Source organism: Streptomyces sp. NPDC057002, from assembly GCF_042673825.1.
Lineage (GTDB): Bacteria > Actinomycetota > Actinomycetes > Streptomycetales > Streptomycetaceae > Streptomyces.
The window spans coordinates 204,296-261,335 of sequence record NZ_JBHURZ010000005.1 but is presented as its reverse complement, the minus strand read 5'-3'; the positions used below and the strand labels follow the sequence as shown (position 1 = coordinate 261,335).

Below are 57,040 nucleotides of genomic sequence, written 5' to 3'. Positions count from 1 at the left end.
AGACCAACATCAACAGGGTTTCCCCGGATGCGAGTTATCAGGCCGTGAGCTGCCTCAGACGACCTCGCGCGGCAGCCGGAGGCTCAGCAGGCCGGTCAGCACCACCCCGGCGAGCTGCACCAGCAGCGTCGTGACCAGGGCGTCCCGCATGCCCATCCCCGGGACCAGGGACAAGAACAGCGTGCCCAGGGTGGCCACACCGAGGGCCAGTGCCGACTGCTGAGTGGTGATCATCACGCCGCTGCCGACACCGGCGCGGGCGGGCGGCACCTCGGAGAGGACGACCCGGAAGATGACGGGCAGTTGCAGTGCCTGGCCCGCGCCGGCGACCGCCGCGCCCGGGAGCAGTTCGACGAAACCCAGGTGCGGCCAGAAGCGCCAGGCGGCCAGCGCCATCAGCGCCAGGCCCACGCCCTGGAGGACGGCACCGGCCGTCACCACACGTGTCCCGTACCGGGCGACCAGCCGGGGGCCCAGCAGGGAGAACACGAAGAACACCACCGCCAGAGGCAGGAGCGCCAGGCCCGCGTCGACCGGATCGAGTCCGGCGCCCTCCTGGAGGGCCACCGCGATCACGAACATGAAGCCGCTGAAGCCTATGGAGAAGGGCAGCACCAGCAGCAGTCCGCGGCGCAGAGAGGTGAGCGCGAACAGGCTCGGCGGGACCAGCGGCGTACGGCCCTCGCGGTCGGCCCTGCGCTCCACCGCGTAGAACGCAGCCGCCACGAACGGGAACGCGGCCAGCGACAGCCACGTCCACAACGGCCAGCCCGCCGCCCGCCCTTCGGTGAGCGGGACGAGCAGGGTGAGCAGCGAGGCCGCGAGGAGGAACGTGCCGGGGACGTCGACCGGCTCCGGCCGCGGCGAGCGGGTCTCCGGCACCACCCGGACGGCCAGCGCCAGACCGGCCAGGACGACCGGCACATTGACGAGGAACACCGAGCGCCAGCCGGTGCCGGCGATATCGGCCGCGACGAGGACCCCGCCCAGGATCTGTCCGGCGACCATGGACAGCCCGGCGGTCGCGCCGTACAGGCCCATGGCCTTGGCGCGCCGGGGGCCGGTCGTGGTGGCCTGGATGGTGGCCAGTACCTGCGGCAGCATCGCGGCGGCCGACGCGCCCTGCGCGACCCGGGCCGCGACCAGCGACCAGGCGTCCGGCGCCAGTCCGCACGCCAGCGAGGTCAGCCCGAAGGCCGCCATACCGCCGAGGAACAGCCGCCGCCTGCCGAACAGGTCACCGAGGCGGCCCCCGAGGACCAGCAGGACGGCGTACGACACCCCGTACCCGGCGACGACGAGTTCGAGGACCGCCTCGCTCGCGGCGAGGTCGGTGCCGATGGTGGGCAGGGCGACGTTGACGATGAAGAAGTCGACGAGGGGCAGGGCCGCGGCCAGCAGCACCGCGAACAGTCCGAGCCCGCTGAGCACGGGGGTCGGGGAGGCGGGTGCGCGGACGGGGCGTGAGGTGAGGGATTCCGTGGTCACGGTGATGAGCCTGCTGCCTCACTCAGGCTGGTACCAGAGTGTTCTTATCCTGGTAGCCATACCACCTGGAAACAGGGTCCGGGCGGCGGCAGGCTGGAGGGTATGACGACCATGGCCGAGGAGACGGCGGTACGCGCGCCCGGGTCGCCCCGCGACGGGGATGTCCGGCGGCACGAGCTGGCGGCGTTCCTGCGCAGCCGCCGGGAGCGGATCGCGCCCGAGCAGGTCGGCCTGCCCCGGGGCCGCCGACGCCGTACGCCGGGTCTGCGCCGTGAGGAGGTCGCCCAGCTCTCGGCCGTGGGGGTCACCTGGTACACGTGGCTGGAGCAGGCCCGGGACATCCAGGTCTCCGTCCAGGTCCTCGACGCGCTCGCCCGCGCGCTGCTGCTCGACCCCGGCGAACGCGCCCACCTCTTCCGGCTGGCCGGCGCGGCCGACCCGACGCCCGCGACCACTTGCCCCTCGGTCACGCCGGCGATGCGGGCGCTGCTGGAGCAGGTCGAGCCGTTCCCGGCGTGCCTGCAGAACAGCCGGTACGACATCCTCGCCTACAACCGCACGTACGGGCTGCTGCTGTGCGACCTGGACACGGTGCCGCCCGAGAACCGCAACTGCATGGTCCTGTCCTACACGCACGCCGAGTGGCAGTCGTCGATCGTGCACCTGGAGGAGACCCAGCGCCTGATGGCGGCCCGCTTCCGCGCGGCGATGGCCGGCCATCTCACCGAGCCCGCCTGGAAGATGCTGCTCAAGCGCCTGCGCACGGAGTCCCCCGAGTTCCGCACGGCCTGGGACCGCCACGAGGTCGTGTCCCACCGCACCAAGCGCAAGGAGTTCCTCAACCGCCACGTCGGCCGCGTCACCGTCGACCACACGGACCTGTGGCTGACGCCGGGGGCGGGGCCACGGATCGTGACGTACGTACCGGCGGACGAGGAGTCCCGGGAGCGGTTGGAGAGGCTGCGGGCGATCGCCTCGGTACGGCACGGCTAGCAGCGTCTCTCCTCACCAATGCTGGCTGCCCACCAGGTAGGTGATGCCCGCGAGGACGGCCAGGATGAGTACCGGGATCGCCAGGCCCTTCGCGACTGCGGTCAGGGTGTGCGTACCGCTCGCCGCCTTGCTCGTGTAGAGCTTTCGCCGTGCTCCCAGTTCGTGCCGGGCGAACGCGCCGACGACCAGCGCCAACGCACCGGTGATCAGGCACACGGTGAGCGGTGTGAGCGCTCCGTGCGCGCGGATGTAGTCCTCGACGTTGCCGGTCACCCCTGCGTCGCCCCGCTCCGTGATGGCCGTTACCGCCGCCTGGAGGGCCAGCACGAACGTGATGACCGCCGTGACGGCGAGGGCGAGGGCGAGGGCGGCACCGGCAAGGGCGGGAGCGGGCCGGGGCGGGGCAGTCGGGGGCGGCTTCTCGGGAGGGGGCGGGATGCGCGTGGGCCCGACGACCACCGGGTCCCGCTTGTTGTCCGATTCGTGCGTCTGCTCCTTGGAGCCGTTCGGAGGCTCGCCTCCGCGCTCGCGTACCGGCTCCACCACCGCCTCGACGTGGATCACTGCCTCGTCGGCCACACCCTTCAGCACGATGTCGCCGGACAGACGCCCCTCGGCCGTCGTGTCGACGTGGACATCCAGACCCCGCTGGGTCGGATCGACCCGCAGCCACGTCTGTTTGGACTGGGCCACGCAGTGACGGGCCAGCGGTGGGCCGTGCAGGGTCACGGACTGTCTGCGAGGGGGCGAACCCCTTGGTGCCCGGCCGAAGTCCAGGTGCTTCGGGGACGGTTCCAGGCGGATCTTGCTCAAGGCCTCGGCCGCCAGTTGGGCGATCGGCTGGATGTCGTTCCGGGCGACCTCCTCCAAGTGCTGACGCGCCCCTTCCGCCATGGGCAGCTCCCTGCGCTGCAGTCGTTTGCCCAACTCCGTCACGGCGCCCTGCCGGGTGAGGAAATCGTCGCTGTTCATGGCCGCTTGCAGGGAGGGCGGCGAGGGAACGGCGACGATCTTGATGCGGCCCCGCCGACTCTGTGCCAGATGCAGCTCCCCGCGCAGCTCCGCCGCCTTCTTCGGCCTCTGATGGGGGTTCTGCTCCTGCACGTGCCTGTAGACGTACTCGTACAGGTCGTCCAGGGAGACCTTCCCGTCCGCGTCGAGGTCGGCCTCGCCGGTCTCCAGGCCCTCGACGACCGCGTGCGTGAACAGCGAGGGCCGCGGGCCGGAGTTCTCCGCGAGTTCGCTGCCCTCGAAGGCGTACTCCATGGAGTCGGACGCGGTGATCACGGCCCACCCCCGCCCAGTGGCGGGCTCGCCCTTCGCGAACGACTCGAGGACGTTGACCTCTCCGGAAGCGCGCACAGAGGTCGAGCCCCGGGAGAAGGCGCCTCCATAGCAGCAGTCGAGGAACAGGACGGTGCGGCCCGCCCGGGTGCCGTACATGCAACCGCGGACGAACTGCGAGGGGACGGCCGTTGCGGCCAGCAGCGGGGGCTCGGTGTCACTCGCGGCCAAGTACAGCTCGCCGGACTCGCTCTTGATGCCGTGGCAGGAGAAGTGCAGCAGGAGCGTGTCGGCGCGGCCGCGCTCGTTGAAGAAGTGCTGGATGCGCCTGCGCATGAGGTCGGCCGACGCGTTGTGCACGACCTCCACCTCGAAGTCGCCGATCTGCGGGTCGTGCAGCACCCTCTCCAGGGCGGCGGCGTCCTGGGCGGGGGCCTTGAGCTTCTTGAGCCCTTGGTCGGTGTACCGGTCGTTGGCGATGATCAGCGCGTGTCTGGATTCCGTCATGGCTCGGCTCCAGCCGGGGAATGGCGCTCGACGAAGATCCTGAGCGCCTCCGCGACCTGTTCGTCGGTCGCCTCGGACACCTCCAGGACGTCGTCGCCCATCTGCAGACGCATGGAGGGGTGGGTGTCATGGCGCCGGCCCAGCCACGACCGGACCACGGCCACCACCTGGCTCAGGGCGGTCGCCGAACTGCCCAGGGTCACCAGCAGGGCACCGATCTGAGTGACGTCAACGGCCCGCGCTCCGGGCGGGACCTCCCCGCCGGGGAGTGTCGTGACGTCGTCCACGTCGAGCTCGAGCAGTTCCTCGCGCAGGTATGCGGTCAGCTCCGCGACATGTTCGGCTTCCGCGTCCTCTTCGGCGAGGAGGATGTGCAGTGTGTTGTCCACCGGCTCAGCCCCTTTGTTCGTACTGGTCGGGGCGGCGCAGAGTCGGACGATCGGTGGGCTCTACGTCTTTACTTACAGTTTCTGCTGCTCAGAGCGGGGTGGCAAGTCGCGGACGGTGGAATGAGATTCACGGTTCAACCGTAAGGTTTTTCACCTAACCGCCGTGGATACGCCCCGTGTTGTCGAACAGGCAACTAACCATGGCTACGTGGGACGGTCCGCGGTCACCATCACATCCCGCACCTCAGCCGCCTCCAGCCGCTCCGCGGCCCGCTCGGCGGTCCCCCGGGCCCACCGTCCACTCGTCACCGCCCCTAGCGCCAGCACGGCGAAGCCGCACACCGCGAGGATCCACCACCCCGGCCGGGCCGCCGACACGAACGTCTCCCGGTACGACGACGAGCCCACGCCGGAGGCGAGCACCGCCCCCACCACCGCGACGCCGAGCGTCTGCCCGAGCTGTCGGCTCGTCGAGGCCACCGCCGCGGCGACACCCGCCTGGGCACGCGGCATCCCGGACACCGCGGTGTTGGTGATCGGCGCGTTGACGAAACCGAAGCCGATGCCGAAGAGGACGTATCCGGCGAAGAGTGTGACGTCGGAGGTCTCGGCCTCGAACGCGGCGAACAGCACACCGCTCGCGGTCATCGCGAAGCCGGCGATCACAAGGGGGAGGCGTGGGCCGCGGGTGCCGACCAGGCGGCCGGAGAGCGGGGCGCACAGGAACGTCGGGGCCGCCATCGGCAGCATCCACAGGCCCGCCTCCAGGGCGGTCAGACCGCGGACGTTCTGGAGGTACAGCGTGGACAGGAAGAGGAACCCGCCGAGCGCGGCGAACGCGCTGACCGCGATGACCGTGGCCCCGCTGAACGGCGCCGAGCGGAAGAACCGCAGATCGATCAAGGGTTCCGCGCGGCGCGGCTCGTACCAGAGCAGGCCGAGGAGGGCGGCCAGGGCGACCACCGCCAGCGGGGCGATCGAGGCGAACGGCGTGGTCGGCGCCTCGATGATCGCGTATGTCAGGGAGCCGAAGAGTGCGATCACCAGGAGCTGGCCGACCGGGTCGGGGCGGCGGGCCTTGCCGGCGCGGGACTCGGGGACGAAGCGCAGGGTGAGGAGGAGGGCGGCCAGGCCCACCGGCAGGTTGATCCAGAAGATGGAGCGCCAGCCGACCGACTCGACGAGGAGGCCGCCGACCAGCGGACCGGCGGCCATCGATATGCCGACGACCGCGCCCCACACGCCGATCGCACGGGCCCGCTCGCGCGGGTCGGTGAACGTGTTGGTGATGATCGACATGGCGACCGGGTTCAGCATCGAGCCGCCCACCGCCTGCACCATCCGGAAGGCGACCAGCGCCTCCAGATTCGGCGCGAGGGAGCACAGCACCGAGCCGATGGTGAAGACGATCAGGCCCGCCATGAAGACGCGTTTGCGGCCGATCCGGTCGGCCGTGGAGCCCGCGAGCATCAGCAGCGAGGCCAGGACCAGGGTGTAGGCGTCGATCGTCCACTGCAGACCTGAGGTGCTGGCGTGCAGGTCCTGCTGCATGGACGGCAGGGCCACGTTCAGGACCGTGTTGTCGAGGCTCACGATCAGCAGGCTCATACAGCAGATCGCGAGCACCAGCATGCGGCGGCGGGGGCTGAGCTCGGGCATGCGTGCCATCGTACGCCGATTTCAATAGTGTGGCTAACTAATGAATTTTACCGTCTCATTGCACGGCACAATGGATGCATGTCCACGCCCCTCCAGATCGGTCCGCACACCGTCCAGCCCCCTGTCGTCCTGGCCCCCATGGCCGGGATCACCAACGCGCCCTTCCGTACCCTGTGCAGGGAGTTCAGCGGGGGCAAGGGCCTGTTCGTCAGCGAGATGATCACCACCCGGGCGCTGGTCGAACGCAACGAGAAGACCATGCAGCTCATCCACTTCGACGAGACGGAGCGGCCCCGGTCGATCCAGCTCTACGGCGTGGACCCGGCGACCGTCGGCAAGGCCGTCCGCATGATCGCGGAAGAGGACCTCGCCGACCACATCGACCTCAACTTCGGCTGCCCGGTGCCGAAAGTCACAAGGAAGGGCGGCGGCTCCGCGCTGCCCTACAAGCGGAACCTGCTGCGGGCCATCCTGCGCGAGGCCGTCAGCGGCGCCGGCGATCTGCCCGTGACGATGAAGATGCGCAAGGGCATCGACGACGACCACATCACCTTCCTGGACGCCGGCCGGATCGCCGTCGAGGAGGGCGTCACCGCCATCGCGCTGCACGGCCGCACCGCCGCCCAGCACTACGGCGGCACCGCCGACTGGGACGCGATCGCCCGGCTGAAGGAGCACGTGCCGGAGATCCCGGTGCTCGGCAACGGCGACATCTGGTCGGCCGAGGACGCCCTGCGCATGGTGCGGGAGACCGGGTGCGACGGTGTGGTCGTGGGGCGCGGGTGCCTGGGGCGGCCGTGGCTGTTCGCCGACCTGGTCGCGGCCTTCGAGGGGCGGACAGACTTCAGGACACCCCGGCTGCGCGAGGTCGCCGACGTCATGGTCCGGCACGCGACCCTGCTCGGTGAGTGGATCGGGGACGAGGCGCGCGGGGTCATCGACTTCCGCAAGCACGTCGCCTGGTATCTGAAGGGCTTCGCGGTCGGCTCCGAGATGCGCAAGCGCCTCGCGATCACCTCCTCGCTCGAAGAGCTGCGGTCCGGTCTGGACGAGCTGGATCTCGACCAGCCCTGGCCCGCCGGCGCCGACGGACCCCGGGGCCGTACGTCCGGCAACAACCGGGTGGTGCTGCCGGACGGCTGGCTGAAGGACCCCTACGACTGTGCCGGGGTCGGCGAGGACGCCGAGCTCGACACCTCCGGCGGCTGATCAGCCTCCCGAGCGGTGCGGCGTGGAGCCGTACGCCTTGAGGAAGCGGTCGCGGAAAGCGCTCATCTTCCACACCGGGGCGTCGGGGTCGGGCTTGAGGCCCTCCGTCCAGTTCCAGTCCGCGACCTTGTCGAGGACCTTCGGGTCCTTCGCGACGATGGAGACCGGCACGTCGCGGCTGGCGCGGATGCCGCTGACTCGGGCCATGGGCTGGTGGTCGCCCAGGAAGACCAGGACGGTGTCGTCGGTGCCGTAGCGCTCCAGCCACTGGGTGAGGCTGGTGACCGAGTACTGGATGGACTTGCCGTACTCCTGCCGGGACTCGGTGGTGTCGGTGAGGACGTCCGACGCCTTCTTGCCGGCCTTCTGGACGGCGTCGAAGCGTGAGCCGTCGCCGAGTTCGTCCCAGTCGACCATCTTGGGCAGGGGCGCCCAGGGCTGGTGACTGGAGGTCAGGATGACGAACGACATCAGCGGCTTGTCGCGCTTCTTGCCGTGCACCTGGCGCTGGAACGCCTCCAGCGCGTACTGGTCGGGCATGGTCGACCAGCTGAACTTCGGGCCCTTGTATCCCAGGTCGTAGGCGTCGTAGAGCTTGTCGAGGCCGTACCACTTCTCCTCCGGCCAGCCCTTCTGCACGCCGGGCATCACGCCCACCGTGTCCCAGGCGCCGCTCTTGCGGAAGGCCTTGGTGAGGGTGAGGTGGTCGCCCGCGGTGACCGTGCGGTAGCGGCGCTGGTTGTCGATCCACAGGCCGGACATGGTCGTGGAGTGGCCGAGCCAGCTGCTGCCGCCGAAGGTCGCCGAGGTCAGCCAGCCGCTGCGGGCGGCGAAGCCGGCCTTCGTCAGCGCCTTGGTGCTGGTGTCGAGCGTCCGGTCGACACCGGGAGCCATGATCGGGTCCTCGACGGCGCTGCGGCCGTAGCTCTCGATGAACGTGAAGATGACGTCCTTGCCGCGCAGATCGGGCAGCAGCTGGTCGGGCGGGGTGTTGCCGAAGGTGTCCGCCTGGGCCTGCTTGGCGAAGGCGGCCTCGTCGCGCAGGGACTCCACCGTCCGCTGGGCGTGGACCCTGAGCGCGCCTGCACCCCGCTCGGAGGCGATCGGCCCGCCGAAGAGCGTCAGGCCCATCGCCGAGCAGGTGACCCAGACGACACCGGCGATCAGCGCGCCCCGGGCCGCCCGGGGCCGGTGGCGGACGAGCAGGTCGCTGAGCCGGACCGTCGCCGCGACCATGACGGCAGCGAGGAGCAGGACGAGCACGACCGCGCCGATGGCGGCTGCGGTCGCGACGCCCCCGCCCAGCGTGTCCCCGACGTACGCCTGGGCGTCGGGCAGCAGGTCCCAGTCCAGCGCGGCGTTGAAGCCCCGGCCCAGATACTCGTTGAACCCCATGTCGAGCAGGTTCACGGCGGTCAGCGCGGTCAGGCCCAGCCCGTACAGCGTCGCCGCGGCCAGCCGGGGCCGACGCGGCAGCCACAGCATCACGACGGCCCCGACGACCGCCTCGGCCGGTATGCGCGTGAAGCTCTTCGGCCCCACGGCGGGGAGGGTGTTGGGCAGTAGCAGGGCGCCGAGGATCAGGGCGGCGGCGAGGGCGCTGGTCGTCCAGCGGAGGGTGCGGGCGGCGCGGGGGTGACGGGTGCGCCAGGTGCGGAGGCGGGTGAGGCGGGATCTGAGAGCGGGACTCTCCGCCTCCTCGGTGACGACCCCCTCCTTCTCCGCACGCTCCGTCTCGGACTCGGCCCCCGGGGCACCCGGCGGCGATGACTGGCGGAGGCGTGTGAAGACAGGCACCCGGAGGTCCTTCCCGTACGAAACCCGGCGAGGTGGCGGACCCGCGTGGGGGTACGGGTCCGCCTCAGTTCCGTACGGGGCGTCCACCAGGTGTGTTCAGCCCGCCGGGCCAGCGCTCGGCAAACACCCGGCAAACGCCCGGCCAACCGCCCCTCAGACGCCCCCGACCGCCGTGAGCAGCGCCAACGGGGCCGAGGCCGAGCGGGATTCGCGTACGCACGCGTGCGGGTACGGCACCGGCTCCGGGTGGGTGTCGCGGCCGTAGCCCGCGAGGACCTCCGGGAGCCGGTTGCCGGTCGCGGTCGCCGCGTCGACCAGGCCGCGGGCGACCGCGCGGGCCTCGTCGTGCAGTCCGTAGCGGGCCAGGCCCAGCGCGATCAGCGCGTTGTCGTGCGGCCAGACCGAACCGCGGTGGTAGGACAGCGGATGGAAGGCCGGCTGGCCCGCGGCCAGGGTGCGCACGCCCCAGCCGGAGAAGAAGTCCGGTTCGAGGAGACGCCGGCCGACCTGTTCGCCGTACTCCTTGTCCAGCAGGCCCGACCACAGCAGATGCCCGGCGTCGGAGGCGAGGGCGTCGACCTGGTCGCCCCGGCCGTCGAGCGCGAGCGCGGGGAAGGAGTGCTCGTCCATCCAGAAGTCTCGCTGGAAGCGGTCGCGCAGGTCACCGGCCGCCTGTTCCAGCAGGTCCGCGTATGTCCCGTCCTGCCACACCGTGCGCGCGAGCCACGCCGTGCGGCGCAGCGCGTCGTAGGCGTAGCCCTGGGCGCCCGCAGCCGTCACCGGCCCGTGGGGGCGGGTCCCCTCGGCGGAGCAGATGGCGCCGGGGGAGTCCTTCCAGTTCTGGTTGGCGAGGCCGCCCTGGTCGGCGCGGTAGACGAGGTAGCCGCGTGCGGTCAGGCCGCCGTGGTCGAGCATCCAGCCGACGGCCGCGCGGGCGTGGGACTGGAGGCGGTGGGCCAGGGCGGTGTCGCCGGTCTGCTCCGTGTAGGCGCCGAGGAGGACGAGGAACAGCGGCGTGGCGTCGACCGAACCGTAGTAGCGGCCGTAGGGGACCTGGCCGAAGTGCGCCAGTTCGCCGTGCCGCACCTCGTGGACGATCTTTCCGGGCTGGGCGACCTCGCTCGTGCCGGCGTCCGTGGCCTGGGTCGCGGCGAGCGCGGGCAGGGTGGCGGCGGCCAGCCGGGGCCGGTAGGGCAGCGCGAACAGTGAGGTGAGCAGGGCGTCCCGGCCCAGCAGGGTCAGGAACCAGGGGGCGCCGGCGGCCGGGACGCGCAGTTCCTCGCCGTCCGGGCCCCTCGCCGGGACCTGGAGCGCGGCGAGGTCGGCGAGACCCCGGGAGCAGGCGGCGGCCAGCTCGGGCCAGCCGACCGGGAAGGCCAGGCCCTCCACGAACTCGCCCTCCCGGGCGAGCAGTCGCTCCCGCACGGCGGCGGGGGAGCGGGGGACGCGCAGGGCCCGCTTCTCGCCGTGCGGGCGGGCCATGACCCGCAGGATCAGCTCGGCGGTGCCGTGCGGTGCGAGCTCCAGGGTCCACACCAGGCGGCGGGCGCCGGTGCCGGTCTCCTCCACGGCGTCCGGCTGGGGCTCGGCCGTCACCGTCGTGCACGAGCGCCACTCGCCGCGCCGGTAGGTGAACTCCACACCGTGGCCGAGGACCTGGCGGGAGCGGACGGCGCCGGCCTTCGTGTAGGTGCGGTGGTCGAGGCGCAGCTCGAACTGGTCGGTGAAGTCGGCGTCGGCGGTGACCGCGAGGCGGACCGTCGTCGGCTCCGGGCGGTTGCTGGTGATGCGCAGCGACTCCACGAACGAGGCGTCGCCGACGGCCTGTTCACGGAAGAGCGTGCAGGCGGGCGGCTCGTCGCGGCCGCCGCGCGGCACGAGGACGCAGCGCGCGGTGTCCCCGTCGGCCACCGGCGTCAGCGTGTCGGGCACGGCCCCGTCCACGGTGAGCTGCCACCGGCTGAGATGCCGTGCGTCCCGTACGAACATTCCGTCCGGGGCGCTGCCGCCCCGGTAGCCGCTGATGTCGCCGCGGTCCCCCACGGCGGCGAACGTCCCGCCGTGCACGAGCAGATGATGCCGGTCCGTCATCCCTGGTCCCCTCCCTTGATCGCCGTGACGCCGTTTCTGTCCCCTGCGGGCCGGTCGTGCAGCAGGTCGAGCGTGAGCGCGGCGGTCCAGCCGAAGCCGGTGGCGCCGCAGGCCTGTGCCGTGTACGGGTCGACGTACTCCGCGAAATCGGAGGCGCCGGCGGTGTGCAGGATGCCCTTGCGCAGGGCGTCGGCCCGGCCGCGCTCACCGTGCAGCCGCAGGCCGCCCTCCAGCAGCCAGTTGGTGTTGAACCAGGCCGGGCCGCGCCAGTAGCGGTGCGGGTCGAAGGCATCGCCGAGCAGGTCGTAGCTGGGCACCAGGCGGGTGGTGCCGCCGAGGCCGAAGTGCGGGCCGCACATCGTGCGGACCAGGGTGACGGCGAGGTCGCGGGGCAGCGACGGCAGCAGCAGCGGGATCAGCCCGGAGACACCGCGCTCGGGGATCAGCTCCCCGGCGCGCAGGTCCCGGCACAGGAACATCCCCGCGGCGGGCTCCCACAGCCGCTCCACCAGGGCCGCCGTCAGCCGCTCGGCGCGGGCATGCCGGGCCGAGCCCGCCGCGCCCAGCTCGTGGGCGATCCGGGCCAGGGCGTACTCGGAGGCGATGAGCAGCGCGTTGAACGCCGGGTCCTCCACGGCGAAGTCCCCTGTCCCGTCGGCGTACCCGCGGTCCCGGTAGTCGCTCGCCAGCCGTACGTAACGCCCGTAGTCCAGGTCCGTCGGCCGGTCCTCGGGGGAGCCGTGGTCGAGGTCTGCGCGGCGGAAGGAGCGGGCCGGGGCCGGGGTGACCCGGGAGAGCGGACGGTCCCAGCAGGGGCTGTTGTCCATGCCCTGCTCCCAGGGGTGCACCACGGACACCAGTCCGCCCCCGCCCAGGTCGCGCCGGTGCAGCAGATACCGGTGCCAGGCGGCGAGGCGGGGATACACCCGGGTGAGGAAGCCGCGTGCCCGCGACAGACCAGGGTCGGCGAGGTGCACCAGCCACGCGGCCAGCGCGTGGACCGGTGGTTGCACGATTCCGGAGGTCTGTACGGTGCGCGGGGCACCCGCGGTGCGTCCCGCGGTCGAGGAGCGCCAGAAGTCGGGGCTCGGGAAGTACGCGTCGAGGGGGACGGAGGGGTTGAAGACGATGTGCGGGATCCGCCCGTCCGCCCACTGGGCCGCCAGCAGCGTGTCCAGTTCCGTCTGGGCGCGTAACGGCGAGACGTGCCGCAGGCCGATCGCGATGAACGCCGAGTCCCACGACCACTGGTGGGGATACAGGCTGCGCGAGGGCACGGTGGACGTCCCCGTCCAGCCGGCCTCCAGCACGGCGGCGGCCCTGATGTGCAGGGGTGAGGCGGTGCTGGACGGATCGTATGCAACGGTGCGTCCCGTAGGACGTAGGGCGCGTTGGGCGGTGCGGTCCACTCGGGGCTCTCCGAAAAGACGTCCGGCCGGCCGGTTCGGCTGCGGCTACCGTGGGGTTACGTCTATTTAACACGCAAAACCCACTATGTAAGGCAAGGTTGGGAAACACAAGGGGGTGTGCATGACCGGACAGCCCGGGAGGACGGGGCAGAGAACGGGACGAGGCGCGGGCCAGGCGAGCGCCGGCGAACTGCTCGAACTGGTGCGCAGTCGCCGTGCGGTGACCCGGGGCGCGCTCCAGCAGGCGACCGGACTGTCCCGGGCCACCGTCGGGCAGCGGCTCGACCGGCTGTTCCGCGCGGGATGGCTGCGCGAGGGCGCCGGGGGACCGGTGGACTCCCCGCTGGGCGGACGCCCCTCCATCACCCTGGAATTCGACGACGAGCACGCGGTGGTCCTGGCCGCCGACCTCGACACCCGGCACGCGCGGGCGGCCGTGCTGTCGCTGAACGGCGAGATCCTCGCCGAGCACTCCGGCACCCTGGTCGTCGAGGACGGGCCGGACATCGTGCTCGGCGAACTCGGCCGCTGGTTCGCCGAGCTGCTGGAGAAGGCGGGCCGCCCGGCCGAGTCGGTGTGCGGGGTCGGGCTCGCGGTGCCCGGCCCGGTCGACACCGAGACCGGCCGCGTCGTGCAGCCGCCGATCATGCCCGGCTGGGACGGCTACGGCATAAGGGGGCGGCTATCCCGGGCGCTCACCGAGCACACCGGCGCCGCCGCCGTGCCCGTGCTGGTGGACAACGACGCCAACCTCATGGCGTACGGCGAACAGCGCACCGGCTACCCCGACTGCTCGGCCTTCGTGCTGGTCAAGGTCTCCACCGGCATCGGCGCCGGGGTCGTGGTGGACGGCTCGGTGTTCCGGGGCATCGACGGGGGCGCCGGGGACATCGGGCACATCCGGGTGCCGGAGGGCGCCCAGGCGCTGTGCCGGTGCGGTTCGTACGGCTGTCTGGCCGCCGTCGCGAGCGGTGGGGCCGTGGCGCGGCGGCTGGCGGAGGCCGGGGTGTCGGCGGCCTCCGGCTCGGATGTGCGGGATCTGCTGGCGTCCGGGCACCCCGAGGCGGTCGGTCTCGCCCGGGAGGCCGGGCGCCGGGTCGGGGACGTGCTGGCGACCGTCGTGACCCTGCTGAACCCCGGCGTGCTGATGATCGCCGGGGATCTGGCCGGAACTCCCTTCCTGACAGGTGTGCGCGAACTGCTCTACCAGCGGGCGCTGCCCCGCTCCACGGCCCACCTGGATGTGGTGACCTCACGGCTGGGCGAGCGTGCGGGGCTGGTGGGAGCGGGTGCGATGGTCGTCGAGCATCTGTACGCCCCCGAGCGGGTCGAGGAGCGGCTGCGGGCGCTCGGGGTGTGACAGGGACATTTCGCCCCCGCTCCACGTCCGCATGGTGAAATCCGGCGGGCTGTGGCAGCGTGATTCTCGCCACCTCTGATAAGGGTTGCGCTCAGATGAGCGGATCATGAGCGGCTGCACTTCTCCAAGGGGTGGCACTGAGTGCCACGCTTTGATCGTTCATCGATCGAACTCAAGCGTGGCGAACGCCGCTCAGATGAGCATTCAGTGGGCTCAATGGAGGTTCGTGCGTTCAAGAAGTGAACACATGCGGCTGTGATTGCTTGCCAAGCCTTGACTTTCGATCCGCTGGCGGACGAGTGGTTACAGGCGCATGACGCGCGCATGGACGTACCCAGACGCCTTCGATCTGGGTATGTTCCTCGCCGTCAGGGCAGCCACCGCGTCCTCGAGGAGTCGAGACCCGTGTCGGAAAACAAAGATCTCCCGGTAGCCGAGCAGGCCGCGAGCGTTGAGGGCGTGAAGTTCGTTTACGACTTCACCGAGGGCAACAAGGACCTCAAGGACCTCCTCGGTGGCAAGGGCGCGAACCTCGCCGAGATGACCAACCTGGGCCTTCCGGTCCCGCCCGGCTTCACGATCACCACCGAGGCCTGCAAGGTCTACCTCGACAGCGGCGAGGAGCCGGCGGCACTGCGTGACGAGGTGAGTGCGCACCTCGACGCCCTCGAGGCCCGCATGGGCAAGAAGCTCGGCCAGGCGGACGACCCGCTGCTGGTGTCGGTGCGCTCGGGTGCCAAGTTCTCCATGCCCGGCATGATGGACACCGTCCTCAACATCGGCCTCTCCGACAAGTCGGTGCAGGGCCTCGCCAAGCAGGCCGGCGACGACCGCTTCGCCTGGGACTCCTACCGCCGCCTCATCCAGATGTTCGGCAAGACCGTCCTCGGCGTCGACGGGGAGCTCTTCGAGGACGCGCTGGAGGCGGCGAAGGCGGCCAAGAAGGTCACGGTCGACACCGAGCTGGAGGCGGCCGACCTCAAGAAGCTCGTCACCAAGTTCAAGAAGATCGTCAAGGCCGAGGCCGGCCGGGACTTCCCGCAGAGCCCGCGCGAGCAGATGGACCTCGCCATCCACGCGGTCTTCGACTCCTGGAACACCGACCGGGCCAAGCTCTACCGCCGCCAGGAGCGCATCCCGCACGACCTGGGCACGGCCGTCAACGTCTGCTCCATGGTCTTCGGCAACCTCGGCCCCGACTCCGGCACCGGCGTCGCCTTCACCCGCGACCCCGCCTCCGGCCACCAGGGCGTCTACGGCGACTACCTGCAGAACGCGCAGGGCGAGGACGTGGTCGCGGGCATCCGCAACACCGTGCCGCTCGCCGATCTGGAGCAGATCGACAAGAAGTCGTACGACCAGCTGATGCAGATCATGGAGACGCTGGAGAACCACTACAAGGATCTCTGCGACATCGAGTTCACCATCGAGCGCGGTGTGCTGTGGATGCTCCAGACCCGGGTCGGCAAGCGCACCGCGGGCGCGGCCTTCCGCATCGCGACCCAGCTGGTGGACCAGGGCCTGATCGACGAGGCCGAGGCGCTCACCCGCGTCAACGGCGCCCAGCTCGCGCAGCTGATGTTCCCGCGCTTCGACGAGAGCGCGAAGGTCGAGCAGGTCGGCCGGGGCATCGCGGCCTCGCCGGGCGCGGCGGTCGGCAAGGCGGTCTTCGACTCGTACACGGCCGTGAAGTGGTCGCGGTCGGGCGAGAAGGTCATCCTGATCCGCCGTGAGACCAACCCCGACGACCTGGACGGCATGATCGCCGCCGAGGGCATCCTGACCTCGCGCGGCGGCAAGACCTCCCACGCGGCCGTCGTCGCGCGCGGCATGGGCAAGACCTGTGTCTGCGGCGCCGAGGAGCTGGAGGTCGACACCAAGCGCCGCCGGATGACCGTCCCGGGCGGGCACGTCGTCGAGGAGGGCGACGTCGTCTCCATCGACGGCTCCTCGGGCAAGGTCTACCTCGGTGAGGTACCGGTCGTGCCCTCGCCCGTCGTGGAGTACTTCGAGGGCCGGATGCACCCGGGTGCCGACGACGCCGACGAGCTCGTCGAGGCCGTCCACCGGATGATGGCCTTCGCCGACCGCAAGCGCCGGCTGCGCGTGCGCGCCAACGCGGACAACGCCGAGGACGCGCTGCGGGCCCGCCGCTTCGGCGCCCAGGGCATCGGCCTGTGCCGCACCGAGCACATGTTCCTCGGCGACCGGCGCGAGCTGGTGGAGCGGCTGATCCTGGCCGACACCCAGAACGAGCGCGAAGAGTCCCTCAAGGAGCTGCTCCCGCTCCAGAAGCAGGACTTCGTCCAGCTCTTCGAGTCGATGGACGGCCTCCCGGTCACCGTCCGCCTCCTGGACCCGCCGCTGCACGAGTTCCTCCCGGACATCACCGAGCTGTCCGTCCGGGTGGCCCTCGCCGAGTCCCGCCAGGAGCCGCACGAGAACGAACTGCGCCTCCTCCAGGCGGTCCACCGCCTGCACGAGCAGAACCCGATGCTGGGTCTGCGCGGAGTCCGTCTCGGCCTGGTCATCCCCGGTCTGTTCACCATGCAGGTCCGGGCGATCGCCGAGGCCGCGGCCGAGCGCAAGGCGGCCAAGGGCGACCCGCGCGCCGAGATCATGATCCCGCTCGTCGGCACGGTGCAGGAGCTGGAGATCGTGCGCGAGGAGGCCGACAAGGTCATCGCCGAGGTGGAGGCGGCCTCGGGCGCGCAGCTCAAGCTGTCCATCGGCACGATGATCGAGCTGCCGCGCGCCGCCCTGACCGCCGGTCAGATCGCCGAGGCCGCCCAGTTCTTCTCCTTCGGCACGAACGACCTGACCCAGACGGTGTGGGGCTTCAGCCGGGACGACGTGGAGGCCTCGTTCTTCACGGCGTACCTGGAGAAGGGCATCTTCGGTGTCTCCCCGTTCGAGACGATCGACAGGGACGGCGTGGGCTCCCTGGTGAAGCTCGCCGCCGAGGCCGGCCGCGAGACCCGCCCCGACCTCAAGCTCGGCGTCTGCGGCGAGCACGGCGGCGACCCGGAGTCGGTCCACTTCTTCCACGAGGTCGGACTCGACTACGTCTCCTGCTCCCCGTTCCGCATCCCGGTGGCCCGTCTGGAGGCCGGCCGGGCGGCGGTCCGGTCCCAGGGCAGCGACCACCGCTAGACCCGCGGCCCGCCTCAGGGCCACCCAGAACCCGGAGCCGTCGTCGGTCCCCGACCCTCACCGATCGCGGCGGCTCCGGACCACGGAAGAGAGCGGGGGCGGCACCTTGTGCGGGGTGCCGTCCCCGCCGTTGGCGCTTCCCTCGTCCAGCCGTTGCGGGACACTCAGGCATGGACAAGAAGCCAGCCCCGGGCACTCTCAGTACGGGCCGACGTTCGCACCTGGACGAGGCACTGGAGATCTTCGAAGCCGATCTGAACCCGACTGACCCCGTGCACCGCCGGGCGGGACAGCTCGCGAATCTCGCCGTGCAGGTATTCGGTGAGTACGCGGACCTTCTTGCCGAGGCTGACAGGCATCTGCCGCCGGCCGAGCGCACGCGCGTCGTGTCCGCGCACAAGGAGCGTGCCCTTGAGGGGCTGTCCCGGCTTGCGGAGATCCTGGACATCGAGGTTCAGGCCGACGACTGACGAGACCTCCACGGCGCACGTGCCCCGACTGGCCCGTTCGGGTGAATACCCGGGCCTGCTGCGGCACGGCTGTTCTGCGCAGGGCAGGTATGCGGGTATGCCGCGCCCGCGTCCGTGGACCTTCATCGTTCTGGGGTTGGCCCTCCTCGCCCCGGCCCCTGCCGCCGCCGTTCCCGGCGTAGCGGCAGAACCGGTCGTGCCGGTTCTGGAGCGGGCCGCGAGCCCGCTGCGTACCGCCGAACCCGGCGGGGACTCCGGCGACCTCCGGCCGGTCGGCGGAGCGGTCGGGGGCGCGGTCGTGGTGGGGATGGGCGAGGCGACGCACGGCTCGCACGAGTTCCTCACGGTCAAGGACCGGGTCTTCCGGTACCTGGTGGAGAGCCGGGGCTTTCGCACCTTCGCCCTGGAGACGGCCTGGAGCACCGGAGTGCTCCTCGACGACTACGTCGTGCACGGCAGGGGCGACCCGCGGCGCATCATGCGGGAGGACTTCCAGTACACCTATGCGCTGAACAACACCGCCGAGAACCTGGCACTGGTGGAGTGGATGCGCGCGTACAACCGCGAGCACCCCGAGGACCCGGTCCGGTTCATGGGCGACGACTGGGGCTACACCGGGCCGGAGCTGTACGACCGGGTGACGGCGTATGTGGCCCGGGTCCGGCCTGAACTCGCGCCGCGCCTGGACGAGTTGTACCGAGGGCTGCGGCCGACGGTCCCCTCCGCCGAGTACCAGAAGGCGTATCTGGCCCGGCCCCTTGCCGAACGGCGGGAGATGGCCTCCCGCACCGGACGCGCCCTGAAGCTGCTGAAGTCACTGGCGCCACGCGAGGACTTCGCCGAGGTGCTGCGGCACGCCACGGTCATCGACCAGACGGCGACCGGCTACGGCTTCGACTTCGAGGACCCGGGGCAGGTCGCCGAGGCCATGCGGTGGCGGGACGGCGTCATGGCGGACAACGTCGTCTGGTGGCGCGAGCACACCGGGCACCGGATCCTGCTGGCGGGCCACAACAACCACATCGGCTACGAACCCGAGGACCCGAAGGTCCTGCCCAGGACGCAGGGCGCGTTCCTGCGCGACCGGCTCGGCAGCGGCTATGCGAGCATCGGGCTCACCTTCGGCCGTGGCGCGTTCAAAGCCACCGACCCGGAGGAGACGCGGATGCTCACCCACACGGTCGGCCCCGCCCGGCCCGGCGGCAACGAGCACACGCTGGACCGGGTGCGTCACGGCCGCTACGTCCTGGACCTGCGGACCGTACCGGCCCCGGCCCGCCACTGGCTGGGCACGGCCCGGCCCACGCGCAGTGTCGGCACCGCCTACCCGGAAGAGCGCAACGAGTTCGACATCGCGCTGGGCCGCTGCTTCGACCTCCTGATCCATCTGAAGCGGGTGCGGGCCGCCGACCTGCTGCCCACGGCTCGAGCGCCGGTCATGGCCGGCACAGCAGCCGGTCGATGATCCCCTGGAGGGCCTTCTCGGTGGTGAGGAGGTGAGTGTCGTCGGTGGTCCTGCCGTTGGCCGTGACGACCACGGCCCGGCTGCCGTCGGCGGTGACGCCCGTTCTGACGAAGGTGCCTTCGAGGTCGCCGTGGTGGCCCCAGCGGCTGCCGCCGCACGACAGCGGCTGTCGCATCAGGCCGAGGCCGTAGCGCATCCCGGGCGTGAACCGCTGGTGCTCCGCGTTGCTGGGGACGGTGCCGCGCATCGCGGCGAGCTCCCGGGGCGGCAGCAGTTCGCCGGTGAGCAGGGCCGTGAAGAACCGGTCCAGGTCGCGTGACGTGGAGACCAGCGCACCGGCGGCACCGGCCCATGCCATGTTCCGGACGGTGGTGTCGGTGTAGCCGCCGGACCCGGAGAACCGGTGGTAGGTGTGGGCGTACGGCTCCGGCAAGTACGGGTCGTCTCCCGGGACGCGGGTGCCGCGCAGCCCCAGCCGGCGGACGATCCGGGCCTGCACCTCCTCGGCCCAGGGGCGTCCCGTGGCCTTCTCGATGATGGCGCCCAGGAGGTGGTAGCCGGTGTTTGAGTAGCTCCAGCGGGGCTCGGGGTCGCCGGGGTTGGCAGGGGGGAAGTCCGGGGCGTGCCGCAGGGCGGCGGCGACGAGGTGCTCGGGGTCGATGTGGTCGAGGCGATGGCGCTCGAAGTCGGGGGCCGTCCTGCCGGTCAGCTCGGTGCTGTCGTAGTCGTGCAGGCCGCTGGTGTGCTGGAGCAGGTGTCTGACGGTGATGCGGCGGCCGTCGTTGCCGTGTCCCCTGACGAGGCCGGGCAGCCAGTGCTCCACCGTGTCGTCCAGGGACAGCCGCCGCTCGGCGGCCAGGTGCAGCACGGTCGCGGCCACGAAGGACTTCGTGACGCTGGCGGCCCGGAAGTGCGCGCCGTCCGGCACGGGGCGGCCGGTGCCGAGGGCGGATTCCCCGGCGCCTGCCTCGACGGTGTGCCGTCGGTCCCGGACGTGGATGTGGACGCTGACCGCCCGGGTGGTTTCCAGGGCCCTCGCCGCCTCCTGTTCCAGCCGGTCCGGTGTGAGGGGTGTCGTGGCTGGGGACGAGGGCGTGTTCAGGGCCAGGGACAGCGCGAGGGAGGCCAGGACGGCTGCCGCCAGGCGGAGCGGCGCGGTCACTGGGGCAGGCCTTCCCGCAGGCAGACGACGGTTCCGGTCAGCGCGGCCGTGTGCAGGGCGGTCAGGGACGGCAACAGGTCTGTCAGCGGGGTGGATTCCAGGTCGCCGAGGGCGAACAGGCCGTCGTCGTCGTGCTCGGCGCTGCGCCTGACGGACAGCCCGGCCGGGAGGCGGCCGCCGTGGAAGTAGAAGTCGATGACCGGGCCCGTGCCGTTCACGTCGGCCCGGTGGTCGTAGCCGATGAGCCGGGGATCGTGGTCGACGACGATGCCGGTCTCCTCGTACAGCTCCCGGCGCGCGGCACCGAGAGGGTCCTCTCCGTGGTCGAGCATGCCGCCCGGCAGCCCCCAGAGCCCGGCGGCGGGCTGGCCCCCGGCGTAGCGCAGCAGCAGGATCCGGTCCTCGGCGTCGAGGAGCAGAACGCACGACGCGACGATGGTCTGCGGCAGCGTCTTGACCCACTCGGCGCGCGGCAGCACGGGCTGGGCGTCGGGGGCGGGCACGGTCGTGTCCACGGTGATGTTCCTTCCGTCGGCCGGGCAGCCCGCACGAGCTGCCCAACCGGAGGAACGGCCGGACGCACCGATGGTCACCGGCCCACCGGGGTCACGTGTCGCAGGCGACCCCGTCGTCGTCCCGGTCCAGGTGGGAGGCGTACCCGGGTTCACCACGACTGATGGGGGCGGCACCGGCGGCCCGGACGGCGCCGCAGTTGGCGTAGTAGACGTCCCCGCCACCGGAACCGCCGTCGCCCGACCCACCGTCGCCGGAGCCACCACCCGCCGCCGGCCGGGCGGTGACGGTGGTGGTGGCCCTGACGGTCTTGGTGGCGGTGACCGTGGGAGCGGGTTCCGGCTTCTTCGCCACCACGGGCGCCGATGCCCACCCCTATGAACAGGGCCAGGCCCGGGGCGGGCAGCACGTAGCGCTCTTGGGGTGTGGCATCCCCTTCACAAGTGGTGTGTGAGGGGGATGCCTGCCCAGATGTACTAGGCGCGGAACGGGCCCTTCACCTCGTAGGTGATGCCTCCCGAGGAGCTGCCGGTCGTGCCTCGTTGGCTGGAGAAGTAGAGGCGGGTGCCGTCCGGGGAGAAGGCCGGGCCTGTGATCTCGGAGCCCGACTGGCCGTCTATGCGGAGGAACGAGGCGACGATGTCGTCCGGGGTGATGACGCAGATCTCCATGTTGCCGCCGTCCTCGGCGACGAACAGGTCGCCGGAGGAGGTGCCGGTGATGTTGTCGACGCCGGTGAGGGGGGCCGTGCCGTTGACGAGGGAGTCGTCGTAGGCCAGTTCGTATGTGTTGTTGAGGAGGTTGAGCTGCCAGACGCGGTTGTCGCCCTTGGTCGTGAACCAGACCGTGTCGTTCGCGTAGTGGCAGCCCTCACCGCCGTTGAAGGACTTGGAGCCGGAGACCTGGGAGCGGGTGGCCGTGGGGGAGCCGTCCGGGTCGGGGACGTCCGTCCAGGTGAAGGAGCCGCTCGTAGCGCTGCCCGCGACCATCACCTGGAGTTTGCCGGACGACAGGTTGCCCCAGGTGGTCGGCACGAAGCGGTAGAAGCGGCCGTTGGTCTCGTCCTCGGTCAGATAGATCACCCTGCGCACCGGGTCGGCCGCCGCCGCCTCGTGCTTGAAGCGGCCCATCGCAGGACGCTGCACCGCCGCGTTCGTGCCCCACGGGTCGGTCTCGTAGACATAGCCGAGGGACACCTCCTCGCAGGACAGCCAGGTGTTCCAGGGCGTCTTGCCGCCCGCGCAGTTCTGCCGCGTGTTCGAGAGGATGCGGTACGCGCCGGTGGTCGCGCCCGTCGACGAGAACTTCACCGCGCTCGCGCCGCCCGAGGGGTTGATCTCGGAGTTGGAGACATAGATCCAGCCCGTGCCGTCGGCGTAACAGGCGCCGCCGTCCGGGGCGTTGTGCCAGGTGTACGACGTGCTCCCGACCCGCTGGCCGGAGCGGGCGATCACGCGGCTGGTGAAGCCGCTCGGGAGCCTGATGCCGTTGGCGTCCGGGGAACCCAGCGCCCCGTAGGGGCCGGAGCCGGGCTGGGCCGGGGCCGCGTAGGCGGCGCCGCGCCACAGGGTTCCGCCCAACGCGGCCGAAGTGCCGCCGATGACGGCCGCACGCAGGAGGCTACGACGTTCCACTCTCACTCCAAGAGGTGCCGTACCGCCCTGCCGACGGTCGACGGCAGGGTTGTGCGTGGGGGGAGGCGGAAAGGACGCTATGGGGACAGGGTTGACGGAGCATGGACAACTCGTGGCCGAGGGACGGCATGCTGTGTGCCGCCCGCGGCCCCGCCTCGTGATGCCGTCCGTGTGTCCGGCGGTGCCGTCCGTACGTTCTCACGCGGGCAGCGCCGGCGCCTCCCGTCTCGGCCTCCTGGACCGGTCGCCGCCCGGCCCGGGCCCCTCGACCGGCGGGCGCACGGACGGCAGCCGGATCACCACGTCCAGGCCGCCCGTCGCCGCCGCGTGCAGGGTCGCCTCGCCGCCGCTGGCGTGCGCGAGCCGTTGCACCAGGGCGAGGCCCAGCCCCGTGCCGCCCTTGGGGGCGCCCGGGGCGCGCCAGAAGCGGTCGAAGGCGCGGGCGCGCTGCTCCTCCGTCATGCCCGGGCCCTCGTCGGTGACATGAAGGTCGACCCAGCGCGGGCGGCTGTCCCGCAGGGCCCGGCGGGACGGGGCCTGCAGGCGCAGCTCGATGGTGACGGTGCTGCCGGCCGGGGACGCCCGCAGCGCGTTGGAGAGCAGATTGTCCATGATCTGCTCGACGGCTCCCGGCACCGCGAGCACCGGGCCCACGCTTCCCGCGAAGAGCACGAGGGAGACGTTCTCCCGTGCGAACAGGGGCTGCCAGGTGCGGTGCCGGTCAGCGCAGACCGCGCCCAGGTCGACCGTGGCCGGGATCGCCGCGTGCTCCTCCAGCCGGGCCATCGCCAGCAGGTGCTCGACCATCCGGGCGAGCCGGTCCGTCTCCGTGATGGCGGCGGTGAGGCTGCCCCGGGCCCGGGCGGCGATGTCCGGCTCCAGATTCTCCAGGCGCAGCCGCAGCGCCGCCAGCGGCGTCTTCAGCTGGTGCGAGGCCTCGCCGGCGAACGCCCGCTGGGAGGCGAGCAGATGGGCGAACCGGGCCGCGGTGTGATTGAACGCGGCGGCCAGGCTGCGGACTTCCGGCGGGCCCTTCGTGATCGTCACCGGGGTGAACCGGCCGCCGCCCTCGGCCAACTCGCGTGCGGCGTTCTCCAGTTGGCGGATGGGGCGGCCCGCCCACCGGGCGAAGGCGAAGCCGACCACGGTGACCGCCGTCAGCACGGCGAAGCCGCCCAGGGCGAGCAACAGCCACACGTGGTGCACGCGCTCGTGCACCATGCGCGTGGGCACCGTCAGCCACACCGCGCCCACCGGCCGCGCCTCCTGGCCGACCGGCGCCGCCACCGACAGGTACTCGACACCGCCGATGGTCGAGGTGCGCACATCCACCGTCGAGGTGCCCCGCAGCGCGGCCGCGATGCCCGGCCGAGCGGCCAGATTGCCGGACATCGCGGCGTCCCTCGGGTGCGAGGTGGCGAGCGACGCGCCGGAGGCGTCGACGATCACCACCTTCCCGCCGATGCGCTTCGCGCAGTGCGTCACCCGCGTGGGCAGGTCCCGCTCTGCCCGCCCCGCCGCCAGGGACAGCGCGGCGTAGGCGGAGACCGACTCGGCCTCGTCCTTCGCCGCGTTGACCACCCGCTCCCGCTCCCCGCGCGAGTAGACGAAGCCCAGCGGGATCTCCAGGCAGAGCAGCACCAGCGCGGCGAGGCTGAGGTAGCTGAGCAGCAGCCGACGGGTCACGGAGAGGCCACCCGTGCGGCGTTCGGCCCGGTGTGCACGGACAGCCGGAAACCGACGCCCCGCAGCGTCCGGATCCACGCCGGATGACCCAGCTTGCGGCGCAGCGCGGCCACATGGACGTCCAGCGTCTTGGTCGGGCCGTCGTAGTGCGGGTCCCAGACGCGGTCCAGGATCTGCTGGCGCGAGTAGACCGCGCCCGGGTCCTCGCTGAGGAGCGCCAGCAGGTCGAACTCCTTGGGGGTGAGCAGGACGGGGACCTCGCCGACCCAGACCTGGCGGGTACGGCGGTCCACCACCAGCGGGCCCGGGTCGTGCGGGGGATCGGGGGCGGGGTCGTACGAGGCCGCGGCGGGGGCTTCGTAGGACATGGCCGGGGCCGGTTCGTACGGGGGTGGCGGTGCGGGGGCGGGGTCGTAGGACGGCTGCGGTTGTGGCTTCGGCTGCGCCTCGAGGGTGCCCGGTGTGCCCGGTGTGCCCGGCGCCTCGGGGAACGCCTGGTGGGCGCGTTGCGTGCGCCGGGTCACCGCCCGGACCCGGGCCACCAGCTCTCGTACGCTGAAAGGTTTCGCCAGGTAGTCGTCGGCGCCCAGTTCCAGGCCCAGCACGCGGTCGGCCTCCTCGCCGCGTGCGCTGAGGATGACGATGGGGACGTCCGAGACCTGCCGGATGCCCCGGCAGACGTCGATGCCGTCCATGTCGGGCAGTCCCAGGTCCAGCAGGACGACGTCGTTGTACGGGCCTCTCAGCCCGTCCGTGCCCGTGGCGACATGATCGACCGTCAGTCCGAAGTGGCCGAGCCCCTCGGTGAGCGGCTCGGCGATCGTCTCGTCGTCCTCGATGAGCAGCACTCGTATGCCCATACGTCCTGTCTCTCCGTGAGCCGGCATGAATCCGGGCAGCGCGAATTCGCATTCCCTGCCCTGGAGTTCACACGCTACAAGGTTACCGTTCGTATGTATATCCGGGACAAAGAATGTTCAATTCCTGGCCGGGCTCTGGAGTTCGCTTAACCTTCCTCTGTAGGTCGGCCGTCTACGGTGGGGTACATAGGAAGAAACCCCAGCTCAGGAGGCGGAGTTGAAGGCACTGCTCGATCGGGCCCGCACGTTCAGGACGCGCATCGATTTCGACAGCGGCGAATACCGGAAGCTGGCTGAAGGGCAATATCCGGAGGTGCTGTTCATCACCTGTTCGGATTCGCGGGTCATACCAGCACTGATCACGGGCGCGCGGCCCGGTGAGATATTCGAGCTGCGCAACGCGGGAAATATCGTGCCGCCCTACGGACGGCCCGGGGCCTCCGGCGAGGCGGCCACCATCGAGTACGCACTGGAGGTGCTCGGGGTTCAGGACATCGTGGTGTGCGGTCACTCACACTGCGGTGCGATGGGCGCGCTGAAGTCCGGCGACGACCTCTCCGCACTGCCCGGCGTCGACGCCTGGCTGCGCATCGCCCGCCCGGAGCTGACCTCCGTACTGGAGACCGCGCCGGACGACCCGTCACTGCCGGAGGTCTCCCAGGGCAACGTCGTCAACCAGCTGGCGGCGCTGCGGAGTTACCCGGTCGTGCGACAGCGTCTCGACTCGGGCCGGCTGCGGCTGCACGGCTGGTACTACGAGGTCGACACGGGGTTCGTGTACGAACGCGGCGACGACGGCACGTTCCAGGTGCATGCCGCATGAGCGGGGCACACGCGCGGGGACGGGGTGCTGCCGCACGGGGTGCTGCCGCACGGGGTGGCCCGGGGGCCGGCCCGGGGGGAGGCATGGCGGACCCGGGAGCGGCCGGTGCCGAGGGGGGCGTCTCTGACTGGGGGGCGAGTGGTCCGGCGATGGGGGGCGGCGCGGACTGGGGGGCGAGTGGTCCGGGGCAGGACACGGGGAGCTGGCGGTCGGCCGGGTCTGCGGAGAGTGTCTCGGACTGGGGATCGGGCGGTCCGGCGACGGGGGGTGCTGCGGGCTGGGGTTCGACCGGTCCCGTGGAGGACACGGGGAGTTGGGGGCCGGCCGGGTCTTCGGACGCCGTCGCGGACTGGGGGGCTGGTCGTTCGGAGGGCGGGGCTGACTGGGGGGCTGGTGGTCGCTCGGAGGGCGGGGCTGACTGGGGGGCGAGCGGTTCTGGGGGCTGGGGGCCGAGCAGTCCCGGGGAAGGCACGGGGAGTTGGGGGTCGGCCGGGTCTTCGGACGTCATGGCGGACTGGGGGCCGGGCGGTCGTTCCGAGGGTGGGGGCCGTCCGGGAGGTGGCTCTGCCCGAGGCCCGGTGGTGGGTGGGTCCCCCGGAGGCCCGGGAAGGGACGGCGGCCCCGCCGTAGGCCCGGCAAGGGGTGGCTCTGCCGGAGGTCCGGCAGGGCGTGCCGGTGACGGTGTGCTGGGCGGGCTCGTCGGCAAGGTGACAGGTGGCTCGAAGGGGACGGGGGGCAAGGGGGATCTCGTCACCGACATCACCGCCTCGCTCGTCGTCTTCCTCGTCGCGCTGCCGCTGTGCATCGGTGTCGCCGTCGCCTCGGGGGTTCCGGCCGAGCTCGGGATCATCTCCGGGGTGATCGGCGGCTTGGTCGTAGGCGCGGTCAAGGGCAGCACGCTCCAGGTCAGCGGACCGGCCGCCGGGCTCGCCGCGCTCGTGGCGGACACCGTCGCCGACGTCGGCGTGGCCATGCTCGGCGTGATCGTGCTGTTCTCCGGCATCCTGCAGATCGTCCTGGGACTGGTGAAACTGGGCCGGATGTTCCAGGCCACCTCGGTCGCCGTCGTCCAGGGCATGCTGGCCGGCATCGGTGTGCCGCTGATGTTCAGCCAGGCCTATCCGATGGCCGACGCCAAGGCCCCCGGCACCGCGCTCGAGAACATGGCCGGGATCCCCGGGCTGCTGGCCGGCATCCTGACCAACTCGCAGGCGATGATCGCCACCCTGCTCGGCATCGTCACGATCGTGCTCAGCTTCGTGTGGAAGAAGGTGCCCGGCCCGGCCGGGAAGATCCCGGCCGCGCTGGTCGCCGTAGGCATCGGCATGCTCGTCGCCGCGCTGCCCGGCGTGAACGTGAAGACGCTCCAGGTGGGCAACCTGCTCGCGTCCGTGAGCCTGCCGGGCGCGGAGCAGTTCGGCGCGCTCACCGACGGGGCGATCATCACCGCCATCCTCACCTTCACGGTCATCGCGTCCGCCGAGAGCCTGTTCACGGCCGCCGCCGTGGACCGGATGCACAGCGGCCCGCGCACCCGCTACAACACCGAGCTGGTCGCCCAGGGCGTCGGCAACACCGTCGCGGGCGTCCTCGGCGCACTCCCGATCACCGCGGTCGTGGCGCGCAGTTCGGCGAACGTCCAGGCCGGGGCCAAGACCCGGCTCTCCCGCACACTGCACGGCCTGTGGCTGCTCGCGTTCGCGCTGCTGCTGCCGCAGGTGCTCGCGCTGATCCCGATCTCCGTGCTCGCCGGTGTCCTCGTGCACAGCGGCTGGAAGCTGTTCGCGCCCGCCGAGTTCCCGAAGATGTGGCGGCAGGACCGGGGCGAGTTCGCGGTGATGACGCTGACCACGCTGGTCATCGTGGCGACCGCCCTGCTGGAGGGCGTGCTGTTCGGCGTCGCCGCGGGAATCGTGCTGGCCGCGCTGCGCATGTCGCAGACCGTGATCCGCCAGCACATGGAGGAGGACACGGCCAAGGTCGTCATGGCAGGCAACGCCACGTTCCTGCGCCTGCCGAAGGTGATCGAGGCGCTGGAGGCGGCCGCCGCGTCCGGAAAGCCGCGGATCCGGCTCGACCTGACCGGGGTGACCCACCTCGACCACGCCTGCCGCAACCAGGTCGAGGAGTTCACCGCCCAGCAGCGCGGCCTGGGGCTGCGGGTGGAGCTGCTGATGCCCGGGGAGGCCAAGCAGGCCGAGCCGGCCGGTTCCCGCACTGCCGCGTCCGCCGCGTCCGCCGCCTCCGCCGTGTCCGCCGGGGAAGCCCCGGCCACGGCGCCGCTGCCCAGGCGCCCGGTCGCCGCCATGGGCGAGGAGCCGGCCGAAGCGGGGGAGCCGTCGCCCTGGCCCACCGCCGACGCCGAGTGGTTCTACCTCGACACGCGGCCTCTGCCGGAGGAGCAGTCCCGCTCGTCCCTCCTGGGATGAATCCCCACGCGGGACAAGCCGCGGTGGCGTGCACGCCGGATCAGGCGTGCACGCCACCGCGTGCGGATCACCGGGTGCGTCAGCCGCAGCTGCCGCTGATCCACCGGTGCGAGCGGACCTTGTACGTACCGGCCAGGTTGCCGCCGTGCTGCTGCCGGGTGCAGCCGACCCGGTCGCTGTAGTCGGCGCCCCGGTAGTAGGCGACACCGGTGGAGCTGCTGGTGCCGGCGTTCCACACCGACTTCACGTTGGTCGTGGCGGACCAGGAACACCGGACGGCGCCGCCCTGCCAGTCGGGGTCGGCCACGTCCCACGCGCACTTGCTGCCGGTGAAGTTGGCGCCGGTCCAGAAACAGATGTGCCCACTCGCGCAGTCCACCGCCGCGGGAGCGGCCGGGGCGGCCGAAGCGGAGGACGGCACGGCCAGCGTGGTGATCGCGGCGGCGCTGACGGCGAGGACCGCGAACAGCGGTGTGGTGCGGGAGTTCCTGCGGACGGAAAGGCGCATGAGCCTGGTCTCCTCGAGGGGTCGGAGGGCCGGTCGTTCGGACGGCCCGACGCTGGCAAGGCACGACCCGGCCGGGCAAGGACGGCGGGGGCGGCTGGGATGCCGGGACGGGCGGGACGCCGGTCAACTGGCGCGTTCCGGAACCGTTGGGACGGCCATGGGACGCCTTTGGTGGCACAGTGGCGGTCCGAGACGCCCGACCAGCGTCCGTGGGGGTATCCGAGGGGGGAACCCGATGTCCGTATGCCCGGAAACGGAACGGTTCGCCGCGCTGTTGCGTGCGCTGAAGAGCCGGTCCGGGATGAGTTACGAGGCACTCGCCAGGAAGTCCGGCCTCGCCGGTTCGACACTGCACCGCTACTGCCGCGGCACATCGGTGCCCCAGGACTACGGCAGCGTCCACCGGCTTGCCACCGTCTGCGGCGCGACCCCGGAGGAACTCCGCACCCTGCACCGCCTGTGGGCCCTGGCGGACGCGGCGAGAACCGCGGCGGCAGGTGCCGAGCAAGAGGAAGAGCTAGAGGAAGAGGAAGCGGAACAGGAAACAGGACAGGAAGCCAAAGAAGAAGAGGCGGAACAGGAAGCCGAGGGGGAGAGGGAGGGGGAATCGGCCCGTGACACCCCCGGGGAGCCCGGCCCCGAACCGGCTCGTGACACCGTCGGGGAGCCCAGCCCCGAACCGGCCCCCGCGCCCCGGCCCCCCGACCGCACACGCCGGCGCCGCCTCCGCACCTCCGTCGTCACCGCCGCGATCCTCGCGGCCCTCAGCGTCTCCGCCTGGGCGCTGTACGGCGCCCGGACGCCGTCCGGCGGCGGCGGTGGCGGGCGCGGCTCCGGCGACGACCGGCCGCTCTTCTCGGCCAACTGCCCACCCGTGATCGCCATGGGCGAGCACGACGAGTGCGTACGGGAGGTGCAGCGCCTGCTGCACGCCAAGGGCGCGGACATCGGCGTCGACGGCAGCTTCGGGCCGCAGACCCTGCGCCGCGTCACCGCCTTCCAGGTGCTGGCCGGGATCCAGCCCAACGGCGTCGTCGAGGAACCCACCAAGAAGGCGCTGTACGCCTCACGGGTCCGGATGACCGTGTGGTCGCAGGAGAAGGTGCGGCAGCGGGTCCGCGAGGTGTTCCCCGAGGTTCCGGACAAGGCGGTGGCCATCGCCGACTGCCAGTCCTTCCTGGACCCGCTGCACATCCTGCCCAACACCAACGGCACCCGGAACTGGGGCCTGTTCCAGATCTCCGACGCCCGGCTGCGCGAACTGGGCGGGACGCCCCGTCAGGCCCTGGACCCGGAGTGGAACATCCAGGCGGCCCGACGGCTGTGGAGCGAGGACCGCGACTTCGGCGACTGGCCGCACTGCGCACGGGCCGCCGGAGCCACCCCGGCCGCCTCCCTCACAGCGACACCGACACCGCGTTGAACGTCGTCTGAGGCGTCTGCGGGCTGGTGAAGCGGGCGTTGACGAGGTAGAGGCGGTCACCGAAGCGGGCGGCGGTGGTGGGCACGTCGAAGCGGGGGTCGGTGATCGTCCTGCGCAGGGTGGCCGTGGTGGCGTCCCGGTCGAGGTCCCAGACGGTGATCTTGTTCAGCCGGTTCTGGACGACGTACAGGGTGCGGCCGAGACGGACCAGGCCGTCGCCGTTGGTCACGTCGGTCGCGCCCGTCAGGGCGACCTCGGTGGCGTGACCGTTGCTGATGTCCACGGTGTACAACCGGCCCGCGTTGACAACGATCAGGCCGCGCCCGTCGGGGGTGGCGACCAGGCCGTTGGCACTGTTGGTCCCGGCCGGTGCCTGTACCCACTCGCCGGTGAGCGGGAGGGCGCGGACCTCGCCCTCGCGGCCGCGCGGGACGCCGTAGAGGACGGCGTCCCGGGAGTCGGTGAACCAGGCGCGGTCCCGGTGCAGGACAACGTCGTTGATGAAGGGCGCGGCGTTCCGGGTGAGCTGGTAGGTGGTCAGCAGCTCACCGCTGCGCGCGTCGACGACCTTCGCGGTCCCTCCGGCGCCGCCCGCCACATACAGCAGGCCGTCGCCGTCCAGCTTCAGGCCGATCGACGCGAGGCCGGTGGCGCCCCGGTGGAGGACGCCGCCCTCGCCGGTGCGCAGATCGGTGCGGTAGATCGAGCCGTCAGCACGGGAACCCATGTACGCGTACGGCCTGCTGCCTATGGTGATCCCCTCGGGGAGCCACCCGTCGGGCAGCGGGAACTCGCTCGGCCAGGCCGGGGCCCCGAGCGAGGCCTGTGCCGAGACCGTGCCCGTACCGGCGACCGCGAGCGCGGCGACGGCCCCGCCGAGCACGGTCCGCCGGGACGGCTGGTAGTGGTTCCGAGTCATGATCGCGCCTCCGTGGGAGGGAAGGTGGGGGTGTGCCTCGATGAAACGCGAAGCACCCCGTGCACCGCTCCCGGTTGGCGAACTCGACAGGAACCCGACAGAAGCCCGGCGCCCCTACGCCGTGCGCACCTTGTACGCCGTCACCCGTACCTCCTCGTCGTCCAGGCACTGCCCGGACGCCAGGTCGAAGCGCTGCTTCAGCAGCGGCGAGGCGACGAACGGGCGGCCCTGGTGGGTGCCCGTCAGGCCGCGGGAGAGGACGGCCGCGCCGGTGAAGGGGTCGCGGTTGTCGATGGCGAACAGCTCGCCGGATCGGTCGCGGAAGATCGCGGCCTGGTGGCCGTCCGGCAGCAGGGCCGCCACCCCGCGGCCCGGGAGCAGCGTGCTCAGGTCGCAGACCGTGAACCAGTCGCCGTCCAGGGCGAGTTCGATCTTCAGCTCGGTGGTCTCGGGTGCCAGGGTCATCGCTGGGCGCTTCCTTCCAGAACGTCGGCGGGTCGCATACCGATGGACAGCAGCGGCAGGTCGGGCTTCATCTGGTCGCGCTCGGGCACGAAGGCGACGACCGGGTCGGGGGTGTCCGGCGCGTTCACGAAGGACACGAACCGGGCCAGCTTCTCGGGGTCGTTGATGGTCTCGGCCCACTCGTCGCGGTAGTGCGCGACATGCGCCCGCATCAGCTTCTCCAGCTCGTCGCAGATGCCGAGCGAGTCGTGGACGACGACGTCCCGTACATGGTCGAGGCCGCCCGGGATCCGCTCCAGCCAGGTCGAGGTGCGCTCCAGCCGGTCGGCCGTACGGATGTAGAACATCAGGAACCGGTCGATCAGGCGGATCAGCTCGGCGTCCGAAAGGTCCTGGGCCAGGAGGTCCGCGTGGCGCGGGGTCGCGCCGCCGTTGCCGCCGACGTAGAGGTTCCAGCCGTTGGCCGTGGCGATCACGCCGAAGTCCTTCGACTGGGCCTCCGCGCACTCGCGCTGGCAGCCGGAGACCGCCGACTTGAGCTTGTGCGGCGACCTGAGACCCCGGTAGCGCAGCTCCAGGTCGATCGCCATGCGGACGGAGTCCTGGACGCCGTAGCGGCACCAGGTCTGGCCGACGCAGGACTTCACCGTGCGCAGCGACTTGCCGTAGGCGTGGCCTGACTCGAAGCCGGCGTCGACCAGCCGGGCCCAGATCACCGGGAGCTGCTCGACCCGGGCGCCGAACATGTCGATCCGCTGACCACCGGTGATCTTCGTGTAGAGGCCGAAGTCGCGGGCGATCTCGCCGATCACGATCAGCTTCTCCGGGGCGATCTCGCCGCCGGGGATACGCGGTACGACCGAGTAGGAGCCGTTCTTCTGCAGGTTGGCCAGGAAGTGGTCGTTGGTGTCCTGGAGCGAGGCCTGCTCGCCGTCCAGGACGTAGCCGCTCGCGCCGATCGCCGGGGCGAGGGAGGCGATGATCGAGCCGACGGCGGGCTTGCAGATCTCGCAGCCGTCACCGCCCCGGGCCTCCTCGCGGCCGTGCCGGTCCAGCAGGTCCTGGTAGGTGGTGATGCGCAGGGCGTGGACGATCTCGTAGAGCTCCTCGCGGGTCTGCCCGAAGCAGCCGCACAGGCCCTTGTCGACCTCGATGCCACTGGCCTCCAGCTCGGCGTTGACGAGCTGGCCGAGGACCTTGACGCAGGAGCCGCAGCCGGTGCCGGCCTTGGTGCACTTCTTCACCTCGGGCACGGTCGTGCACTGGTGGTCGGTGACCGCGCCGCGGATCGTGCCCTTGGAGACGTTGTGGCAGGAGCAGACGATCGCGTCGTCCGGCAGCGCGGACGGGCCCAGCTGCACGGACTCCCCGGCCCCTGCGGGCAGCACCAGCGACTCGGGGGAGACCGGCGGGACCGAGCCGGTGAAGGCCTTCAGCGTGCCGTACGCGTCCGCGTCGCCGACCAGGATGCCGCCGAGCAGCGTGCCGTCGCGGCCGATGACCAGCTTCTTGTACAGGCCCGAGCGGGAGTCGGAGTAGACGACGTCCAGGCAGTCCTCGGCGGTGCCGTGCGCGTCACCGAAGGACGCCACGTCCACGCCGAGCAGCTTCAGCTTGGTGGAGAGGTCGGCACCCGTGAAGGACGCCTCGTCGGCGGCGATCGTCGCGGCGGCCGTCTCGGCCTGCTCGTAACCGGGCGCCACCAGACCGTACACCCGGCCGTCGGAGGCCAGCGCGCACTCGCCGATCGCGAACACATGCGGGTCGTTCACCGTGCGGCACTGCTCGTCGACGGTGATGCCGCCGCGCTCGCCGACCGTCAGACCGCAGTCGCGGGCCAGCTGGTCGCGGGGGCGGACACCGGCGGAGAACACCACCAGGTCGGTGGCGAGTTCGGAGCCGTCGGACAGCTTCATGCCGGTCACGGCGCCGTCCTCGCCGACCACGACCTCCTGCGTGCCCACGCCGGTGTGGACGCTCAGGCCCATCTCCTCGATGGTGCGCAGCAGGGCCGCGCCGCCGCCCTCGTCGACCTGCACCGGCATCAGGCGCGGCGCGAACTCCACGATGTGGGAGGTCAGCCCGAGGCCCTTGAGCGCGCCGGCCGCCTCCAGCCCGAGCAGACCGCCGCCGACCACGGCACCCACCTGGGCGTTCTTCGCGTACTCCTCGATCGCGAGCAGGTCCTCGATCGTGCGGTAGACGAAACAGCCCTCGGCGTCCTTGCCCGGGACCGGCGGCACGAACGGGTAGGAGCCGGTGGCCAGGACCAGCACGTCGTAGTCGACGACGAGACCGGAGCGGGCCGTGACCCTGCGGGCCTCCCGGTCGACGGTCTCCGCCGGGTCACCGATGTGCAGCTCGATGCCGTGGTCCTTGATGAACTCCATGTCCGTCATGGACAGGTCCTCGGGCGTCCTGCCCGCGAAGTACGAGGTGAGCTGGACGCGGTCGTACGCCGGACGCGGCTCCTCGCAGAGCACGACCACGCGGTGCGTGGCGGTCAGGCCGCGCTCGGCGAGCGCTTCGAGGAAGCGCTGGCCGACCATGCCGTGGCCGACGAGCACGATCGTGGGGGTGGCCTCCGTGGCCTCCGGGGTGGCGGTCATCAGGAGCCTCCGTCGTTGGTGAGCAGGTGGAGCAGCGGGCCGCCGTCGGAGGGGAGCGGCTCTGCTCCCTCCCAGGCGCGGGCGAGCGCGCCGACGGTGCCGAGTTCGCCGACGAGAACCCCGCCGACCAGGCGGTCGTCGCGGACGACGACCTTGCGGTAGGTGCCGCGGGTGGCGTCGGCGAGCTGGACGACGTCGTCGCCCGGGAGTGCCTCGGTCTCGCCGAACGCGGCGAGGTCGAAGGGGCTGTCGTGCCCCGTGAGTGTGAGCCGGGTCAGCGAACGCGTGCCGGTGTAACGGGCGGTCGCGTCACCGGCCAGCAACTCGGCGAGCGCGTCGGCCTGTTCGAGCGCCGGGGTGGCGAGGCCGTAGAGCACACCGTCGTGCTGGGCGCAGTCGCCCACGGCGTGGATGTACGGGTCGGAGGTGCGCAGCTCGTCGTCGACGACCACGCCCTTGCGGACGTCGAGTCCGGCGGCGTGCGCGAGCCCCACACGCGGGTGTACACCGCAGGCGACGACCACCAGGTCGGCGTCGAGCGCGTACCCGTCGGCCATCTCCACCGAGCGGACGGCACCGCCGACGCAGCGCACGTCCCGTACGCGGCACTCGGTGTGCACCTCGACGCCCAGTTCGGTCAGATGCCGCTTGACGAGCTTCGAGGCGGCCGGGTCGAGCTGGCGCTCCATGAGCCGCTCGGACTGCTGGGCGAGCACGACCTGGGCGCCGCGCAGGGCGAGCGCGCGGGCCGCGGAGACCCCGAGGAGCCCGCCGCCGATGACGACCGCACGCGCTCCCGGCCGGACGGCCTTGGACAGTCCCAGGCAGTCGTCCATGGTCCGGAAGGCGTGCACACCCTCGGGCAGTTGGTGGTCCTCGGTGAACAGCCCGCGCAGCGGCGGCAGTACGGGGTTGGAGCCGGTGGCCAGCACCAGCCGGTCGTATGCGATCACCGAACCGTCCGCGCACGCGACGGTGCGCGCGTCACGGTCGATGCCGGTGACCCGGCCGCGGGTCAGCTCCGCGGGCGCCGGCAGGGCGATCACCTCGGGGCTGTACCGTCCGGCCAGCACCTCGGCGAGCAGCACCCGGTTGTAGGGCCGGTGCTCCTCCTCGCCGATCAGCAGCGCGGGCGTGCCGAGCTCACCGAGCCGCCGGGCGAGCCGTACGCCCGCGAGGCCGGTGCCGATCACCACCACACGCTCATTCGAGGTCATGTCCTTGAGCGTGCGGTGCCGGTGTTACCCGGCAGCATCACATCTGTTTCCCACGGGGAACGCTGCCCTCAGCGGGGGCGGGGGGCGGATGTGAGGGTTCCTGAACTGCGGCGAGGGCGGACTGTGAGGGGCGCGCACGGGCCTCGCATAGGGTCTCGATCATGCCCGACATATCGCTGACCATGATCGTCCTGCTGTGCCTGGCGGCCCTCGCCGCCGGATGGATCGACGCCGTGGTCGGCGGCGGCGGGCTGCTCCTGTTGCCGGTGCTGCTCCTGGGCCTGCCCTCGCACACGCCCGCCGCGCACGCGCTCGGCACCAACAAGGCGGTCGCCATCGTCGGCACGACGGGCGCGGCGGTGACATACGCCCGCAAGGCCCCCGTGGACGTGAAGACAGCGGTCCGCATCGGTCTCGCCGCCCTCGCCGGCTCCTCCGCCGGGGCCTTTTTCGCGGCCGGGATGAGCACCGACGTCCTCAAGCCGGTGATCATGGTGGTGCTGCTCGGGGTCGCGGCCTTCGTGATCCTGCGGCCAGCCTTCGGCACGGCCCCCGCGACCGGCCCGGCCACCCGCCGCCAGATCCTCGCGGCGATCGGCCTCGCGGGCCTCGGCATCGGCTTCTACGACGGCCTCATCGGCCCCGGCGCCGTGCTTCTGGGCCGGATGGCGGCGTCATCGAAACTGGCGTACGACTGGGCGCGGCATGGGTGCGCTGACGATGGGGGACAAGAATGGGAGTCACGGCGACGACGGTCCGCGCGGTGAACGGGTTGACCGCACGGTGGGCGGCTGCGTCGGACGACTGCACGGCATTCTCGGCGGCGGGCGTGTGGCCGTTGCTGGCCCACCTGGCCGACGGGGCCGAGGGCGCGGCGCGGGCTGAACTGGCGGAGGCTCTCGGCCTTCCCGCCGGGCAAGCGGCGCACGCCGCAAACGAGTTGCTCGCCACGATGGGCGCCATGCGGGGACTGGACAGAGCTCTGGGGCTGTGGAGGAAGCGCACGCTGGAGCTGAAGCAGGAGTGGGAGGCGAGCCTGCCGGCCGACGCCCACGGGGTACTCACCGGCGACCCTGCGGCCGACCATCGGGCGCTGGACGCCTGGACGGCGAAGCAGACCGGCGGGCTGATCGACCGTATGCCGGTCACTCTGACCGAGGACACGAAGATGGTGCTGACGAGCGCGCTGACCATGCGCACGCAGTGGCTGAGCCCCTTCCAAGAGGTGGAATTGGAGACGGCGCACGAGCCCTGGGCCACCAAGCCGCGGCTGGGCCTGTGGCGCTCCAGTGCGGTTCTGGACCGGGTCGGGGTGGCGGACACACCCGGCGGATACGTCACCGAGCTGAAGGTGCTGGGGAACAATGCCCTGGACGTGCACCTGCTGCTCGGCGAAGAGGGCATGAAGCCGGGGCAAGTGCTGAGAGCCGGGGTCGACATCCTCGCCCGCCGGTACGCGCTCGTGCCGGGGCCACGGCTACCGTACGGGAACGTGGGCCCCGGCCTGCGGGTGGAGAAGGTGCGCAGCACACGGCCCGAGCCGCCGTCGCTGGACGTGACGACCGTGGCGTACCACATGAACGCGAGCCACGATCTGCTGAAGCTGCACCGGTTGTTCGGGCTCACGTCGGCACTGGACACCTCGCGCGGGCACTTCCCCGGCATCAGCGACTACCCGCTCGCCATCGGGTCGGCCGAGCAGAACACCATGGCGAAGTTCGACGCGCTGGGTTTCGAGGCCGCCGCGGTGACGGCGTTCGACGCAGTAGCCGGGGGCCTACCCGACCTCCGCTATGTCACCACCAGGATCAGCGCCGCCTTCGACCGACCCTTCGGCTTCCTCGCCCTGCATCGCCACACGCGGCTCGTGCTGGCAGCGGGCTGGGTCACGGATCCGTTGCCGTTCCCCGAGTATGACTGGGAGGACGAGCGGTGACTTCGGCTGGGCAGGCTGACCGGCAGGTTCGCCCTGCCTACGATCGGCGCATGAGTGCGTGGAATCAGAGCTTGGATGTTGCGGGGATACGGGAGCCGGAGCTCCGGCGGGATTACAGCGCTCAGCGGGAGTCAGTCGCGCGTTTCAGACGTGCCTCGTACCTTGCGGCCCGTCTGCTGTTGCCGAAGGCGGTGCTGCCTCATGTGGTGGCGGCGACGGCGGTGATGCATCACGGGGACAACCTGCTGGACACCGGCCCGAAGCCACAGCGAGTCGCGGCGTGGGGGGCGTGGGAGCAGGAGGTGCGTAAGGCGCTCGACAGCGGGGTGAGCGACGATCCGCTGATCCGTACGCTGCTGCACACCACCGCGGCGTACCCGCGGCTCCGGGAGGTGGTGGAGGAGTACTTGGCCACCGCCACCGCCGAGTTGGAATTCACCGGCTTCGCCACCGAGGCCGACTACCAGGCGTATGTGGACTCCTACTCGCTGCCCGCGTTCATGCTGGTCGCGTCCTTGCTGAGGCCGGAGCACGAGGACGGGGACTTCCGGGCAGGGTGCCGGATGTTCATCGACGGAAGTCAGCGGCTGGACTTCGTCAACGATCTCGCCGAGGACCTGGCGGAAGGGCGGCTGGGCATCCCGACGGAAACGCTGGCACGCTTCTCGGTGACGGAGAGGGACCTCGCGGAGGGGCGCCAATCGCCGGGCGTACGGGAGTTGTTGGAGTGCCAGATAGAAGCGGCGCGCACCTCCCTGCTGGCGGCCAAGGAACTGCCCGTCCTGACCGCGAGCCGCAACGGCGTGTTGTTGGAGGCAGTCGTCGAGATCGAACTGCTCACCGCGGACGCGGCGCTCGCGCAGGGCGCCCGACTGCTGCGCGGGTCCGTATCACCGCCGATGGTGGGCTCGATACGAGTGATGCTGGGCGCTCGTCGAAGGGCTCGCAGGCAGGGCTGAACCGTCCTGTGTCCTCAGGGCCCTCCAGGGGCGCGGGGAACTGCGCGACCAATCACGACGGTGCCGCGGCCGAACGACGGCCTGTTGTCAGGGGCGCGGGGAACTGCGCGACCGACCACGACGGCGCCGCAGCCGAACAACGCGCGCACATCACCCCCCACAGCCGCCCGCGAGACGCGCCTCGAACCCGTCGAGAAGAGCCCGGAGCCCGAACTCGAAACTGCTGTCGGGCGCCGCCGCGTACTCCACCGCGGCCTTGGTGCCGAGGCGTTCCCGCAGCCGCGGAAACTCCCTCGCGGTCTCCGCGGCACGCGCCACCGCATCGGCCAGCAACTGCCCGGCATCCGCACCGTTCCTGCCCAGCCGCCGATTCAGTGAGACCTCGGCGGCGGGCCCGAGCGTGCTGCCGAGAACGAAGGTGAAGACGGCGGCCGCCGCCCGGTCCGCGTCCTCGGGCGCGAACCCCGCCTTCTCGTAGATCGCGAGGCTCAGGTCGTTGTACCGGGCCTGACCGGGCCCGTACAGGAGATGACTGCCGAACGCCTGGACCAGCCAGGGGTGCCGGGTGAGCATCGCGTGCATGCCCTCGGCCAGGGCCGTGGCGGCCGTGCGCCAGTCGGCGTCGGCGGCGTCGGGATCGGGCAGCTCGACCTCGTGCCAGACCGTGTCGCTGGCGAGCCGCACCAGGTCGTCCTTGGTCTTGATGTGCCAGTAGACGGCCGTGGCGGCCGAGCCCAGCCGCTTCGCCAGGCTCCGCATGTTGAGGCCGTCCAGCCCCTCTTCGTCGAGCAGCTCGATGGCCGCGTGGACGATCCGGTCGGCGGTGAGTGTGTCTCGCGGCATGGCGACCACTGTACTTGCACTTAGTTCATGAAGACATTTCGACGTCCGTGAAAAGCCTTGCACTTTGTTCAAGTCGTGGCCTACGCTCACACTCGTACTTAGTTCAAGTGCCGGAGGGGGAGCCATGACGCAGGAGAAGCTGTCGGATTTCGTCACCACGCAGGCCATGGAGTTCGGCGTCCCAGGTGTGGCCGTCGGAGTGCTCATGGGCGGTCAGGAGTTCTACGCCTCGCACGGCGTGACCAGCCTCGCCGGCCCGCTGCCGGTCGACGAGAAGACCCTGTTCCCGCTGGCGTCGGTCTCCAAGAGCTTCACGGCGACCGCCCTGATGCGCCTGGTCGCCGAGGGGAAGGTGGACCTGGACGCCCCGGTCAGGCGCTACGTGCCCGAACTGCAGCTGGCCGACGAGCAGGCCGCGGAGCGGATCACCGTCCTCAACCTGCTCAACCACACCTCGGGCCTCGACTGGAACCTGATCGACGACGGCGAGGGCGACCGCTCCCTGGCCGGGCTCGTACGCAAGCTCCCCGCCCTGCCGCTGATCGCCCCGCCCGGCGCCCGGGCCTCGTACAGCCAGGCCGGATACAACCTGGCCGGCCGCGTCGTCGAGAAGGTCACGGGTCTGCCCTTCGAACAGGCCATGGCGTCACTGCTCCTGGAGCCGGTGGGCCTGACGGACACCGTGTACGGACTGTCGGAGGCCATGGTCCGCAAGCACGCCGTGGGCTACAACCGCGGCGACGACGGCGAGCTGCGGGCGGCCCGCCCCTGGGGAGCCTTCAGGGAGGGCGCCCGCGCCGACAACCCCGGCGGCGGCCTCGCCTCCTCGGTGAGCGACCTGCTGCGCTGGGCCCGCTTCCAGCTCGGCGACGGTGAGGGCGTGCTGCCCGCGGCGGAGCTGCGCCGCATGCGGGAGCAGACGGTCGCCTTGCGCGGCAGCACCCTCGGCGACGGCTTCGGCATCTGCTGGTTCCTGCACGACTTCGACGGCCTGCACGGCATCGGCCACGGCGGCTCGGGCAACGGCCACTTCGCCGAGCTGCTCATCGTCCCCGAGCGGGACTTCGCGGTGGTCTCCCTGTCCAACGTCGGCCCCGACGGCTACCCCTTCAACCAGTCCGTCGTGCGCTGGGCGCTCGAGCACTACCTCGGCGTCACCGAGAAGACGGTGGAGCCCCTCCCGTACGACGAGGGACGGGCCCGGCAGGTCGCCGGCCGCTACGAGATCGACGCCATGAACCTCGACCTCGCCACCGACGGCACCCGCCTCACCCTGGCGGTCGGCATCAAGCCGGAGATCCGCGAGGCCTCGGACGAGGAGATGCCCCCGGACTACCCGGCCGCCGACATCGCCTTCCTCCCCGGCGACGGCGACGAGTACATCGTCACCGAGGGCGGCCTCAAGGGACAGCGCGGCTACTTCTCCCGCGACGAGAGCGGCACGATCACGGGCGTCGACCTCGCAGGGCGGCTCTTCAAGCGGGTCCAGCAGATCTAGCGGGTCCAGCAGGTCCAAGGCCCAGCGGGCCCGGCGGATCTAGCGGGCATCCTGGGCCAGCAGCTCGATGATCCCCGTCCCGTCCTCGTCGCCGTGTCCCTGGGCGAGGCGCCGCTCCATCAGGGCCATGTACGGGGTCAGCAGCTCGGGGCTGACCCGCTGTTCCTCGGCCGTGCGCAGCAGGGTGGTGTTGCCGGCGACCTGCATCGCGAGGTTGGAGACGACGTTGCCGGTGTAGTCGCCGCTCTCCAGCTGGTCGGCGGTCTGGTGCACGGCCGGTGCCATCGTGGTCAGCCAGTCCACGAGCAGCGGGGCGAAGTCTCTCGGTGCGATGTCCTCCGGGCGGATCAGCGCGAAGGCGTGGGTGATGCCCGCGAACATGCCGCTCATCGCGCTCAGCAGCGCCACGTCGTGCAGCGCGGCGAAGCCCGGGTCGGCCCCGGCCCAGCGCGTGCCGGCCGGGACGGCGAGGGTGTCGCGGTGCTCCTCGAACAGCTCGGGGGAGCCGCTGTAGAAGACATAGCCGCCGGAGTCCGCGACCCCGATCATCGGCGGTACGGCCATGATGCCGCCGTCCAGGAAACGGGCTCCGCGGGCTTCGGCCCAGGCGGCGCGGTCACGGCCCTCGGCCGCGGTGCCGGTGGTGAGGTTCACCAGGTCCCGCCCGGCCAGGTCGGCCCCTTCCAGGGTCTCGCCCACGGAGGCGTCGTCGAGCAGGCAGGCGATCACCAGGCGGTTCGCGGCCACCGCCTCGGCGGCGCTCGCGGCCACGGCCGCGCCCTCGGCGGCCAGGGCCTCGGCCCGGGCGGGGGTGCGGTTCCAGACGGTCACCGGGTGACCGGCGGCGAGCCAGACGCGGGCCAGGGCGGTGCCCATCGCACCGGTGCCGAGAAGGGTGAGGGGAGTACGGGGAGCAACAGCGTTGTCAGTCATGGCGTTTAGAGTCGTCGGAGGGGAAGGGGCTGCTCAAGTACCCACTTGGAAGTGGGTGGTTTCCCCGGGGGAAGCATGCAGGCGGCAGCAGGGGAAGGGGTTGGGGCATGGGGACGACGGGGCGGCGGCCGGGTGCGTACATCTGCGGGATCGACGCGGCGATGGACATGATCGGCGGCAAGTGGAAGGTGCTCATCCTCTGGGCGCTGCACGAGCGGCCCTGCCGCTTCGGCGAACTGCGCCGGGAGCTGCCGGGCGTCACCGAGAAGGTGCTCGCCTCGCATCTGCGCGAGATGGAGGCCGACGGCCTGGTGCATCGCGAGGCGTACGACGAGGTGCCGCCCCGCGTGGAGTACTCGCTGACGCCGCGCGGCGTCACCCTGAACGAGGCACTGGAGCCCCTGGGGGCCTGGGGGCCTGGGGGAAAGCCAACATCCTGGGCGGCTCACCGGCTCCCGGTCAGATGCGCGAAGACGACCACGTTGCCCTGATAGCCGGTGGCCCGTGAGTAGCCTCCGCCGCAGGTGATGACCCGCAGCTCGGGGCGGCGGGCGGGGCCGTAGACCTTCTGGTCGGGGAAGTCCTTCGCGGGGTACGCCTCGACGGCGTCCACGGTGAACACGGCGACTCTGCCGTCGCGCCGGTCCACCTCGATCGTGCTGCCCTTGGTCAGGGCGCCCAGGGCGTAGAAGACGGCGGGGCCGTCGGCGTTGTCGACATGGCCGGCGACGATCGCGGTGCCCCGCTCACCGGGCGTGGTGCCGGCCTCGTACCAGCCGGCGAGGTTCCCGCGCGCGGCGGGCGGCGCGTTCAGGCTGCCGGTCTTCGTCAGGCCGAGCCCGGTCAGGGGCGCGTCGACCCGGATCGCCGGGATGCGGATGCGGTCGGGCGGCGAGGGCGGCAGCGCGGGCGCGGCATGCCGCTCACCGGCCCGGCCGGCCTGTCCGGCCCGGCCCTCCTGCCCGTCCCGCCTGTCCTGCCCGTCCTGCCTGTCCTGTCCGTCCTGGCTCGCGCGGGCCTGCGCGGAGGACGGCTGGGGCGGGGCGTGCGTCTCGGCGCCGCTGCGCAACAGCCACGCCCCGCAGCACAGGGCGAACACCGTGACGGCCGCCATGGCGGCGTTGGCCGGGTTGCCGAACGTCTTGCCGTACCTGGGGAATCTGCGCATGGCGGGCCCTTTCCTGATCTGCCCTCTGCCCTCCGCGTTTCAGGAGCCCTGCGGGCCCCGTACCCCCCTCCGGGCCGCGAGGGGCGTCGGACCCGGAGGGGGAGGGGACATGCGGTACCGGCGACGGACAGCGGAGGGTGTCCGTCAGATCCCGTCGCCTCTCGCCCGGCGATGCAGGAGCCAGGTACCGCCCGCGGCGGCGACGGCGAGGGCCGCCACACCTGCCGCGGTCTGCACGGGATCGGGGCCCAGAGTGCCGCCGACCCCCGTCTTCACACTCCCCCTGGGATGGACCTGTTGGCGCACGGCCGTCAGCGTGACCACCACGTCCCCCGTGACCACCCGGCCGCTCCCGCCGCACGTCGCGGTGATCTCGTACGTCCCCGGCTGCGCGCTCGGCGGCACCCTGAACCGCCCCATGGCGTCCTGGCCGTCCGGGCCCGGTGCCAGGCCGAGGGAACCGGCCCCGACCGCACTGGCGTCACCCGTCGCCGTACCGCCGTCGCCGCAGGCCGCCGTGCGCACGGTGACCTGCCCGCCCGGGACCACCGAGGAGGGGGAGACCTCCAGGCCACCGGCGGCCCCGTACGCGGGAGCGGCGGCCAGGGCCGCGGCGGCGACGGCGAGCACGGTGCCGGTCAGCGGCCGGGCGGTACGTCGCATCGGTGCTCCTTCGAGCGGTTCGTTCGTGCACCTGCCCTTCCGAGGTAACGGGCAGCGCGGCGGCCGCGCTTTCTGAGGGAGCGTCAGAATTGGGGTGAATGGGTGTCAGGGGGTGCGCCGCCCGACGGCCGCCGGGGGGTGTTCGGGCAGGTCAGGGGCGTTCTGCGGGCAGGTCCCGGAAAAGCCCGGCGAGCACGTGTGAACGGGTGACCCGGGCATGGGGGCACATCGGGGCTTGACCTCAACAAAGGTTGAGGTACGAGGCTGTGCCGCATGAACGCATCCGCTGCGCACGCACCCACCGTTGCCCACGCATCCACCGCCGCCCGCTCCACGACCGAGCCCCTCCATGTGGCCCTCATCATCGGCAGCAACCGCCACGGCCGCTTCGGTCCCGTCGTCGCCGACTGGCTCCTCGACCGCCTCCGGGGCCGGGACGACCTGGTCGCCGAGGTCGTCGACGTCGCCGACACCGACCTGCCGATGTCCTTCGAGCGCACCCCCGAGGCGACCGCCGCCCTCTCCGGCATCACCCCGAAACTGGCCCGCGCGGACGCCTTCGTCGTCCTCACCCCCGAGTACAACCACTCCTACCCGGCGGGCCTGAAGAACCTCATCGACTGGCACTTCACCGAGTGGCGGGCCAAGCCGGTCGCCCTCGTCTCCTACGGCGGCCTCTCCGGCGGCCTGCGCGCGGTGGAGCACCTCCGCCAGGTCTTCGCCGAACTCCACGCCGTGACGGTCCGCGACACCGTCTCCTTCCACAACGCCGGCGCGTCCTTCGACGACAAGGGCGCCCTACGGGACCCCACCGGCCCGGACGCCGCGGCCAAGACCATGCTGGACCAACTGGCCTGGTGGGGCGAGGCGTTGCGCCACGCGAGGACGACCCACCCGTACGCGGACTGACCCGCACGTCGTCCCGGGCGTATCGATCTCGCTCCGGTCCGGTTCCGGGCCGCCCTGCGCCGCACGGCCATCGCCGCCCGAGCGCACGGATGACCACGGGAGCGCGGAGACGCCCCGCCGGGCATGAGGCCGGCGGGGCGTCCTCACGCCCAGGGCGCTGTGACCGGAGGTGCCGTGACCGGAAACGATCACCGGGGGCCTATTGCCCAGCAGTGGTTCGCCCTCACCTAGGGGAGAGACCTGATGCGGCGCTGTTCCGTGCTCATTACTGTCGGAGTCACGGAGCGGTGCTGACAGCTTGAGGGGGTTGTGACGGCGTGGATGAGCCTGGGGCGTACGAGGTCCGGATCCATGGATGCCGGAGCGTGCGGGAGGCGCTGACGCTGAAGGAGCCGGTCACGCGTCTGTTGTGTCCGGACCCCGACCACGCGCCACCGTGTGACGTGCCGTGGAGTTGTTTCACCCTGGGTGACGACGAGCGGGCCGGTGACGGCATCGAGGCCGCGGTCCTTGTCCTGGGCGTCTACGCGTCAGGCGGGCGGGCCGCGCAGGTGGCCGACCAGGTGCGCGGTGTGGTGGGCGAGACCCGGCCCGTCACCGTGAGCGCGGCTGCTGCCGGACAGTTCGAGGAGCTGGCAGAGCAGTATCGGATCGAACACGCTGTCGGGCAGAGCTGAACGAGCAGGGGGCTGGGGCGCTGGACTGGAGTGGCCGGTGCCGTGACCGCGCAGGTCGCCGGGTCGTCCGGACTGCGGTCCGCAGAGGGCGTCCGCCCCGGCGGGTGCCCTTCTCGCTTCGGATGCGGGCGCGTTCCTCGCGTTCGGCGGTCAGGATGTCACGGTGGCAGGCGTCGGTGGCGCACCTACTGGCACGGCACCGCTGCGACGTCCTGCTGGCGTCGCCCCGGCGCGGGCGGGCGTGCAGGGCCCGGATCTGCGGGGCGTGATCGGTATGGGTGGCGGGAGTTGACGAGGGTGAGCTGCCTCAGCGGTCCGAAGTGCGCCGCCGAAGAAGGGCGCCACCCTCACCCCCGCCAGTCCCCGCCCTCGATCCGTCGCCCCCCGGCCCGCAGTCGCGCCGCCACCCCTGGGCCCGCCAGATACACCCAGGCCCGGACCGTCGCCCCGTCCGCGTCCCTCACGACCTTCCGCTCGACGCGTTCGTACAGACTGCGTGGATCCCCCGGTACGTAGTCCTCCAGCCGGTCCAGCTCCGCGAGCAGCGCCCCGTACGACTCCGGCAGGGCGGTGATCAACTCCCCGGTCACGGTGTCGCCGCCGCCCGGTTCCTCGACCGCGTAGGGGTAGCCCGGCCCGGCGTACAGCACCGCGTCGTCGAGCCGTGCCGGGGCCTCGGAGCGGGTGCGGCCGTGCAGGAAGAGGTCGTGGTTGACCTCGCCGGGGCGGAGCGTGCCGTAGACGAAGAAGGGGAGGGTCACAGGAACGATTCTGCACCCTCACACACCTGCACAACGGGCCTATGGACATGCCAGGTCCGGGCCGAATTAACTCGCGGTCAACATCAACGCCGCCCCCGGTCGACCCCACGCGACCGGGTGTGCCCGTATGAGGAGACCGATGAGTCGGATACGTCCCGTCCGAGGTTCCCGTCTCGCCACCGCAGGCGTGGCCGCCACCGGCATCGGCGCCCTGGTGGCCGCCGTGCTTTCCCCCACCGCGCAGGCGGACGAACGGCCGACCCGGTCCGACGCGATCGACAGTGCGGAGGCGGTCCTCGCCGACCGGGCCTCCGAACTGGGTCTCGGCTCGGCCCAGGAGACGAAGGTCCGGGACGTGGTCGTCGACAAGGACGGTACCCAGCACGTCCGCTACGACCGCACCTACCACCGACTCCCGGTCCTCGGCGGCGACTTCGTACTCCACCTGAACCCGGACGGCACGTACCGCGGCGCCAACCGCGCGACGAAGTCCGCGCTCTCCATAGCCAGCGTCACCCCGAAGGTGACCGCCCCGAAGGCCGCCGACCTGGCCGCGAGCCTGCTGCGCGCAGCGCACCTCGGCGAGACCCTGAAGAAGCTGACCGCCAAGCCGCGCCTGGTCGTCGACGCCCTGCACGGCGCCCCGAAGCTGGCCTGGCAGACCGACGCGGTCGCGCACGACGGACTCGGCAACCCCGTCGGGCGCACGGTGCTGACCGACGCGACGACCGGCGACCGAATAGACGCCTGGGACACCATGGAGACGGTGTCGGGCGACGGCAAGTCCCTCTACGGCGGCACGGTTCCGCTGGAGACGACGAAGTCCGGGACGTCGTACCTGCTGAAGGACGCCACGCGCGGCGGCACATACACCGGCGACGCGGAGAACAAGACGGACAAGTGCCTGCTCACGGTCTGCGTGACCCGCGCCCCCGCGACGCTCTTCACCGACGCGGACAACCACTGGGCCACGGGCGCGACCTCCGACCGCGCCACGGTGGCGGTGGACGCCCAGTACGGCACGGACGTCACCTGGGACTACTACAAGAACGTCCACAACCGGAAGGGCATCGCCGGCGACGGCAAGGGCTCATTCAACCGCGTCCACTACGGCAAGAACTACAACAACGCCTTCTGGGACGACAACTGCTTCTGCATGACGTACGGCGACGGCGACGGCAAGCAGCTCGGTCCGCTGGTGTCGCTGGACGTGGCCGGGCACGAGATGTCCCACGGCGTCACCTCGAAGACGGCGGCGCTGACGTACTCGGGCGAGTCCGGCGGACTGAACGAGGCCACGTCGGACATCTTCGGCACGCTGGTGGAGTTCCACGCGAACAACTCCAAGGACCCCGGTGACTGGCTCATCGGCGAGAAGGTCGTCCGCTCCGGGCTCGGCCGGGAGGCCCTGCGCCGCATGGACAAGCCGTCGAAGGACGGCAAGTCCGCCGACTGCTGGAGCGACAAGGTCGCCGACCTCGATGTGCACTACTCCTCGGGCGTCGGCAACCACTTCGCGTACCTGCTCGCGGAGGGCAGCGGCGCCAAGACGATCAACGGCGTCAGCCACTCCTCCCCGACCTGCAATGCCTCCACGGTCAAGGGCATCGGCAAGGCCAAGCTGGGCAAGATCTGGTACCGCGCCCTGACGGTCTACATGACGTCCTCGACCGACTACGCGGCCGCCCGCAAGGCGACCCTGAACGCCGCGAAGGACCTCTACGGCAGCGGCGGCACGGAGCAGAAGGCCGTGGCCGCGGCCTGGAGCGCCGTCAAGGTGGGCTGAACCGCCCCCTCACGACACTCGGTGGTGTCCGCAGTTCGGGTGCGGACACCACCGAGGCCTGTGTCGGAGTCTCTCACTCCGCTACTCCCAGACCACCACGTTGCGCCGCACCGGCACCGACGAGGAGCCGGTGGCGAAGAGCTCGGGTGAGTGGGCGCGGATGCGCTCGATGTCGCTGAAGACGGCGCGCAGGTGCGTACGCATGGCGGTGCGGGCCAGGGCGAGATCGCCGCCGACGACCGCGTCGAAGATCTCCCGGTGCTGGTCGGCGAAGACCGCGGGTGAGACGTTCTCGTGCAGGCCAAGCCGGCGGGCCCGGTCCAGGTGGCCCTTGGCCGCGGCGACCGTGGTCCACACATCGCCGTGGCCGCCCAGCCGCATCAGGCCGTGGTGGAAGGCCTCGTCCAGCTCGAAGAACTCCTCCAGGCCCAGCGGTGTGCGCTGCTGACGAGCGAGGTTGTCCCGCAGTTCCGCCACGACCGACGCGTCCAGCTCGGAGGGCAGGGCGTCCAGCGAGGCCAGTTCGACGGCCTCCCGCAGGAACTGCGCGTCCGCGACCTGCGCCGGGTCCACCCGGGACACGAACGACCCGATCTTGGGGAAGATCTGCACCAGCCCGTCCTGGGCCAGCAGGATCAGGCTCTCCCGCACCGGCGTGCGGCTCACGCCCAGGGACGCGGCCAGCTCGTTCTCCGACAGTGCGGCGCCCGGAGGGAGTTCGAGGGTCAGCACCATCTGACGCAGCTTCAGGTAGATGGAGCGCCGGCTGGTCCGCCGGTTCGTCTGGGCCATGTGCACATCCTACGTATCGAAGCGAGGGTATTGCTCCCCTGTGCGACAGGTGCTTGTATACAAGCACTGCACGACAGGGAAGGAGAGCCCTCAGTGAGCACCATCGAGCGCGTCGAGGTCTTCGTCGCCTCCCCGGGCCGCACGTTCGTCACCCTGCGCGTCACCACCTCGGACGGGGTGACCGGCCTCGGCGACGCCACGCTCAACGGGCGCGAGCTGGCCGTGGCGAGCTATCTGCGCGACCACCTCGCCCCGCTGCTGATCGGCCGCGACCCGGCGCGCATCGAGGACACCTGGCAGTACCTCTACAAGGGCGCCTACTGGCGGCGCGGCCCGGTCACCATGACGGCCATCGCCGCCGTCGACACGGCCCTGTGGGACATCAAGGGCAAGACCGCCGGGCTCCCCGTGTACGAGCTGCTCGGCGGCCGCTCCCGGGACGGCGTCCTGGTCTACTCGCACGCCAGCGGCACGGACGTGCCCTCCCTCCTCGACGACGTAGAGCGCTATCTGGACCTCGGCTACAAGGCCGTACGCGCCCAGGCGGCGGTCCCGGACGTCGGCGGCACCTACGGCGTCCGCAAGGGCAAGGTCTACGAACCGGCCGCGACCGATCTCCCCGACGAGCAGCCCTGGGACACCGAGGCCTACCTCGGCTTCGCGCCGACGTACCTGGAGGCCGTACGGGAGCGCTTCGGCTTCGGCTTCCACCTCCTGCACGACGTGCACCACCGGCTGACACCGATCGAGGCGGCCCGCTTCGGCAAGAGCGTCGAGGCCTGCCGGCTGTTCTGGATGGAGGACCCGACGCCCGCCGAGAACCAGGAGGCGTTCCGGCTCATACGGCAGCACACCACGACACCGATCGCCGTCGGCGAGGTGTTCAACTCCATCTGGGACGTCCAGCACCTCATCACCGAGCAGCTCATCGACTACGTGCGCACCACCGTGGTCCACGCGGGCGGCATCACCCACCTCCGCCGGATCTTCGACCTCGCCGCGCTCTACCACGTACGCACCGGCTCGCACGGCGCCACCGACCTCTCCCCGGTCAGCATGGCCGCTGCCGTGCACCTCGACATCACCGTGCCGAACTTCGGCATCCAGGAGCACATGGGCCACCCCGACGAGGCCGCCGAGGTGTTCCGCACGGGCGTCACCTTCGCCGACGGCATGCTGCACCCCTCGGACGCGCCGGGCCTCGGGGTCGAGTACGACGAGAAGGCCGCCGAACGCTTCCCCTACCAGCGGCGCTATCTCCCGGTCGCCCGCCGTCTCGACGGCTCGGTGCACGACTGGTGAGCGGCGTGCAGCAGCTGAACCGCGCAGCGCTCGACGCCCTCCCGACCGCCGCGCGCCCCCGTGTCGACCCCGCCGGACTGCGCACCCGCGTCGTCCACTTCGGCGTCGGCGCCTTCCACCGGGCCCACCAGGCCGTCTACACCGAGAACGCCGTCGCCCACTCCGGCGAGCCCTGGGGCATCGCCGCCGTCGCTCCCCGGTCGACGGCGACCGTCGACGCCCTGCGCGCCCAGGACTGCCTGTACTCGGTGACCGAGCGCGTTGACGAGGACGGCGTCCCCCGGGTCGTCGGCGCGCTGACCGGCGCGTACGCGCTCGGGCGGGACGGGGCGGCCGTCGACGCCCTGCTCACCGACCCCGAGGTGACGGTGGTGACGCTGACGATCACGGAGAAGGGCTACCGGGCCGCCGGCCCGGACACGGTCGTCGGGCGCCTCGCCGCCGGGCTGGCCGCGCGGATGCGCTCCGGAGCCGCGCCGATCAGCGTCGTGTCCTGCGACAACATGGCGGACAACGGCGGCGTGCTGCGGGCGGCGGTCCAGGACGCCGTGCGCGCGGCGGGCGGGCGCGACCGGGATCAGATCCTGGACCTGCTCGACCGGCAGGTGGCCTTCCCCGCCACCGTGGTCGACCGGATCGTCCCCGCCACCGCCCCGGGAGACCGCACGGCGACGGCCACCGCGCTGGGCGTCCACGACGCCCTGCCCGTGAGCGGCGAACCGTATCGGCAGTGGGTCCTGGAGGACCGCTTCACAGCCCCGCGTCCCCCGTGGGAGCTGGACGGCGCCCTCATCGTGCCCCATGTCGCGCCCTACCAGCTCACCAAGCTGCGGCTGCTCAACGGCTCGCACTCGGCACTCGCCTTCCTCGGGATCGCCGCGGGCCGCACCACCGTCGCCGACGCGATGGCCGACGACTGGGGCGAGCGGCTCGTCAGGTCCCTGTGCGCCGAGGTCGCGCCCACCCTGCCGGACGGCGGCCCGGACCCCGCCCGGTACGCCGACGACCTGGTCGCCCGCTTCCGCAACCCGGCCATGCGCCACCTGCTGCGGCAGATCGCCTCGGACGGCTCCCTCAAGATCACCGAACGCTGGCTGCCGGCCCTGCGCGTCCTGCGCGAGCGCGGTACGGCCACCCCGGTCTTCGAACTCGCCCTGGCGGGCTGGGCGAACCTCACCCGGGACCACGACATCCCGGACCCCGCCCGGGACGCACTCACCGCCTGCTGGCACACCGGAGCGGACGACACGGCCGTCGTCCGCGCGCTCCTCACCACCGTCGGCGCGCCCGACCTCGCCGGCGACTCCGGGCTCGTCACCGCCGTCGTACGGCATCTCCCGGCGCTGCGTGCCGGACACGTGGACATCTGAACGCTCCCCGCCCCCGCTTCCCGTCCGCCCCACCCGTCCCCGGAACAACGGAGTTCACGATGAAGGACACCACGACCACGGCCGAGCCGGCCGGCGGCGTGCGACGCACCACCCGTGACCTGACCAAGGCCGCCGTGTCGGGCTGGCTGGGCACGGCCATGGAGTTCATGGACTTCCAGCTCTACTCGCTGGCGGCCGCGATCGTCTTCAACAAGATCTTCTTCCCGGACGTCAGCCCCGCCATCGGCCTCATCGCCGCGATGGCCACCTACGGCGTCGGCTACGTCGCCCGCCTCGCCGGCGCGGTCTACTTCGGAAGAATGGGCGACCGGCTCGGCCGCAAGAAGGTCCTGACGATCACCATCCTGCTGATGGGCGCCTCCACCACCCTCATAGGCGTCCTGCCCACCTACGCGACCATCGGCATCCTGGCGCCCGTTCTGCTCGTCGTCCTGCGGCTCGCCCAGGGCTTCGGCGCGGGCGCGGAGATCGCGGGCGCGACCGTGATGCTCGCCGAGTACGCCCCGACGAAACGGCGCGGTCTGGTCGCCTCGCTGGTGTCGCTGGGCACCAACTCGGGGACGCTGGCCGCCTCCGGGCTGTGGGCGGTGCTGCTCGCCGTGCTCAGCGAGGAGCAGTTGCTGTCCTGGGGCTGGCGGCTGCCCTTCCTGCTGAGCTTCGGACTGCTGCTGTTCGCGGTGTGGCTGCGGCGCAACCTCAAGGAGAGCCCGGTCTTCGAGGAGCGGCCCGACGTCGTGGACGGCGTCGCGATGAGCCGGCGCGAGGTTGAGACGGCCGTCACCAAGGGGGCGGACGACGACGCCGGGCTGCTGGAGGCGGGCCTGAAGCAGCGAAAGGGCAAGGCGTTCTTCCTGGCGCTCGGGCTGCGCTTCGGGCAGGCCGGCAACTCCGGGCTGATCCAGACGTTCCTCGTCGGCTACATCGCCACCGAACTCTCGGCCGAGCGCTCCGTACCCACCGACGCCATCGTGTACGGATCGCTGCTGGGCTTCCTCACGGTGCCGGCCATCGGCATGCTCGGCGACCGCTTCGGGCGCCGCCGGATGTATCTGGCGCTCACCTCTCTCACGGCCCTCACCGCCTTCCCGCTCATGATGCTGATCACCTCGGGCAGCACGCCCGCCCTGATGCTCGGCATGGTCCTGGGCCTGAACCTCGGCGTCCTCGGACTGTTCGCGCTGGAGAGCGTGACCATGGCCGAACTCTTCGGCTCCCGCACCCGGTTCACCCAGCTCGCGCTGGCCAAGGAGATCGGCGGCGTCCTCGCCACCGCGATCGGTCCGGTCCTCGCGGCGAGCCTCACCGCCGCCACCGGAAGCTGGTGGCCCATCGCCGCGATGCTCGTCGTCTACTCCCTCATCACCCTCGTCAGCGCGCTGCTCTCGCCCGAGACGCGCGGACGCGACCTGGTCCGCCTGGAGGACGCCGCATGACCCCTGTCACCGCCATGAAGGCCGTCGTCGTGCACGGCGCCGGTGACGTCAGGATCGACGAGCGGCCCCGGCCCGAGCCCGCGCGGGACGAGGTGCTGCTCGCCCTGGAGTGGGGCGGCATCTGCGGCTCCGACGTCGCGTACTGGAAGAAGGGCGCCTCCGGCACCGCCGCCCTCGCCCACCCGCTGGTCCTCGGCCATGAGTTCGCCGGCCGGGTCGCGGCGCTGGGCTCCGGGGTGAGGGGCCTGTCGGAGGGACAGGCCGTCACCGTCCACCCCGCCCAGCTCGTCGGCGAGCCCTCGGAGCGGCTCGCCGGGCGCACCAACCTCCACGAGCGGGTCCGCTACTTCGGCTCGGCGGCCCTCACCCCGCACACCGACGGCGGGTTCAGCGAGTTCCGTACGGTCCCCGCGGCCCAGGTCCGGCCGCTGCCCGAGGGCGTGGACACCGAGTCGGGGGCCCTCGCCGAGCCGCTGGCGGTCGCCCTGCACGCCGTGGGCCGGGTTCCGGCGCTGCGCGGCCGTACGGTCCTGGTCAACGGGGCCGGTCCGATCGGCTCGCTGGTCGTCGCGGCCGCGAAGCACCGCGGCGCGGACACGGTGTGCGCCGCCGACCTGTCCTCCGCGTCGCTCGCCGTGGCCCGTCGGATGGGCGCCGACACGACGGTCGACGTCTCCCGGGGCGAGGAACTGCCGCACGACGTCGACGTCGTCTTCGAGGCGTCCGGCGCACCGGCCGCGCTGGGAGCGGTCCTGCGGGCCACGGCCCGGGGCGGCACCCTCGTACAGGTCGGGAACCTGCCGGGCACCGCCGAGCCCGCCGTCCTGGGCGACCTGGTCACCCGGGAGATCACCTGGATCGGCTCCTACCGTTTCGTCGACGAGATCGACGACGCCCTGACCGCCCTGCGCGACGGCCTGGACGTCTCACCCGTCATCAGCCACCGCTTCCCCCTGGAACAGGCCGAGCGGGCCCTCACGGTCGCGGCGGACCCGGCGAGCGCGAGCAGCAAGGTGATGCTGCGGCTCGGCGGGGGAGCGCCGGCCGTCCTCTGACAGCACGCCCGTAGTCCCACCGTTCCTGTGTCCCACCTTCCCGCGGGAGAACTCCGTGCCCCACCCGACCGCCGTATCCCCCGAGCACGTGCCGGCGGACGTCGTGTGTCTCGGCGAGACCATGGCCGTGCTCAGCCCGCCGGACGACCGGCCGCTCGCCGACCAGTCCGCGCTCCGTCTCTCCGTCGGCGGCGCCGAGTCCAATGTGGCCTGCGGACTGGCCGCGCTCGGGCACCGCGCGGCCTGGCTGAGCCGGGTCGGCGACGACGCGTTCGGGCGGCGCATCCGCTCCGAACTCGCCGCCCGGGGCGTCGAGGTGGGCGCCGTCGCCGTCGACCCGGCGCATCCGACCGGCGTGTACTTCAAGGACCCGGGCCCCGACGCCACCCGGCCCCTGTACTACCGGAGCGGATCGGCCGCCGCCCACATGGGACCGGAGCTGGCCGGCGCGCCCGAGCTGCGCGGGCCGCGGATCGTGCACGTGTCGGGCATCACCGCGGCGCTGTCCGGCAGTTGCGCGCGGCTGCTGGAGGAGATCGTCGTACACCGCACCCCGTGGGACGAGGCGGGGCCCCGGCCGTTGGTCTCCTTCGACGTCAACCACCGCCCCGCCCTGTGGAGCGGACGGAACGCCGACGCGGCACCGGCGCTGCGGGATCTGGCCCGTGCCGCGGACCTGGTGTTCGTCGGGCGTGACGAGGCCGAGGCCCTGTGGGGCACGGCCCACCCCGACGACATCGCGGGCCTGCTCGCCCCGGCACCGCTCGTCGTCGTCAAGGACGCGGAGCACGGCGCCACCTCGTACGCGGCGGGTGAGTCCACCTTCGCGCCCGCCCTCGCCGTCGAGGTCGTGGAACCGGTAGGCGCGGGCGACGCCTTCGCCGCCGGATATCTGTCCGGGGTCCTGGAGGACCTTGACGAGCCGTCCAAGCTCCGCCTCGGCCACCTGACGGCGGCGACAGCGCTCCGCAGCCGGGACGACATCGCCGACCTCGGCGAGGCCCTGGCCCCGGCCCGGCGCTAGCCCCCGGCCACTCAGCCCCGCACCGCCTCCAACCGCACCGCACACGCCTTGAACTCCGGCATCCGGGAGGTCGGGTCGAGCGCGGGGTTGGTGAGGGTGTTGGCGCGGCCCTCGCCCGGCCAGTGGAAGGGCATGAACACGGTGTCGGGGCGGATGGCGTTCGTGATCCTCGCGGGCGCCACCGCCCGGCCCCGCCGCGACACGACGGCGACCGGATCCCCCTCGGCCGCCCCGAGCCTTGCCGCCAGCCGCGGATGCAACTCCACGAACGGCCCGGGCGCCGCGGCGTTCAGCTCGGCCACGCGCCGCGTCTGCGCCCCGGACTGATACTGCGCCACGACCCGTCCGGTGGTCAGCAGCACGGGGTACTCGTCGTCCGGTTCCTCGGCGGCCGCACGATGCGAGACGGGCACGAACCGGGCCCGTCCGTCGGGGGTGGCGAACCGGTCGAGGAAGAGGCGGGGTGTGCCGGGGTGTGCCTCGGCCGTTGACGTATCACCTGCGGCGGGCGACTCCGGCTCCGCCGCCTCCGCAGCCCCCGGACAAGGCCAGAACACCCCGTCCTCCTCCACCAGCCTGCGGTACGTGATCCCCGAGTAGTCCGCCGGGCCGCCCGCGCTCGCGCGGCGGAGTTCCTCGAAGACCTCCTCGGCGTCGGTCGGGAAGCCCTTCTCCACGCCCAGCCGGTCGGCCAGTTCGTGGAGGACCTCCAGGTCGCTGCGGATGCCCTCGGGCGGCGTGATCGCCCGGCGGCGGAGCAGGACCCGGCCCTCGAGGTTCGTCGTCGTGCCCGTCTCCTCCGCCCACTGCGTGACCGGCAGGACCACATCGGCGAGCGCCGCCGTCTCCGACAGCACCACGTCACACACGGCGAGGAAGTCCAGCGACCTGATGCGCTCCTCGATGTGCGCGGCACGCGGCGCCGACACCACCGGGTTGGACGCCATCAGCAGCAGGGATTTGATGTCCGTGCCCAGCGCGTCCAGCAGTTCGTACGCACTGCGCCCCGGGCCCGGAAGCGACTCCGGGTCGACACCCCACACCTCGGCGACATGCCGCCGCGCCGCCGGATCGTCGAGCTTGCGGTAGCCCGGCAGCTGGTCGGCCTTCTGCCCGTGTTCGCGTCCGCCCTGCCCGTTGCCCTGCCCGGTCAGACAGCCGTACCCGGACAGCGGACGGCCCGCCCGGCCGGTCGCCAGGCACAGGTTGATCCACGCGCCTACCGTGTCCGTGCCCTTGGACTGCTGCTCGGGCCCGCGCGCGGTGAGCACCATCGCGGACTCCGGCTCGCAGAACAGCCGTACGGTCTCCCGCAGTTGAGGAACGGACACCCCCGTGATCCGCTCCACGTACTCCGGCCAGTGCGCCATCGCCGCGGCCCGCGCGTCCTCCCAGCCCGCCGTGCGCTCCTGGACGTACTCCTCGTCCACCCGCCCCTCGGCGATCACCAGATGCAGCAGGCCCAGCGCCAGGGCCAGGTCCGTGCCCGGCCGGGGCGCCAGGTGCAGGTCCGCCTGCTCGGCGGTCTTCGTGCGGCGCGGGTCGATCACGATCAGGGTGCCGCCGTTCTCCCGCAGCTCGTTGAAGAACCGGAGCGACGGCGGCATGGTCTCCGCGAGATTGGACCCGACCAGGATCACGCAGCCGGTCTTCGGGATGTCCTCCAGCGGGAACGGCAGCCCCCGGTCGAGCCCGAACGCCTTGATGCCGGCGGCGGCCGCCGACGACATGCAGAAACGGCCGTTGTAGTCGATCTGGGACGTGCCGAGCACGACCCGTGCGAACTTGCCGAGGGTGTACGCCTTCTCGTTCGTCAGACCGCCCCCGCCGAACACCCCGACCCCGTCCGGCCCGTGCTCCGCGCGGGTCCGGCGCAGCGCCGCGACGATCCGGTCCAGCGCCTCGTCCCAGGAGGCGGGCACCAGCTCGCCCCCGGACCGCACCAGCGGCGAGGTCAGACGGACGTCGGAGGCCAGCACCGCGGGTGCCGTACGGCCCTTGCCGCACAGCGCGCCCCGGTTCACCGGGAAGTCCGCGCGCTCGCTCACCTCGACGGTCCCGTCCGGCGTGGGCGTCAGGTTCATCCCGCACTGCAGGGCGCAGTACGGGCAGTGCGTGGGCGTGGCGGTGTTCTGCATACCGTTCAGCGTGCTTCGGCCGTGTTACGCGCGGCACGGTCCCCTGTTACACGGCCGGGACGGGGACCTCCCCGCCACCGCCCGGCCCGCGTGAGGCACGGCCCCGCCCAGGGGGTGACGTACGGATCGGGGGTGGGGGCGCGCCGCCCGCGCGCCCCCCCCCCGCCCCCACCGGGGCGGTGCCGGGTCAGGGCACGGCCCCCGGCAGCACTCGTACGCGGAGTACGGCTCGTCGCCCACCGCCACCCCC

The 57,040-nt window shown here is 71.8% G+C and carries 46 protein-coding genes and 1 pseudogene; 22 read left to right on the top strand and 25 right to left on the bottom strand.

The features are described from left to right. Window positions 1–54: 54 nt before the first annotated feature. Complete coding sequence (locus ACFT32_RS25355) at window positions 55–1,488, bottom strand: MFS transporter (protein ID WP_382493365.1); 1,434 nt, start codon at window positions 1,486–1,488, stop codon at window positions 55–57. Between the two features lie 102 nt (window positions 1,489–1,590). Here ACFT32_RS25355 and ACFT32_RS25350 point away from each other — a divergent pair, with 102 nt between their 5' ends. After that, window positions 1,591–2,481: a helix-turn-helix domain-containing protein gene (locus tag ACFT32_RS25350; RefSeq protein ID WP_382493362.1), complete on the top strand. Its 891-nt coding sequence runs from the start codon at window positions 1,591–1,593 to the stop codon at window positions 2,479–2,481. A gap of 12 nt (window positions 2,482–2,493) precedes the next feature. On the opposite strand, the gene ACFT32_RS25345 is transcribed toward ACFT32_RS25350, so the two are convergent. The 3 genes from ACFT32_RS25345 to ACFT32_RS25335 all read right to left on the bottom strand — a co-directional run bounded on the left by ACFT32_RS25345 (window position 2,494) and on the right by ACFT32_RS25335 (window position 6,320). Then, the gene (locus ACFT32_RS25345; protein WP_382493360.1) at window positions 2,494–4,272 is read right to left on the bottom strand and encodes a caspase domain-containing protein; all 1,779 of its coding nucleotides are present in this window, start codon (window positions 4,270–4,272) and stop codon (window positions 2,494–2,496) included. Then, entirely contained in the window at window positions 4,269–4,661 is a 393-nt protein-coding gene (locus ACFT32_RS25340; RefSeq protein ID WP_382493357.1) for a hypothetical protein, read from the bottom strand. Before ACFT32_RS25340 ends, ACFT32_RS25345 begins: the two co-directional genes overlap by 4 nt. 204 nt (window positions 4,662–4,865) lie before the next feature. Next, window positions 4,866–6,320, bottom strand: a complete 1,455-nt coding sequence (locus ACFT32_RS25335; RefSeq protein ID WP_382493355.1) for an MFS transporter — start codon at window positions 6,318–6,320, stop codon at window positions 4,866–4,868. A 78-nt stretch (window positions 6,321–6,398) separates the two neighbouring features. Between ACFT32_RS25335 and dusB the strand changes: the two genes are divergently transcribed. After that, the gene (dusB, locus tag ACFT32_RS25330; protein WP_382493353.1) at window positions 6,399–7,529 is read left to right on the top strand and encodes a tRNA dihydrouridine synthase DusB; all 1,131 of its coding nucleotides are present in this window, start codon (window positions 6,399–6,401) and stop codon (window positions 7,527–7,529) included. Here the strand turns inward: dusB and ACFT32_RS25325 are convergent, their stop codons facing one another. The 3 genes from ACFT32_RS25325 to ACFT32_RS25315 all read right to left on the bottom strand — a co-directional run bounded on the left by ACFT32_RS25325 (window position 7,530) and on the right by ACFT32_RS25315 (window position 12,826). Further along, window positions 7,530–9,326 carry a sulfatase-like hydrolase/transferase gene (locus ACFT32_RS25325; protein WP_382493350.1) on the bottom strand — a complete coding sequence of 599 codons (1,797 nt, stop codon included), beginning with the start codon at window positions 9,324–9,326 and terminating at the stop codon, window positions 7,530–7,532. It lies immediately after the preceding gene. A 153-nt stretch (window positions 9,327–9,479) separates the two neighbouring features. Beyond that, window positions 9,480–11,417, bottom strand: a complete 1,938-nt coding sequence (locus ACFT32_RS25320; RefSeq protein ID WP_382493348.1) for a glycogen debranching N-terminal domain-containing protein — start codon at window positions 11,415–11,417, stop codon at window positions 9,480–9,482. Then, window positions 11,414–12,826: a hypothetical protein gene (locus tag ACFT32_RS25315; protein ID WP_382493345.1), complete on the bottom strand. Its 1,413-nt coding sequence runs from the start codon at window positions 12,824–12,826 to the stop codon at window positions 11,414–11,416. Before ACFT32_RS25315 ends, ACFT32_RS25320 begins: the two co-directional genes overlap by 4 nt. Before the next feature lie 121 nt (window positions 12,827–12,947). On the opposite strand from ACFT32_RS25315, the gene ACFT32_RS25310 reads away from it, so the two are divergent. The 4 genes from ACFT32_RS25310 to ACFT32_RS25295 all read left to right on the top strand — a co-directional run bounded on the left by ACFT32_RS25310 (window position 12,948) and on the right by ACFT32_RS25295 (window position 19,274). Further along, a complete protein-coding gene (locus tag ACFT32_RS25310) occupies window positions 12,948–14,186 on the top strand; it encodes an ROK family protein (RefSeq protein WP_382493344.1) in 1,239 nt (412 codons plus the stop codon). 405 nt (window positions 14,187–14,591) lie between these two features. Then, window positions 14,592–17,339 carry a pyruvate, phosphate dikinase gene (ppdK, locus tag ACFT32_RS25305; RefSeq protein ID WP_382493341.1) on the top strand — a complete coding sequence of 916 codons (2,748 nt, stop codon included), beginning with the start codon at window positions 14,592–14,594 and terminating at the stop codon, window positions 17,337–17,339. Between the two features lie 170 nt (window positions 17,340–17,509). Continuing rightward, window positions 17,510–17,809 (top strand): hypothetical protein, encoded by a 300-nt coding sequence (locus ACFT32_RS25300; protein WP_382493338.1) that lies wholly within the window; start codon window positions 17,510–17,512, stop codon window positions 17,807–17,809. Between the two features lie 97 nt (window positions 17,810–17,906). Then, a complete protein-coding gene (locus tag ACFT32_RS25295) occupies window positions 17,907–19,274 on the top strand; it encodes an erythromycin esterase family protein (RefSeq protein WP_382493336.1) in 1,368 nt (455 codons plus the stop codon). Here ACFT32_RS25295 and ACFT32_RS25290 read toward each other — a convergent pair. From ACFT32_RS25290 to ACFT32_RS25265, 6 genes are all read right to left on the bottom strand, one after another. Beyond that, window positions 19,246–20,436, bottom strand: a complete 1,191-nt coding sequence (locus ACFT32_RS25290) for a serine hydrolase domain-containing protein (protein WP_382493333.1) — start codon at window positions 20,434–20,436, stop codon at window positions 19,246–19,248. The genes ACFT32_RS25295 and ACFT32_RS25290 overlap by 29 nt on opposite strands. Continuing rightward, complete coding sequence (locus tag ACFT32_RS25285; RefSeq protein ID WP_382493331.1) at window positions 20,433–20,951, bottom strand: NUDIX hydrolase; 519 nt, start codon at window positions 20,949–20,951, stop codon at window positions 20,433–20,435. Before ACFT32_RS25285 ends, ACFT32_RS25290 begins: the two co-directional genes overlap by 4 nt. A 91-nt stretch (window positions 20,952–21,042) precedes the next feature. Next, on the bottom strand, window positions 21,043–21,306 hold the full coding sequence (locus ACFT32_RS25280; protein WP_382493329.1) for an excalibur calcium-binding domain-containing protein: 264 nt from the start codon (window positions 21,304–21,306) through the stop codon (window positions 21,043–21,045). A 119-nt stretch (window positions 21,307–21,425) separates the two neighbouring features. Further along, complete coding sequence (locus tag ACFT32_RS25275; protein ID WP_382493326.1) at window positions 21,426–22,583, bottom strand: alkaline phosphatase PhoX; 1,158 nt, start codon at window positions 22,581–22,583, stop codon at window positions 21,426–21,428. 198 nt (window positions 22,584–22,781) lie between these two features. Further along, a complete protein-coding gene (locus ACFT32_RS25270; RefSeq protein ID WP_382493323.1) occupies window positions 22,782–24,269 on the bottom strand; it encodes a sensor histidine kinase in 1,488 nt (495 codons plus the stop codon). Then, window positions 24,266–25,129, bottom strand: coding sequence for a response regulator transcription factor (locus ACFT32_RS25265; RefSeq protein ID WP_382493320.1), 864 nt, complete (start codon window positions 25,127–25,129; stop codon window positions 24,266–24,268). The genes ACFT32_RS25270 and ACFT32_RS25265 overlap by 4 nt, the downstream gene beginning before the upstream one ends. A gap of 217 nt (window positions 25,130–25,346) precedes the next feature. Here ACFT32_RS25265 and ACFT32_RS25260 point away from each other — a divergent pair, with 217 nt between their 5' ends. Continuing rightward, window positions 25,347–25,952, top strand: coding sequence for a carbonic anhydrase (locus ACFT32_RS25260; RefSeq protein WP_328338405.1), 606 nt, complete (start codon window positions 25,347–25,349; stop codon window positions 25,950–25,952). A 506-nt stretch (window positions 25,953–26,458) separates the two neighbouring features. Next, window positions 26,459–28,381 carry a SulP family inorganic anion transporter gene (locus ACFT32_RS25255; protein ID WP_382493317.1) on the top strand — a complete coding sequence of 641 codons (1,923 nt, stop codon included), beginning with the start codon at window positions 26,459–26,461 and terminating at the stop codon, window positions 28,379–28,381. Window positions 28,382–28,460: 79 nt separating this feature from the next. Here ACFT32_RS25255 and ACFT32_RS25250 read toward each other — a convergent pair whose 3' ends face one another. Next, the gene (locus ACFT32_RS25250; protein ID WP_382493315.1) at window positions 28,461–28,889 is read right to left on the bottom strand and encodes a peptidase inhibitor family I36 protein; all 429 of its coding nucleotides are present in this window, start codon (window positions 28,887–28,889) and stop codon (window positions 28,461–28,463) included. A 235-nt stretch (window positions 28,890–29,124) separates the two neighbouring features. On the opposite strand from ACFT32_RS25250, the gene ACFT32_RS25245 reads away from it, so the two are divergent. Then, entirely contained in the window at window positions 29,125–30,312 is a 1,188-nt protein-coding gene (locus tag ACFT32_RS25245) for a helix-turn-helix domain-containing protein (protein WP_382493312.1), read from the top strand. On the opposite strand, the gene ACFT32_RS25240 is transcribed toward ACFT32_RS25245, so the two are convergent. From ACFT32_RS25240 to ACFT32_RS25225, 4 genes are all read right to left on the bottom strand, one after another. Continuing rightward, entirely contained in the window at window positions 30,287–31,231 is a 945-nt protein-coding gene (locus tag ACFT32_RS25240) for an SMP-30/gluconolactonase/LRE family protein (protein WP_382493311.1), read from the bottom strand. The two genes, ACFT32_RS25245 and ACFT32_RS25240, sit on opposite strands and share 26 nt — an antisense overlap. Window positions 31,232–31,345: 114 nt before the next feature. Beyond that, window positions 31,346–31,696, bottom strand: a complete 351-nt coding sequence (gene nirD / locus ACFT32_RS25235) for a nitrite reductase small subunit NirD (RefSeq protein WP_382493308.1) — start codon at window positions 31,694–31,696, stop codon at window positions 31,346–31,348. Further along, entirely contained in the window at window positions 31,693–34,305 is a 2,613-nt protein-coding gene (gene nirB, locus ACFT32_RS25230) for a nitrite reductase large subunit NirB (RefSeq protein WP_382493306.1), read from the bottom strand. Before nirB ends, nirD begins: the two co-directional genes overlap by 4 nt. Further along, on the bottom strand, window positions 34,305–35,522 hold the full coding sequence (locus ACFT32_RS25225) for an NAD(P)/FAD-dependent oxidoreductase (RefSeq protein WP_382493303.1): 1,218 nt from the start codon (window positions 35,520–35,522) through the stop codon (window positions 34,305–34,307). Before ACFT32_RS25225 ends, nirB begins: the two co-directional genes overlap by 1 nt. A 161-nt stretch (window positions 35,523–35,683) precedes the next feature. Between ACFT32_RS25225 and ACFT32_RS25220 the strand changes: the two are divergent. The 3 genes and pseudogenes from ACFT32_RS25220 to ACFT32_RS25210 form a co-directional block, all read left to right on the top strand. Further along, a pseudogene (locus ACFT32_RS25220) lies at window positions 35,684–36,217 on the top strand (TSUP family transporter); the annotation flags it as partial. 38 nt (window positions 36,218–36,255) lie between these two features. Then, a complete protein-coding gene (locus tag ACFT32_RS25215; RefSeq protein WP_382493301.1) occupies window positions 36,256–37,458 on the top strand; it encodes a serpin family protein in 1,203 nt (400 codons plus the stop codon). A 50-nt stretch (window positions 37,459–37,508) separates the two neighbouring features. Further along, entirely contained in the window at window positions 37,509–38,417 is a 909-nt protein-coding gene (locus ACFT32_RS25210) for a squalene/phytoene synthase family protein (RefSeq protein ID WP_382493299.1), read from the top strand. Window positions 38,418–38,567: 150 nt separating this feature from the next. Here the strand turns inward: ACFT32_RS25210 and ACFT32_RS25205 are convergent, their stop codons facing one another. Next, window positions 38,568–39,260, bottom strand: coding sequence for a TetR/AcrR family transcriptional regulator (locus tag ACFT32_RS25205; protein ID WP_382493296.1), 693 nt, complete (start codon window positions 39,258–39,260; stop codon window positions 38,568–38,570). Window positions 39,261–39,384: 124 nt separating this feature from the next. Here ACFT32_RS25205 and ACFT32_RS25200 point away from each other — a divergent pair, with 124 nt between their 5' ends. Further along, the gene (locus tag ACFT32_RS25200; protein WP_382493294.1) at window positions 39,385–40,758 is read left to right on the top strand and encodes a serine hydrolase domain-containing protein; all 1,374 of its coding nucleotides are present in this window, start codon (window positions 39,385–39,387) and stop codon (window positions 40,756–40,758) included. A 39-nt stretch (window positions 40,759–40,797) separates the two neighbouring features. On the opposite strand, the gene ACFT32_RS25195 is transcribed toward ACFT32_RS25200, so the two are convergent. Further along, window positions 40,798–41,691, bottom strand: coding sequence for an NAD(P)-dependent oxidoreductase (locus tag ACFT32_RS25195; RefSeq protein WP_382493291.1), 894 nt, complete (start codon window positions 41,689–41,691; stop codon window positions 40,798–40,800). Window positions 41,692–41,798: 107 nt separating this feature from the next. Between ACFT32_RS25195 and ACFT32_RS25190 the strand changes: the two genes are divergently transcribed. Next, window positions 41,799–42,182 carry a winged helix-turn-helix transcriptional regulator gene (locus ACFT32_RS25190; RefSeq protein ID WP_382493288.1) on the top strand — a complete coding sequence of 128 codons (384 nt, stop codon included), beginning with the start codon at window positions 41,799–41,801 and terminating at the stop codon, window positions 42,180–42,182. Here ACFT32_RS25190 and ACFT32_RS25185 read toward each other — a convergent pair. Then, on the bottom strand, window positions 42,137–42,859 hold the full coding sequence (locus ACFT32_RS25185) for a class F sortase (protein WP_382493285.1): 723 nt from the start codon (window positions 42,857–42,859) through the stop codon (window positions 42,137–42,139). The two genes, ACFT32_RS25190 and ACFT32_RS25185, sit on opposite strands and share 46 nt — an antisense overlap. A 144-nt stretch (window positions 42,860–43,003) precedes the next feature. Then, window positions 43,004–43,522 (bottom strand): hypothetical protein, encoded by a 519-nt coding sequence (locus ACFT32_RS25180; RefSeq protein WP_382493283.1) that lies wholly within the window; start codon window positions 43,520–43,522, stop codon window positions 43,004–43,006. 273 nt (window positions 43,523–43,795) lie between these two features. Between ACFT32_RS25180 and ACFT32_RS25175 the strand changes: the two genes are divergently transcribed. Beyond that, window positions 43,796–44,431 (top strand): NADPH-dependent FMN reductase, encoded by a 636-nt coding sequence (locus tag ACFT32_RS25175; protein ID WP_382493280.1) that lies wholly within the window; start codon window positions 43,796–43,798, stop codon window positions 44,429–44,431. 365 nt (window positions 44,432–44,796) lie between these two features. Continuing rightward, on the top strand, window positions 44,797–45,108 hold the full coding sequence (locus ACFT32_RS25170; protein WP_382493278.1) for a hypothetical protein: 312 nt from the start codon (window positions 44,797–44,799) through the stop codon (window positions 45,106–45,108). 347 nt (window positions 45,109–45,455) lie between these two features. On the opposite strand, the gene ACFT32_RS25165 is transcribed toward ACFT32_RS25170, so the two are convergent. Then, window positions 45,456–45,869 carry a gamma-glutamylcyclotransferase family protein gene (locus tag ACFT32_RS25165; protein WP_382493275.1) on the bottom strand — a complete coding sequence of 138 codons (414 nt, stop codon included), beginning with the start codon at window positions 45,867–45,869 and terminating at the stop codon, window positions 45,456–45,458. 139 nt (window positions 45,870–46,008) lie between these two features. On the opposite strand from ACFT32_RS25165, the gene ACFT32_RS25160 reads away from it, so the two are divergent. After that, window positions 46,009–47,655, top strand: coding sequence for a M4 family metallopeptidase (locus ACFT32_RS25160; protein ID WP_382493272.1), 1,647 nt, complete (start codon window positions 46,009–46,011; stop codon window positions 47,653–47,655). Window positions 47,656–47,736: 81 nt separating this feature from the next. Here ACFT32_RS25160 and ACFT32_RS25155 read toward each other — a convergent pair whose 3' ends face one another. Continuing rightward, the gene (locus tag ACFT32_RS25155; protein ID WP_382493270.1) at window positions 47,737–48,447 is read right to left on the bottom strand and encodes a GntR family transcriptional regulator; all 711 of its coding nucleotides are present in this window, start codon (window positions 48,445–48,447) and stop codon (window positions 47,737–47,739) included. A 93-nt stretch (window positions 48,448–48,540) separates the two neighbouring features. Here ACFT32_RS25155 and manD point away from each other — a divergent pair, with 93 nt between their 5' ends. The 5 genes from manD to ACFT32_RS25130 are packed head-to-tail and all read left to right on the top strand — an operon-like array spanning window position 48,541 to window position 54,652. After that, on the top strand, window positions 48,541–49,749 hold the full coding sequence (manD, locus tag ACFT32_RS25150) for a D-mannonate dehydratase ManD (RefSeq protein ID WP_382493267.1): 1,209 nt from the start codon (window positions 48,541–48,543) through the stop codon (window positions 49,747–49,749). A 5-nt stretch (window positions 49,750–49,754) separates the two neighbouring features. Beyond that, window positions 49,755–51,119 (top strand): mannitol dehydrogenase family protein, encoded by a 1,365-nt coding sequence (locus ACFT32_RS25145; RefSeq protein ID WP_382493264.1) that lies wholly within the window; start codon window positions 49,755–49,757, stop codon window positions 51,117–51,119. Between the two features lie 59 nt (window positions 51,120–51,178). Next, entirely contained in the window at window positions 51,179–52,573 is a 1,395-nt protein-coding gene (locus ACFT32_RS25140) for an MFS transporter (protein WP_382493261.1), read from the top strand. Continuing rightward, window positions 52,570–53,628: an L-idonate 5-dehydrogenase gene (locus tag ACFT32_RS25135; RefSeq protein WP_382493259.1), complete on the top strand. Its 1,059-nt coding sequence runs from the start codon at window positions 52,570–52,572 to the stop codon at window positions 53,626–53,628. The genes ACFT32_RS25140 and ACFT32_RS25135 overlap by 4 nt, the downstream gene beginning before the upstream one ends. A gap of 55 nt (window positions 53,629–53,683) precedes the next feature. Then, the gene (locus ACFT32_RS25130) at window positions 53,684–54,652 is read left to right on the top strand and encodes a sugar kinase (protein WP_382493256.1); all 969 of its coding nucleotides are present in this window, start codon (window positions 53,684–53,686) and stop codon (window positions 54,650–54,652) included. A gap of 11 nt (window positions 54,653–54,663) precedes the next feature. On the opposite strand, the gene ACFT32_RS25125 is transcribed toward ACFT32_RS25130, so the two are convergent. Then, window positions 54,664–56,790 (bottom strand): molybdopterin oxidoreductase family protein, encoded by a 2,127-nt coding sequence (locus tag ACFT32_RS25125; protein ID WP_382493254.1) that lies wholly within the window; start codon window positions 56,788–56,790, stop codon window positions 54,664–54,666. Between the last annotated feature and the right edge of the window lie 250 nt (window positions 56,791–57,040).

Coding starts and splice junctions, on each gene's coding strand:
- ACFT32_RS25245 (WP_382493312.1), top strand. CDS start 29,125: ATGTCCGTATGCCCGGAAACGGAACGGTTCGCCGCGCTGTTGCGTGCG.
- nirD (WP_382493308.1), bottom strand. CDS start 31,696: ATGACCCTGGCACCCGAGACCACCGAGCTGAAGATCGAACTCGCCCTG.
- ACFT32_RS25125 (WP_382493254.1), bottom strand. CDS start 56,790: ATGCAGAACACCGCCACGCCCACGCACTGCCCGTACTGCGCCCTGCAG.
- ACFT32_RS25210 (WP_382493299.1), top strand. CDS start 37,509: ATGAGTGCGTGGAATCAGAGCTTGGATGTTGCGGGGATACGGGAGCCG.
- ACFT32_RS25300 (WP_382493338.1), top strand. CDS start 17,510: ATGGACAAGAAGCCAGCCCCGGGCACTCTCAGTACGGGCCGACGTTCG.
- ACFT32_RS25140 (WP_382493261.1), top strand. CDS start 51,179: ATGAAGGACACCACGACCACGGCCGAGCCGGCCGGCGGCGTGCGACGC.
- ACFT32_RS25200 (WP_382493294.1), top strand. CDS start 39,385: ATGACGCAGGAGAAGCTGTCGGATTTCGTCACCACGCAGGCCATGGAG.
- ACFT32_RS25155 (WP_382493270.1), bottom strand. CDS start 48,447: ATGGCCCAGACGAACCGGCGGACCAGCCGGCGCTCCATCTACCTGAAG.
- ACFT32_RS25135 (WP_382493259.1), top strand. CDS start 52,570: ATGACCCCTGTCACCGCCATGAAGGCCGTCGTCGTGCACGGCGCCGGT.
- dusB (WP_382493353.1), top strand. CDS start 6,399: ATGTCCACGCCCCTCCAGATCGGTCCGCACACCGTCCAGCCCCCTGTC.
- ACFT32_RS25240 (WP_382493311.1), bottom strand. CDS start 31,231: ATGACTCGGAACCACTACCAGCCGTCCCGGCGGACCGTGCTCGGCGGG.
- ACFT32_RS25345 (WP_382493360.1), bottom strand. CDS start 4,272: ATGACGGAATCCAGACACGCGCTGATCATCGCCAACGACCGGTACACC.
- nirB (WP_382493306.1), bottom strand. CDS start 34,305: ATGACCGCCACCCCGGAGGCCACGGAGGCCACCCCCACGATCGTGCTC.
- ACFT32_RS25215 (WP_382493301.1), top strand. CDS start 36,256: ATGGGAGTCACGGCGACGACGGTCCGCGCGGTGAACGGGTTGACCGCA.
- ACFT32_RS25310 (WP_382493344.1), top strand. CDS start 12,948: ATGACCGGACAGCCCGGGAGGACGGGGCAGAGAACGGGACGAGGCGCG.
- ACFT32_RS25180 (WP_382493283.1), bottom strand. CDS start 43,522: ATGCGACGTACCGCCCGGCCGCTGACCGGCACCGTGCTCGCCGTCGCC.
- ACFT32_RS25160 (WP_382493272.1), top strand. CDS start 46,009: ATGAGTCGGATACGTCCCGTCCGAGGTTCCCGTCTCGCCACCGCAGGC.
- ACFT32_RS25190 (WP_382493288.1), top strand. CDS start 41,799: ATGGGGACGACGGGGCGGCGGCCGGGTGCGTACATCTGCGGGATCGAC.
- ACFT32_RS25250 (WP_382493315.1), bottom strand. CDS start 28,889: ATGCGCCTTTCCGTCCGCAGGAACTCCCGCACCACACCGCTGTTCGCG.
- ACFT32_RS25225 (WP_382493303.1), bottom strand. CDS start 35,522: ATGACCTCGAATGAGCGTGTGGTGGTGATCGGCACCGGCCTCGCGGGC.
- ACFT32_RS25175 (WP_382493280.1), top strand. CDS start 43,796: ATGAACGCATCCGCTGCGCACGCACCCACCGTTGCCCACGCATCCACC.
- ACFT32_RS25255 (WP_382493317.1), top strand. CDS start 26,459: ATGGCGGACTGGGGGCCGGGCGGTCGTTCCGAGGGTGGGGGCCGTCCG.
- ACFT32_RS25335 (WP_382493355.1), bottom strand. CDS start 6,320: ATGCCCGAGCTCAGCCCCCGCCGCCGCATGCTGGTGCTCGCGATCTGC.
- ACFT32_RS25320 (WP_382493348.1), bottom strand. CDS start 11,417: ATGACGGACCGGCATCATCTGCTCGTGCACGGCGGGACGTTCGCCGCC.
- ACFT32_RS25265 (WP_382493320.1), bottom strand. CDS start 25,129: ATGGGCATACGAGTGCTGCTCATCGAGGACGACGAGACGATCGCCGAG.
- ACFT32_RS25195 (WP_382493291.1), bottom strand. CDS start 41,691: ATGACTGACAACGCTGTTGCTCCCCGTACTCCCCTCACCCTTCTCGGC.
- ACFT32_RS25295 (WP_382493336.1), top strand. CDS start 17,907: ATGCCGCGCCCGCGTCCGTGGACCTTCATCGTTCTGGGGTTGGCCCTC.
- ACFT32_RS25205 (WP_382493296.1), bottom strand. CDS start 39,260: ATGCCGCGAGACACACTCACCGCCGACCGGATCGTCCACGCGGCCATC.
- ACFT32_RS25185 (WP_382493285.1), bottom strand. CDS start 42,859: ATGCGCAGATTCCCCAGGTACGGCAAGACGTTCGGCAACCCGGCCAAC.
- ACFT32_RS25350 (WP_382493362.1), top strand. CDS start 1,591: ATGACGACCATGGCCGAGGAGACGGCGGTACGCGCGCCCGGGTCGCCC.